Annotated in this window: 41 protein-coding genes and 1 tRNA gene (2 of these 42 only partly in view); 18 read left to right on the forward strand and 24 right to left on the reverse strand. The window is 50.9% G+C overall.

The window, feature by feature from the left end:
* Both AC6I7T_RS08980 and AC6I7T_RS08985 read right to left on the reverse strand, forming a co-directional pair.
* Positions 1 to 473 carry the 5' end (the start) of a transporter substrate-binding domain-containing protein gene (locus tag AC6I7T_RS08980; RefSeq protein ID WP_497793025.1) on the reverse strand. It extends 2,497 nt beyond the left edge of the window, so 473 of the gene's 2,970 nt are visible here — the first part of the coding sequence; its start codon is at positions 471 to 473; its stop codon lies off the left edge, out of view.
* 510 nt (positions 474 to 983) lie between these two features.
* The gene (locus tag AC6I7T_RS08985; protein WP_497793026.1) at positions 984 to 2,012 is read right to left on the reverse strand and encodes an alcohol dehydrogenase catalytic domain-containing protein; all 1,029 of its coding nucleotides are present in this window, start codon (positions 2,010 to 2,012) and stop codon (positions 984 to 986) included.
* 338 nt (positions 2,013 to 2,350) lie between these two features.
* Here AC6I7T_RS08985 and AC6I7T_RS08990 point away from each other — a divergent pair, with 338 nt between their 5' ends.
* Both AC6I7T_RS08990 and AC6I7T_RS08995 read left to right on the forward strand, forming a co-directional pair.
* Positions 2,351 to 3,274 carry a dihydrodipicolinate synthase family protein gene (locus tag AC6I7T_RS08990; protein WP_497793027.1) on the forward strand — a complete coding sequence of 308 codons (924 nt, stop codon included), beginning with the start codon at positions 2,351 to 2,353 and terminating at the stop codon, positions 3,272 to 3,274.
* 16 nt (positions 3,275 to 3,290) lie between these two features.
* Positions 3,291 to 5,333, forward strand: coding sequence for a beta-L-arabinofuranosidase domain-containing protein (locus tag AC6I7T_RS08995; protein WP_497793028.1), 2,043 nt, complete (start codon positions 3,291 to 3,293; stop codon positions 5,331 to 5,333).
* On the opposite strand, the gene AC6I7T_RS09000 is transcribed toward AC6I7T_RS08995, so the two are convergent.
* Positions 5,330 to 8,743: a TonB-dependent receptor gene (locus AC6I7T_RS09000; protein WP_497793029.1), complete on the reverse strand. Its 3,414-nt coding sequence runs from the start codon at positions 8,741 to 8,743 to the stop codon at positions 5,330 to 5,332. The genes AC6I7T_RS08995 and AC6I7T_RS09000 overlap by 4 nt on opposite strands.
* Positions 8,744 to 9,268: 525 nt before the next feature.
* Between AC6I7T_RS09000 and AC6I7T_RS09005 the strand changes: the two genes are divergently transcribed.
* The 3 genes from AC6I7T_RS09005 to dgoD all read left to right on the forward strand — a co-directional run bounded on the left by AC6I7T_RS09005 (position 9,269) and on the right by dgoD (position 14,359).
* Positions 9,269 to 11,677 (forward strand): glycoside hydrolase family 2 protein, encoded by a 2,409-nt coding sequence (locus AC6I7T_RS09005; protein WP_497793030.1) that lies wholly within the window; start codon positions 9,269 to 9,271, stop codon positions 11,675 to 11,677.
* Between the two features lie 7 nt (positions 11,678 to 11,684).
* Entirely contained in the window at positions 11,685 to 13,115 is a 1,431-nt protein-coding gene (locus AC6I7T_RS09010) for a sugar porter family MFS transporter (RefSeq protein ID WP_497793031.1), read from the forward strand.
* Between the two features lie 74 nt (positions 13,116 to 13,189).
* Complete coding sequence (dgoD, locus tag AC6I7T_RS09015) at positions 13,190 to 14,359, forward strand: galactonate dehydratase (protein WP_497793032.1); 1,170 nt, start codon at positions 13,190 to 13,192, stop codon at positions 14,357 to 14,359.
* Between the two features lie 142 nt (positions 14,360 to 14,501).
* Here dgoD and AC6I7T_RS09020 read toward each other — a convergent pair whose 3' ends face one another.
* The 9 genes from AC6I7T_RS09020 to AC6I7T_RS09060 form a co-directional block, all read right to left on the reverse strand.
* Positions 14,502 to 15,965 carry a M16 family metallopeptidase gene (locus AC6I7T_RS09020; protein WP_497793033.1) on the reverse strand — a complete coding sequence of 488 codons (1,464 nt, stop codon included), beginning with the start codon at positions 15,963 to 15,965 and terminating at the stop codon, positions 14,502 to 14,504.
* A 12-nt stretch (positions 15,966 to 15,977) separates the two neighbouring features.
* Positions 15,978 to 17,336, reverse strand: a complete 1,359-nt coding sequence (locus tag AC6I7T_RS09025; protein WP_497793035.1) for a M16 family metallopeptidase — start codon at positions 17,334 to 17,336, stop codon at positions 15,978 to 15,980.
* A gap of 70 nt (positions 17,337 to 17,406) precedes the next feature.
* The gene (locus AC6I7T_RS09030) at positions 17,407 to 19,353 is read right to left on the reverse strand and encodes a protein-disulfide reductase DsbD family protein (protein WP_497793036.1); all 1,947 of its coding nucleotides are present in this window, start codon (positions 19,351 to 19,353) and stop codon (positions 17,407 to 17,409) included.
* Between the two features lie 172 nt (positions 19,354 to 19,525).
* A complete protein-coding gene (locus AC6I7T_RS09035; protein WP_497793037.1) occupies positions 19,526 to 21,652 on the reverse strand; it encodes a redoxin domain-containing protein in 2,127 nt (708 codons plus the stop codon).
* A 110-nt stretch (positions 21,653 to 21,762) separates the two neighbouring features.
* Complete coding sequence (locus AC6I7T_RS09040; RefSeq protein ID WP_497793038.1) at positions 21,763 to 24,957, reverse strand: TonB-dependent receptor; 3,195 nt, start codon at positions 24,955 to 24,957, stop codon at positions 21,763 to 21,765.
* Positions 24,958 to 25,107: 150 nt separating this feature from the next.
* Positions 25,108 to 26,850: an anti-sigma factor family protein gene (locus tag AC6I7T_RS09045; RefSeq protein ID WP_497793039.1), complete on the reverse strand. Its 1,743-nt coding sequence runs from the start codon at positions 26,848 to 26,850 to the stop codon at positions 25,108 to 25,110.
* Complete coding sequence (locus tag AC6I7T_RS09050) at positions 26,843 to 27,448, reverse strand: RNA polymerase sigma factor (protein WP_497793040.1); 606 nt, start codon at positions 27,446 to 27,448, stop codon at positions 26,843 to 26,845. The genes AC6I7T_RS09045 and AC6I7T_RS09050 overlap by 8 nt, the downstream gene beginning before the upstream one ends.
* 423 nt (positions 27,449 to 27,871) lie before the next feature.
* Positions 27,872 to 28,372 carry a MarR family winged helix-turn-helix transcriptional regulator gene (locus AC6I7T_RS09055; RefSeq protein ID WP_497793041.1) on the reverse strand — a complete coding sequence of 167 codons (501 nt, stop codon included), beginning with the start codon at positions 28,370 to 28,372 and terminating at the stop codon, positions 27,872 to 27,874.
* 76 nt (positions 28,373 to 28,448) lie between these two features.
* On the reverse strand, positions 28,449 to 28,874 hold the full coding sequence (locus AC6I7T_RS09060; protein WP_497793042.1) for an organic hydroperoxide resistance protein: 426 nt from the start codon (positions 28,872 to 28,874) through the stop codon (positions 28,449 to 28,451).
* Between the two features lie 519 nt (positions 28,875 to 29,393).
* On the opposite strand from AC6I7T_RS09060, the gene AC6I7T_RS09065 reads away from it, so the two are divergent.
* A complete protein-coding gene (locus AC6I7T_RS09065) occupies positions 29,394 to 29,966 on the forward strand; it encodes a rubrerythrin family protein (RefSeq protein WP_497793043.1) in 573 nt (190 codons plus the stop codon).
* 233 nt (positions 29,967 to 30,199) lie between these two features.
* On the forward strand, positions 30,200 to 30,433 hold the full coding sequence (locus AC6I7T_RS09070; protein ID WP_497793044.1) for a hypothetical protein: 234 nt from the start codon (positions 30,200 to 30,202) through the stop codon (positions 30,431 to 30,433).
* A gap of 29 nt (positions 30,434 to 30,462) precedes the next feature.
* On the opposite strand, the gene AC6I7T_RS09075 is transcribed toward AC6I7T_RS09070, so the two are convergent.
* A complete protein-coding gene (locus AC6I7T_RS09075) occupies positions 30,463 to 31,032 on the reverse strand; it encodes an HNH endonuclease (protein ID WP_497793045.1) in 570 nt (189 codons plus the stop codon).
* A gap of 80 nt (positions 31,033 to 31,112) precedes the next feature.
* Between AC6I7T_RS09075 and AC6I7T_RS09080 the strand changes: the two genes are divergently transcribed.
* The 4 genes from AC6I7T_RS09080 (at position 31,113) to AC6I7T_RS09095 (ending at position 38,155) form a co-directional block, all read left to right on the forward strand.
* On the forward strand, positions 31,113 to 33,674 hold the full coding sequence (locus tag AC6I7T_RS09080) for a DNA topoisomerase 3 (protein WP_497793046.1): 2,562 nt from the start codon (positions 31,113 to 31,115) through the stop codon (positions 33,672 to 33,674).
* A gap of 309 nt (positions 33,675 to 33,983) precedes the next feature.
* The gene (locus AC6I7T_RS09085) at positions 33,984 to 35,330 is read left to right on the forward strand and encodes an MFS transporter (RefSeq protein WP_497793047.1); all 1,347 of its coding nucleotides are present in this window, start codon (positions 33,984 to 33,986) and stop codon (positions 35,328 to 35,330) included.
* Positions 35,331 to 35,332: 2 nt separating this feature from the next.
* Positions 35,333 to 37,321 carry a YjhG/YagF family D-xylonate dehydratase gene (locus tag AC6I7T_RS09090; RefSeq protein ID WP_497793049.1) on the forward strand — a complete coding sequence of 663 codons (1,989 nt, stop codon included), beginning with the start codon at positions 35,333 to 35,335 and terminating at the stop codon, positions 37,319 to 37,321.
* Between the two features lie 9 nt (positions 37,322 to 37,330).
* Entirely contained in the window at positions 37,331 to 38,155 is an 825-nt protein-coding gene (locus tag AC6I7T_RS09095) for a fumarylacetoacetate hydrolase family protein (protein ID WP_497793050.1), read from the forward strand.
* Positions 38,156 to 38,813: 658 nt separating this feature from the next.
* Here the strand turns inward: AC6I7T_RS09095 and AC6I7T_RS09100 are convergent.
* Positions 38,814 to 39,743 carry a polysaccharide deacetylase family protein gene (locus AC6I7T_RS09100; protein ID WP_497793051.1) on the reverse strand — a complete coding sequence of 310 codons (930 nt, stop codon included), beginning with the start codon at positions 39,741 to 39,743 and terminating at the stop codon, positions 38,814 to 38,816.
* A 181-nt stretch (positions 39,744 to 39,924) separates the two neighbouring features.
* On the opposite strand from AC6I7T_RS09100, the gene AC6I7T_RS09105 reads away from it, so the two are divergent.
* The 3 genes from AC6I7T_RS09105 (at position 39,925) to AC6I7T_RS09115 (ending at position 44,021) form a co-directional block, all read left to right on the forward strand.
* Positions 39,925 to 40,254 carry a PadR family transcriptional regulator gene (locus tag AC6I7T_RS09105; protein WP_497793052.1) on the forward strand — a complete coding sequence of 110 codons (330 nt, stop codon included), beginning with the start codon at positions 39,925 to 39,927 and terminating at the stop codon, positions 40,252 to 40,254.
* Positions 40,255 to 40,352: 98 nt separating this feature from the next.
* Entirely contained in the window at positions 40,353 to 43,022 is a 2,670-nt protein-coding gene (locus AC6I7T_RS09110; protein WP_497793053.1) for an ABC transporter permease, read from the forward strand.
* An 81-nt stretch (positions 43,023 to 43,103) separates the two neighbouring features.
* Entirely contained in the window at positions 43,104 to 44,021 is a 918-nt protein-coding gene (locus AC6I7T_RS09115) for an alpha/beta hydrolase (protein WP_497793054.1), read from the forward strand.
* Between the two features lie 64 nt (positions 44,022 to 44,085).
* On the opposite strand, the gene AC6I7T_RS09120 is transcribed toward AC6I7T_RS09115, so the two are convergent.
* The 4 genes from AC6I7T_RS09120 to AC6I7T_RS09135 all read right to left on the reverse strand — a co-directional run bounded on the left by AC6I7T_RS09120 (position 44,086) and on the right by AC6I7T_RS09135 (position 47,354).
* On the reverse strand, positions 44,086 to 44,733 hold the full coding sequence (locus AC6I7T_RS09120) for a bifunctional 4-hydroxy-2-oxoglutarate aldolase/2-dehydro-3-deoxy-phosphogluconate aldolase (protein ID WP_497793055.1): 648 nt from the start codon (positions 44,731 to 44,733) through the stop codon (positions 44,086 to 44,088).
* Positions 44,734 to 44,741: 8 nt separating this feature from the next.
* Positions 44,742 to 45,842 (reverse strand): PfkB family carbohydrate kinase, encoded by a 1,101-nt coding sequence (locus AC6I7T_RS09125; protein WP_497793056.1) that lies wholly within the window; start codon positions 45,840 to 45,842, stop codon positions 44,742 to 44,744.
* Between the two features lie 46 nt (positions 45,843 to 45,888).
* Positions 45,889 to 46,716 (reverse strand): IclR family transcriptional regulator, encoded by an 828-nt coding sequence (locus AC6I7T_RS09130; protein ID WP_497793057.1) that lies wholly within the window; start codon positions 46,714 to 46,716, stop codon positions 45,889 to 45,891.
* A gap of 561 nt (positions 46,717 to 47,277) precedes the next feature.
* Positions 47,278 to 47,354, reverse strand: a tRNA-Val gene (locus tag AC6I7T_RS09135).
* A 99-nt stretch (positions 47,355 to 47,453) separates the two neighbouring features.
* On the opposite strand from AC6I7T_RS09135, the gene AC6I7T_RS09140 reads away from it, so the two are divergent.
* Positions 47,454 to 48,317, forward strand: coding sequence for a ChbG/HpnK family deacetylase (locus AC6I7T_RS09140; protein ID WP_497793058.1), 864 nt, complete (start codon positions 47,454 to 47,456; stop codon positions 48,315 to 48,317).
* A 45-nt stretch (positions 48,318 to 48,362) separates the two neighbouring features.
* Positions 48,363 to 49,502 carry an N-acetyl-alpha-D-glucosaminyl L-malate synthase BshA gene (gene bshA, locus AC6I7T_RS09145; RefSeq protein WP_497793059.1) on the forward strand — a complete coding sequence of 380 codons (1,140 nt, stop codon included), beginning with the start codon at positions 48,363 to 48,365 and terminating at the stop codon, positions 49,500 to 49,502.
* Here bshA and AC6I7T_RS09150 read toward each other — a convergent pair.
* Positions 49,499 to 50,815: a sensor histidine kinase gene (locus AC6I7T_RS09150; RefSeq protein ID WP_497793060.1), complete on the reverse strand. Its 1,317-nt coding sequence runs from the start codon at positions 50,813 to 50,815 to the stop codon at positions 49,499 to 49,501. The two genes, bshA and AC6I7T_RS09150, sit on opposite strands and share 4 nt — an antisense overlap.
* Positions 50,816 to 50,876: 61 nt before the next feature.
* Between AC6I7T_RS09150 and AC6I7T_RS09155 the strand changes: the two genes are divergently transcribed.
* Together AC6I7T_RS09155 and ribA are read left to right on the forward strand one after the other, a co-directional pair.
* On the forward strand, positions 50,877 to 51,386 hold the full coding sequence (locus AC6I7T_RS09155) for a DinB family protein (RefSeq protein WP_497793061.1): 510 nt from the start codon (positions 50,877 to 50,879) through the stop codon (positions 51,384 to 51,386).
* Between the two features lie 166 nt (positions 51,387 to 51,552).
* On the forward strand, positions 51,553 to 52,215 hold the full coding sequence (gene ribA / locus AC6I7T_RS09160) for a GTP cyclohydrolase II (protein WP_497793062.1): 663 nt from the start codon (positions 51,553 to 51,555) through the stop codon (positions 52,213 to 52,215).
* A gap of 108 nt (positions 52,216 to 52,323) precedes the next feature.
* Here the strand turns inward: ribA and nuoI are convergent, their stop codons facing one another.
* The 5 genes from nuoI to AC6I7T_RS09185 all read right to left on the reverse strand — a co-directional run.
* Positions 52,324 to 52,818, reverse strand: a complete 495-nt coding sequence (nuoI, locus tag AC6I7T_RS09165) for an NADH-quinone oxidoreductase subunit NuoI (RefSeq protein ID WP_497794580.1) — start codon at positions 52,816 to 52,818, stop codon at positions 52,324 to 52,326.
* A gap of 180 nt (positions 52,819 to 52,998) precedes the next feature.
* A complete protein-coding gene (locus AC6I7T_RS09170; RefSeq protein ID WP_497793063.1) occupies positions 52,999 to 53,820 on the reverse strand; it encodes an acyloxyacyl hydrolase in 822 nt (273 codons plus the stop codon).
* A gap of 34 nt (positions 53,821 to 53,854) precedes the next feature.
* Entirely contained in the window at positions 53,855 to 54,046 is a 192-nt protein-coding gene (locus AC6I7T_RS09175; protein WP_497793064.1) for a hypothetical protein, read from the reverse strand.
* 420 nt (positions 54,047 to 54,466) lie between these two features.
* Positions 54,467 to 54,982 carry a peroxiredoxin family protein gene (locus AC6I7T_RS09180; RefSeq protein ID WP_497793065.1) on the reverse strand — a complete coding sequence of 172 codons (516 nt, stop codon included), beginning with the start codon at positions 54,980 to 54,982 and terminating at the stop codon, positions 54,467 to 54,469.
* Between the two features lie 109 nt (positions 54,983 to 55,091).
* Positions 55,092 to 57,671: the 3' portion of a TonB-dependent receptor gene (locus AC6I7T_RS09185; RefSeq protein WP_497793066.1), read on the reverse strand. Its footprint extends 1,050 nt past the window's final position; 2,580 of the gene's 3,630 nt are visible here — the last part of the coding sequence; the start codon falls outside the window, past its right edge — the gene reads right to left on this strand; the stop codon is at positions 55,092 to 55,094.

Consider the following 57,671-nt stretch of genomic DNA (forward strand, 5'->3'; position numbering starts at 1 on the left):
GCTCCTCCCTCCGAAAGGATCTTTAGAGCCATTTGCGGATCCAGGACCGGCGCAGGATAGATGCCGCGGGCGGCCAACAGCTCAAACGACACATCCCCCGTTTCAAGTAAGACTTTTTTGCCCGGCAGATCATGCTCTGAACGGATCCGACGATCCCCTTTACGAACAAAGATGGAATAGGTAATCCAGGAGTGTGGAATAGAGAAATCGGTTGTGGAGGATCGCCCCTTCGAGTAAAACATGCCCGAAAGAACATCCACAGAACCTTCATCGAATTTGCGACGAATCTCGCCCCAGGGACCAGCCACAATTTGGACCTTTAAGCCCATCTCTTGAGCCACAGCCTTTATCAGGTCAACATCGTAACCAGCTGGATTACCATTTTCATCTTTGAATTCGAAGGGTGGGTAGTTGCCGTCTGCGCCAACAATGATAGTTCGTTGTTCCGGTTGAGAGAGAGCTGAACCGGACATTATAAAGATAAAGAGGAGACACCCCAGCAAACGAGATAAACCATTCCTACTCAAGAAGAACGGTATGTTTCTGTTTTCAGGAAGCATCCTGCATTGATAACCAGAATGCTTATAACTCTTTAGACACCCCCATAAGGAGTCGGTATGCATATCGGTGATACTGCACTCTCGAAGCGGCGCTGAATATCGCCACATCTGCTGGTCCCTCACCATTTCGCACCCCTCCCATGTTGGGGGAGAGATAGCCAAGGGCCAATCTTATATCAGGTACGCTACTTCTGAGTCACTCGATAATTTGGGGATTTGAGTCTTGGTACCGCTGCTATTGTCCCGTTTTTGCCTGTTCTGTCGGCAGCAGGTAAAAAGGAGAAATCCTGATTCTGCGATGCATTAGCTATACATATGTATCAGCTTAAGATTCACAAACAGGCTTAAACTGATTTAGTTTCAGCGACTAAGCTTGCGAGAGACGAAACTAAATCTTCTCGTCCGGCAAGATCCAACTCGAACTTAATGGCCTTGAACAATAGCAACAACCCGCTTCATGCCTCCGGCCTGCACGTCAACCGCCTGAGCAAAGTCCTCAATACCTACCCGTTTAGTGATCAACTTCAGTAAAGCTTCTGGCCAACTGTTTTTGAAGAGCTGTAGGTCGGAGATCGCACATCGGAATTGATCGGCACCCGCATTCACAATTCCAATAACAGCCTGGTTTTCTCGAACCATTCGCGTAATCAGAGACTCAGGACGAAACGCATCAAGAGTATGTAGCGGGGGTGCTCCCGTAAATAGGTAGGTGCCGTTGGGTCCTAAACACTGCAGCACGTCGATAGAGACCTGTGCTGCGCCTAACGCTTCATACACAACGTCGATCCTGCCAACGCAATCCTTTAGCTCATCTACGGATGCTTCCCGCGAACAAATATAACTCGCACCGATAGATTCAATCAGCTGCGCTGCTGCACTCTCTCGATCTTCAAGAGAGTAGACATAGGTCCGATACCCTTCCCGCAAGAATTTCATCGCCCCAAGAATCCCTACAGGACCAGCACCGAGGACCACTGCAGAACGGCTCTTCTCATTTCTCCAGAAGAATCGCGATTGCGACGCGTTCAAAGTGGCAAAGGCTTTTTCAGCTATCGTAAGAGGTTCAACTAATACGCCTACCGACCTCAACTCCGAAGGAACCTTGTACAGATACTTCCGCCGCTCCACGACATACTCAGCCATGAATCCATCGAGTTCCTTGATACCGTGCTCACGATGCCTGCCGCTTACGCAATAGTCCTGATGGTGTTCATGACAGGGAAAGCAATTGGCATCATCACATGGCAATCGAACCGCGCTTACGACCAGATCTCCAGGAACAAGATCCTTAACAGCATCTCCGCAGCGTAAGACCTCCGCTAGCATCTCGTGCCCCAAAATGAAATAATCCTGCCCTTCCGGTGGAGTGCCATATTCGAAGTGACATAACTCGCGATCGGTCCCGCAAACGCCTACTTCCAAAATGCGTAGCTTCACCTGGTCCGGCATCATGAGCTCGGGCTCCAAGCAGTCGATAATCCGAACCAAACGTTCCCGCGGAAAAACGGCAACAGCTTTCATATCAGCGCCAAGATTCTCATTCAGAGCTTCGCAGTGTCAAGAATATACGGCATGCATTCCGCATTTCAGACAACAGCAGCACCCCATAAACATATGTTATTTCATCGCCTATTTAATTATTCGGAATATATTCCGCAAAATGTTGACAGAGAACAGAGCCTAATCCTAGACTTTTCTCGCTCGTAAATTGAGACTCTCATGTTCGATGTCGTGTGTCGCTTTTACGCAATCCGCCAAACACGCCATTCAAAACCTGCCCAGGAGGGAATGTGGATTTCACCGGAATATTGCCAGCGATTGTTACGCCATTCCATACCGATGGATCTTTTTACGAGGATGCATACGGAAGACACATCGCTGCTCTTTACGCCGCAGGCGTGCATGGTCTTTATGTCTTGGGACAGAGTGGCGAAGGAATGCAACAGCCACTACACCAACGCATGCAGGTACTTGAAGCTGCTGTTCGATTCTCTCCTCCCGCGAAGCAGGTAGTCGTCCATGTCGGCGCCAACTCGACCGCCGATGCCATTGAACTCGCACTGCATGCGCATAGAGCAGGAGCACACGCGATTTCAAGTCTGCCTCCCCTTGGGGCATACTCCTATAAGGAGATCCGTCGTTATTACGAAAAGCTGGCAGACTCAAGTCCATTGCCGCTTCTGCTTTACCATCACCCGGAATCTTGCCCCGAGCTCACTCCCGAGCGGGCGCTTGATCTCTGCTCCATTTCCAATGTGATCGGATTCAAATTCACCGATTACAATGTCTATCTCCTCTCGCTTATTCGCGACCGCGGCAAGCTGGTCTACAACGGACGGGATGAGCAGCTGGTAGCAGGACTGATTCTGGGAGCTACAGGTGGAATAGGAACCTTCTACAACCTGTTTCCAGCACTCTTCGTTTCTATCTTCGAGTTTGGGACTCAAGGTAAATGGGCTGAAGCAGCGGCTCTCCAGAGACTCATCAATCCAACGCTTGAGCTCATCTTTCGGTCTCCACTAGTACCTTCGACCAGATATCTTCTGGCAAAGTCAGGACTGAGCACTGGAGCCTGTGTTCCACCTAGAAGACCTCTTACTCCGGAAGAAGAACAGACGCTCGACGAAATTTATCTGAAGATGCCGGAGAAACTACGTGCCTATCTTCTAGATTTCAAAACTGTGTCACAAGAGAGTTCAAAGCTTTCCGCATGATGGGAGATTTTTGCCAATGGCAGACCAGGATGAAACTCACAAGTCCAGTCCTCAACCAACGCGGCGTGAGTTTTTGCAACTGGCTGCTGCAACTGCGGGTTCAACAACACTCCTGGCGTGCCTTCCAGCAATCGGAGAGAAGAATCATCCTTACTATGGCGCTCTTCACGAACTTCCCCCTGGGGAGATTCTTCCTCAAGGCTGGCTCCGATCCCTTCTGCAAAGGCAGGCAGATGGCTTAACGAAAGCCTTGCCAAGAGTTTCCTGGCCCTTTACCTGGCCCTACTGGAATGGAGAAACCAAGACAGAAGGCACTGAAAGTTTCGATGTTTGGGGACCATGGGAGCAGACCGCTTATTGGATCGATGGCGCAACTCGTCTGGCGATTACCTTGCAAGATGAGGATTTGCTCAAGACTGCAAGTGCCCCGATCTTCTACACACTGAACCACCCTCGCCAGGATGGCTATCTAGGTCCGGCAAACTTCTCCTCCCCTACAGGGAATGCCTACCGATGGCCGCACACAGTTTTTTTCAGAGGCGTTGCTGCATACGCAGATTTCAAACACGACTCAAGTTTCGCAGTAGCTCTTCGCAAGCATTACCTTGTGGACACAGCCGAATACGGAAAGAGAGTAAGGGATGTCACCAACATTGAAGCAATGCTGTGGAGTTACAGATACACCGGTGACATCCGTCTGCTAGAACTCGCAGAGAAGACGTGGCTCGATTATGAAAAATCGATTGCACCGAGTCTTGCCGGAGATGGAGATCTAAGCAGAGAAAGGATTCTTTCAGGGCTGCCAATCAAGGCGCACGGTGTGAGCTACGCAGAACAATCCAAACTGCCTACCCTGCTTTATCTCTATACAGGGAAACAGGATTATCTACAGCTTGGTCTTGCAGCACAGGAACGGGTCTTTGCTCATCACATGCTGGTCGATGGAATTCCTTCAACTTCCGAGTTCTACTCTGAGCGAACGGGAAGGGACGCACACGAAACCTGCGACATCGTTGATCATATGTGGACATGGGGCTACGAACTGATGGCATCGGGCGCGGGCATCTGGGGAGACCGTATTGAGCGCGCCTGCTTCAACGCAGCTTTAGGTACCATCAAGAATGACTGGAAAGCCTTACAGTACTTCTCAAGCCCTAATCAAATCCTGGCCACCAGATATTCGAATCATATAGGCAAGCGAGAAGAGGACCGTTTCAACTTCGCTCCGAACCCTGCAAAACACATCGCTTGCTGTGCTGGAAATGTTCATCGAATTTTGCCAAACTACGCGCTTCGCATGTGGATGAGACATGGAGAAGGAGGTCTTGCAGCAACGCTCTATGGGCCGTGTACGCTAAAAACACACATTGCAGGACAAGAGCTTGAAATCACAGAGCAAACGGAATATCCATTCGACGATCAGATTCACTTTACATTTCATGTAGATCGCCCAACACAGATCCCACTGCTGTTACGAATTCCGCAATGGTGCAAGAGACCAAAACTTGCGCTCAACGGAAAGGCTCTGCCAGTTCCAATGATAGAAAAAGGCTTTGTGCAGCTTCGGATGATGTTCCACTCCAACGACACACTCACACTGCACTTACCCATGGAGATCCAGAGTACATTCTGGCCCGATACCGGAGTGGCACTGGAAAGAGGACCTCTAGTCTATTCGTTGCCGATTGAAGCCACATGGACCTCGTCCGTAGAACCGCATTGGTCAACTCCAGATTATCCAATATGGTCGGCCATGCCGAAGGGTGAATGGAATTACACACTCTCTCCTGGCAAAGATCGCCTGGAGTCCGTCGTGCAAGTCGAACATACAGCGACTACAGATGATCCGTGGCTGAATCCTCCGATACGCCTTCGTATCCCGGCAAAGCGAGTACCGTCATGGAAAATGCTGACCTCGCAAGACGATCCCAAAGCTCAATTCACCCCACCTGTGCCCACGAATCCTGAAACAGATAAGCAGCCGGAGACCATTACACTCGTTCCGTATGGATCAACGGAGCTACGTGTAACGGTCTTCCCTCTGGATAAGATTCTTTAAAAATCGAATTTAAACCCGAACTGCATAACTCGGGGAGCTGAGGAATTGGCCAGAGAAGTGATCTTGCCAAATGCTCCGGTCCCCGGTGTACTTCCCGGCCCTCCGAAGTTCGGATGATTGAGAGCATTGAACAATTCCCACCGGAACTGAGCATGATACTTCTCTCCAATGGGGAAGCTCTTCCCTAATCCGGTGTCCCAGTTATAGAAGCCCGGCCCCGACAAGAAGTTCCTCGATGTATTTCCAAAACTTCCAGGTGCAGCACAAGTAAAGGCATTCGGGTTGAAGTAGCGATTCACCCAATGCTGATCGGAGCCCTGCTTTAGATCTAGAGGCTGCCCTGGGACCGAATCAGCCCTTTCATTTCCAATGCCGGTGTGGGACTGATCTCCGGTGCATCCCCCGGATAGAGTAAAGGGCGTTCCAGAATGTACGGAGACAATCGCACTAATCTGCCAGCCACCTATCAATTGGCGTACAAGCTGCCTGTTTTGCTGCAAAGTTGGCGCCTGCCAGATAAAGTAGGTATTCCAGTTGTGAGGGATGTTCAGACTGGAAATCCCCCGATTATTTCTCCACGAACCCGGTCCGGAGGCAGCCTCCGATCCTACAGGATTCGAAAAAGCCACGTCTGCCTGTGTAGCAGTATCGATGCCCTTTGACCAGCTATAGTTTGAGGTAAGTTGCAGACCTCGCGACAGACGTTTATTCAAGCTAAGCTGAAGGGCGTGGTACGAAGCCGTTGCCCAGGAAGCAACTTCCTGAATCGTGGAAAATTGCGGATAGATTCGCAGTGGATTCAGCGTGTTATTGACATAGGGATTCGCCTGCAACTGAATCGGCAAATGATATGTCTGGCTACCGACATAAGCAATTTGAAGAATTAGGTTCTGAGACAATTCCTGCTGGACCGAAACATTCCATGTCTGATCCTTACCGAGACTAAATCTACGAGCAAAAGTATTGGTAATGGAAACCGGGGTGAGGAACTGCACATTCTGTGAGGGGTTGTTCCCCCCGAAACAAAACGGCGGAAAAGGACTCGTATAGCCTGATGGCGCATAGCTTGCCCAGGGATCTGCCAGCCTGATCAATCCGCTCACATTTGGGTAGCCAAAATTGATAACACTACAGAAAGGCGCAGTCATACTGTTGTGCTGAAAATAGTTATTCTGAATGGGAGCATTGAAGATGCCGAAGGCAGCACGGATCGATGTACCATGCAACCATCCCGGCTGCCAGGCTAAGCCGATTCTAGGCGAGAACGATAGCCAGTCAGTTGCAATTCCACCGCTTTTGTTGACTCCGGAATCTCCAGGATAGACCAGTCCAGCAGGCGCATTCGGATAGCGGGTGCTTTGTTGTCCAGAACGGAAAGCGACGGCTCTATCTCCTCGAAAAGTAGCAGGAAGATACGGTTCCCACCTCAAACCGACATTCAATGTCAGATTCGGTTTAACGCGATAAGCCTCCTGAATATAGGGAGCAATATTCCAGCTTCTTGACTTATCGTCTACGCCGCCACCCTGCGTGAAGTTGTCGATATACCCCAACATGAAGTCGGAAATGCTCTGCCCCGTCGTCTGTCCATTGAATTGAATTACCGGAGAAGCATCGTAGTCGGTCGCATCCCACCAGTCATAACGGAGCACATCGGACCCAAGGATGACCATATGCTTTCCTTTGGTCCAATCCAGCGAATCGGTAAAGGAAAGAGCGTGGCGACGCTGCACGTTTGAGTTACCGCTGTAGATTGACCAACCGGTGATGCTGGCACTCTCGATATTCTGTACATATTCCGTCGGATAGTTGATTTTTGCACCATAGGTAGCCCACGAAACAGGCTTGCCATCGACAAGCTCAGCAGGAAAGCTGTCATCGATATGACGGCTCCATCCGACGATAAAAGTATTCAGCAGATTCGGCCGGATCGTCCACGTCCAATTTCCGGAGTAGCTAATGAAGGGTGTCGACCAGGAGCTGGTAGTTTCCAGCAAATTTCCATTACCGGTAAAAGGGGAAAGATTGAAGTGCTGATAAAACACTCTTCCCGTGATCCTCTGCTTATCGTTGATCGCATAGTCGCCACGAATTGTGTATTCGTCGGTGACATCGTGTCGAGAAAATCCTGGCAGAAGTATTTGCCCGTTTGTCGCAGTAGTCCTCGGATAGGTTGAGAGAACGCCCGTGGCTACAGAATCCAAAGCCAGGCCAGGAACACTGTTAATGTTATTGCCGGAAATTGGTTGTTTGATGAAAACGGTCGTGCCAGCTTGCGCACTGCCCGGAGGACATACAAAAGCGGTACCGCGACTGGGAACGAATATCTGACCGCGATCAAAGTCCAGATTCGAAGGTCCACCAGTGCCACATAGGTTCGTCGTCTTTCCTGTCAGCAAGTCACTGAAATCACCCGCACGCATTTTATTGTTCGGGACAAACGCCGAAGTCCCGCTGGTGCTGTTGGATTCCGGCGTCCGCTGATAATTTCCGAAGATAAACAACTTATTGTGGACTAGAGGCCCACCGAGTCCCCCGCCGAACTGGTTGCGGGTGAGCTTATCTGTTTGGTGGCTAAACCAATTGGAAGCATTAAAATCATGGCTTCTCAAGAATTCAAAAGCAGTCCCATGCCAACTATTTGTTCCGCCTTTCGACACAATACTCACCACAGCAGACGGAGCAAAACCATACTGAGCACTGAAGTTGTTGCTGATGACACGAAACTCTTCCGTTGCATCGGCATTCGGAAAGGGGTTTCCCAACAGATTGCCCGAATCCATATTCGGAGCTCCGTCTAGTAAGTAGAAAACACTGCCCTGCCGCCCACCATTGATGGAAGCACCTGTATCATTCGGATTCGACACATTGGTTTGATTCACAATAGGGCCGAGTGCTACCCCATTCACCGCTCCGGGAGTAAGCAGGACCAACCCCGCAGGATTGCGGCCATTCAGAGGCAGATTTACTACAGACGTCTGGTTTACGGTCTGCCCCAATTCGGGCGTGGCAGTCTCCAGCATTTCGGCATTCGCGCTCACATTCACTGTCTGCTGTGCGCTTCCAACCTGAAGAGTGACGTTCACCGTCGCTAGCTGATCGGACGTCAAAACGATTCCGGTTTGGCTAAAAGCTCCAAACCCTGCTTGGGAAACAGCAAGGGAATAGATTCCTACAGGAAGACGAGGCACCACATAAGTTCCGTTTTCCGCACTTGTTACGGAACGACGTAGGCCTGTTCCTGTATTTGTCGTAACAATCTGAGCACCGGCGATCGCTGCTCCCTGTGTATCGAAGACGGTCCCGGTAATTCCTGAATTGCCAGTTTGGGCAAAGGCAAAGACTGTTAATAAATTGAAGATTGCGAACGATATGCTGTAAAAGCGTATCCACACTTTGCAGATTTTCACTGGGGAAGTCCTCCATTGCTCATCGAGGGCTACAGCATCTTGGGTTTCGATGTGGACCGGGAATCGATGTTTATGGCCGTCCCTTCGAGGAATAATCGCACTGCACGGCTCTTTGAAGGACCATACGAAAACCTAAAATGCCCTATGCCGCTGCAACGGAATCGCCTTTCTATGAGGCAGATGCTGCCGCGGTTGGGAATCCACGTCGAGCAGACGGAATACTAGAAAACTCTCCAGCAGTGTGTCAACGATTATCGGAATATATTCCGCAAAATATGCAAGAAAGAAAAACTGAGAACTTATTTATCATGTTTTCTTTTATTTACGCACATCATGCGTGACATGGAAGATGGTGACTTCGCAATGTTCAGCAATAATTCGGAATGCATTCCGAATTAATTGACAACATCCCAACCTGAACTCGATAATTTCGAGCACCACGAATAGGCAAACTCTTTCGTGCTATGGACATTACGACGGCGCAGATTGCATCTTAACCGTCGAGAAATCGTTGAAGGAGCAAGAATGATTACTCGTCGCGAGCTATGTAAATCTCTTGGTGTGTCTGGCGTACTGGCAGCAGTACACGGAATCAGCCACGGAGAAACAGAGAAGCCAGCTGCTCACGGCGGCACGCGTGCGCGAATCGATCTTGGAGGAATATGGGAACGCCGCGTAGGAGGTCTTCTCTATGACCGGATTCAGATCCCCTCCTCTCAACATCCCTTTGGCACTTATGAACTTAGAAGAAGTTTCTTTATTTCAAATCTATCGTCCGGGACAAGAGCTATCCTCCGCTTCGAAGCAATCACTTATCGTGCGCATGTTTCGGTAAACGGAACGCTTCTGGGAATCATGGGACCCTACACCCCCTACGAATTCGATATCACCCGTTATCTGCGGCCGGAGAGCAACGAGCTTTCCGTACTTATCTACGATCTGCAGGCCGAACCGGACGGAAAGGGTAAAGACGAGATAGAACTTGGCGTCAATCTAGGTTGGGAAGCCTATGGCGGGATTATTCGGGATGTCTTTATCGAGTTGCGACCTTCCGCCTATATCGAAAACGTCCGGTTTAGCTATGAGCTACCCGATTCATTCCAGCTGGCAAAGTGTCGAGCCACTGCATTTCTCTCTTCCCTAGAAGCTCTTACAGGGAAATTACGACTCGTATTGTTCCGTCAAGAAAAGGAAGTGGCCACCGTCGAGCGCGCGATAAGCATACCTGCAGGAACAAGTGAGCCGGAACTATCCTTTGAAGTACCGTCGCTGGACTTGTGGTCTCCGACCCATCCTAATCTCTATGCTGCAAAGCTCTCCTTGGAAACAAATGCAGGCTCCGATCACTACGAATTCAAAACCGGCTTTCGCAAGCTGGAAGCTCGCGGATCAAACTTCTATCTGAATGGAGAGAAGTTCAAGCTTCATGGCCTATCATGGCTGGGCACATGGAAAGACCAGGGCTTTACCCTCACACGGACACAGATGGCGTTCGATATGCGCGGAATGAAGGAGATGGGTTGTAATTTCGTGAGGCTTCATCTCTTTCCACAGGACCGCTACATGGTTGAACTAGCGGACGAGCTCGGAATATTTGTCTGTGAGGAACCTGGATTTTGGCAAGTAGACTTCGCTACCATGAGGCCATCGATTACTGAACTGGGCTTCAATATCCTTGGGCGTACAATCCGGCGCGATTGGAACTCGCCCTCCGTTTTTGCATGGCTTCTCAGCAATGAGTCGGACAACACAGTGGAATTTCTGAAGAAGGGGCGGACCATGTGCAAGCAGCTCGATGCCATCGATCGCTTTGTATCAGCTGCCAATTATCGTCCCGTTCAGAAGGCAAAACCACTCTTCGACGAAGCAGGAATGGACTTCTACAGCGATCATCCCTATACCTTCGACTTACATCGCTTCGATCAGGTCTGCGAGAGGTATAGCTCAAGTAAGCCTCTTGTCTTTGACGAATGGGGTGGGCGAGCGGTAGGACAGTCTGACTTCATCCTCCCACAGCAATGTGATCGGATTCTTAAGATGATGGAGGAAGATAAGTTGGCTGGTGAGGTCTTCTTCTCCTGGAACGATTTTCCGCAGTTCGCCAGAATCGACGCGGAGATGCTGGATGGAATTGTGGAATCAGGAGTTGTAAGCGAATCGAGAGAGCGTAGAAATGAGGAATACTCTCAACTAGTTCAACTCTTTCGAGGACAATACCAGGATCAGCACCTCTTCCCTTCACCTTCAGCCCCAGTGATTGTCCCACTTCGCCGCCCTCCGTGGTCTTCAAATCCAGCAACACACACCATCGATCTGCAGGCAATCGCAGACCTCCCTTCGACAAGCCAAAGCTGGCAGGCGCTGGAACAACACATGATTCGATACTGGGATACCGACTGGATGAACAAAGGCCAGTGGGATCGAATCGGACGTCATTTCAGGTTTTGGGAAAACACAGCAATTGAGATTCTGGGTGTTCCTTTCCAATGCCCGGTAAAAGAAGGTTATGCACAACCTCTGGTTGTAACTCCAGAATTCCCCAAGCTAGAAATTCCAATACAGAGGAAATGCCAGCGCCTTCATATTCTGGGTCAGGTGACTCTACCTGGCGGGTACCCCGTTACAGGAACTCCGGAAGCAAAAGTCGCCGAATACCAGGTGAAATATAAGAATGGCTCTGCACAACAGATTCCATTGCGTAATGGAATTGAAGTTTGCACAGCCAATCTCATCTATCGTGCTACGCGAATAGCGCCGGAACCCACCATCGCACAGAGGGCAATCCTCTTCACCAAGGATCCCGCACGAGAAAGGTACCAGGTCCTTCTTCACACGATTGAGTTGAATAGCACTAATGTCGAATCAATCGTTGTTTCGCTATCCCCGGGGCAATCCCCCCTGCTGCTGTTCGCCATCACTGCGGAGAGTCGGTGAGGTATTTGTGAGACCTATAGAAAATGCTCAAGAGCTCGATAAACCACTGCCGAATGTTCATTTCAACCTGGGCTATGTATTGCTCATTACGGTGATCGCAGCATTGGGCGGATTGCTCTTCGGATACGACTGGGTTGTCATTGGAGGAGCAAAGCCCTTCTACGAACGCTACTTCCAACTGCAAAGCGCTTACGCCATTGGTTGGGCAAACAGTAGCGCACTGCTGGGATGTCTTGCGGGCTCGCTGCTCTCCGGAGCGCTAAGTGACAAGATCGGCAGGAAGAAGATGCTGATCGCCGGCGCATTGCTTTTTGCTGTCTCATCAATTCTTACCGGTTGGTCCTATCGCTTCGATCTATTTGTTGTATGGCGAATTATCGGGGGAGTTGCCATTGGAATGGCTTCCAACCTTTCGCCAACCTACGTTTCCGAGGTAAGTCCTTCTCAGTGGCGGGGCAGACTGGTAGCGATATATCAGTTGGGAATTGCCGTTGGCGTGGTAATGGCCCAGATAGTGAATTGGGCAATAGCAGAGCAGGTAGCCGAGGGAGCATCGAGCGAGACAATTCGATTGTCGTGGAATGGTCAATACGGATGGCGATGGATGTTTAGTGCGGTTGCAATCCCTGCGATGATCTTCTTCGCCGGATCACTTATTATCCCGGAGAGTCCCCGCTGGCTAGCGCTCAAAGGAAACAAGGACAAAGCCGAAAAAACTTTATCCCGAATTGGGGGCAGCGAATACGCGCAAGCCACTCTTTCCAGCATACAAGCAACCTCGGAGGCAGAGACCAGCAAGCTCGAATGGCGAAATTGGGCACAATCCGGAGTTGCCAAGATCATTGCAATCGGAGCATCGCTCGCGGTCTTGCAACAATTCAGCGGTATCAATGTGATCTACAACTACGCGGAGGAAATCTATACGGCGGCAGGGTACGGGGTAAGCAATGTAATGTTGAATATCATCGCAACCGGATCGATCAGCATGTTGACTACTATCTTGGCTCTTGCGATTGTCGATAGATTCGGACGACGGCCGTTGATGCTGTTCGGATGCCTCTCTCTCGCCTTCTGCCATACCTTGATCGGGATCTCCTACCACCTGGGATACAAAGGAGCCTTTCCTCTTACACTAACGCTAACCGCCATTGGCGGCTATGGTCTCTCTCTGGCTCCGGTTACTTGGATCCTGATCTCCGAATTATTTCCCAATCAAGTTCGTGGTGTGGCCGTATCGATCTCTGTTTCGGCCCTATGGATTGCATGCTTTGTGCTGACATACACATTCCCTATCATCTCCGAAGGGATCGGACTTACCGGCTCATTCTCTATATATGCAGCAATCTGCCTGATCGGGTTCTTCTTCGTCTTGCGCTTTGTTCCGGAGACAAAAGGAAAAAGCCTGGAGCAGATCGAACGTGAAATCACAGGAGCTTAAGATCCTGATGACAGAGAAAACACACTAGGGGAATCGACACAACAGACTGAGTTCAAAGGCGGGCGGAAGAAGAGATGAAGATATCGCAAATTAAATCGGTCGTAGTCAATGCAGAGTCGAGAAATTGGGTACTTGTAAAGGTGGAAACAGATCAGGCTGGTCTATACGGATGGGGCGAAGCCAGTCTGGAGCTCAAAACACGATCGGTAGTAGGCGCTATTGAAGATCTTGCCCAACTCATCATCGGAGAAGATCCAACCCGCATCGAGCATATCTACCAGAAGCTTTACCGTGCCTCGTTCTTCCGTCCAGGAGTTATAGGAATGAGTGCAATCAGCGGCATAGAACATGCCTGCTGGGATATCTTGGGGAAATCACTCAACGTTCCGGTCTATAAGCTCCTGGGCGGCAATGTTCGTGACAAAGTTCGAATGTACACACATTTGGGCGGCGGAGAAATGGGAGCTGTCTACGATACCTTCGATCCCGCACCGCTGATCGATCTTGCGCTCGAAGTGGTGGCAAAGGGCTACACCGCGGTAAAGGTGGTCTGTGTTCCCTTCTCGGAACCTCTGATGGGTGTGAATTACACGAAACGTTTCGCCCAGACAATTGAAAAGCTTCGCCTCGCACTGGGCGACAACATCGATATCATGATCGACTTCCACGGGAGAACCTACCCGGCAGTTGCAATTCAATACATTCAGGCAATCGCCGAATATGCTCCATATTTCTGTGAAGAGCCCGTACCTCCGGAAAATATCGATGCTTTGGCACAAGTACGCAACGCTGTTAAGGTACCGATCGCTACAGGAGAACGGCTGGTCACCCGCCATCAGTTTCGCGAAATCTTCGAAAAACAGGCTTGCCATATAATCCAACCGGACCTATGCCATTGCGGAGGATTGCTGGAAGCAAAAAAGATTGCAGCGATGGCGGAGACCTACTATATGGGTGTCGCCCCGCATAATCCCCTTGGGCCTGTCGCAAATGCAGTCGCTCTGCACTTTGCGCTCTCGACTCCAAACTTTCTTATCCAAGAGGATATGCTGGCCGATGTCCCCTGGCGCTGGGATGTAGTAAGGCACTCACTCACTTCGGAGAAAGGATATTGGCAAAAGATCGATGCCGCAGGATTAGGTATTGAAGTGGACGAAGAGCAAGCGGCAAAGCATCCCTTCAAACAGGAGATTATCCTAACGACCACAGCGCAAGCCCCGGATGGAGCCGTTCTCGATTTTTAGAGCATTTCTCGCGTGGCTTCGATGTAGCCCTGAACGAGAAATGCTCTGACGTGACGGTTGATGACGCGCTCATTCTTGTTACATGGAAAAGCAAACGCCCCGGAACAATCAAGTTCCGAGGCGTCTGGCGAAGCGAAAAGAGCTACTTTGTAGGAGCGACCTCTTCGACCGCACCGTATTTCGCCAGGGCGGGCTTAATGCTCGGATCTCCCACAGCAACCACTTGCACAGCCGAAGGAGTAAGATATTTCGCTGCTATCTTCTGGATATCGGCAGGCGTTACATCCATTACCTGTTTGGCATAGTCATCCCAATAGTTCTCAGGAAAGCCGTAGCGCTCCGTCACCAGAGCATACGACATCAGGGAAGGACGAGATTCCAGAGAGAGTGCAAAGCTCGCCACAATCGAACGTTGACGTCGTTTCAATTCTTCCCCAGGAGTCGGCTGTTCGGCCAAGCGATGGAACTCATTAAAGAACTCCTGCAGAGCACCTTCTGTTACGGAGGACCGAACTTCGCTATTGGCGACAATCACGCCTGGATAGCGCCCAGCGTCGAAGCGGCTGTAGGCTCCATAGGTGTACCCCTTTTCCTCGCGTAGCTTCATAAACAAACGGCCTGAGGTGCCACCCCCAAGAATTCCATTCGTGACCGTGAGAGCAACGTAATCCGGATTACGACGATCGATTCCCAGGTTTCCAAGTAGAAGATTTGTCTGCACCGAACCTGGACGGTCAACCAGAACGACCTTGGTTGAAGTTGCGGCTTTAGGCATTGCGGGAATCGAAAGCTGAAGATCGGTTTTCTTCCAATCCTTCAAGGCACTTTCGATCTTGCTCTTTGCCTCGGCAACAGTGATATCGCCGGCAATAACTAGAATTGAGTTCTGAGGGGTGTAACGTTGCCCGTACCACTGCTTGAGTTGTTCCACGGTGAGTGAGGTGAGGCTCTCCGGAGTCGCACTCACAACGCCCGCGGGAGAATCTGCATAGATTGCCTTGCGGAAATACTTGTTGGCCAGGAAGGTCGGCGTCGAGAACTGCTGCTGCAAAGCCGCAATCTGACGCTGTCTGGCAATCGCAAGTTCATTCTCCGGGAAGGATGGATGCAGAACCACATCCGCAAAGATAGCCAGCCATTCATCGAAGTTGTCCTTCAACCCCGAAGCAGAGACAGAAGCTTCAGGCCGAGTCGGCATGGCACTCACACTGACCTGTGCACCCAGTTTCTCAATGGCTTCGGAGAGCTCGCGGCTAGAACGCGTCGCGGTGCCTTGCCTCATCAAGGTGGCCGTCATTTGTGCTAAGCCGGGTTTATTGGCAGGATCGTACAGTGCCCCTGCTCCATCAACTTCCATCTCAATAGAGACTGAAGGGAAACGATGATCCTCCAGAACCAGTAACCGAACGCCATTCGGCAAGGTCGTTTTGACAGCGCGAGGCAGATGAACCTTCAGCACCTCATTTGAAACGGGAGCCCTATTTAGACGGGTGAGGCTAGACTTCTCCTGTTGCGAAGCATTCTGGGCAAAAGCAGAAGAAACAACAAGACCAGCCACAAGAACAGGAGAAAGGAAGAGCTTCATAGAAGTCGATAGTTTTTTCACGGTTATCTCCTTTTACTTTCCCTGCGCCGGTGCTGCAGCAGCAGATTTCGGCATTGTGATCAAGACGCTACGATTCGTGGGAATCAAATACTGCTTGGCAACCCGCAATACGTCGTCCTTCGTTATAGCCGCGTACTGAGCGTCTACGGTATTAATGTGATTGGGGTCGTTGTAATAGACCGTATCTTGCGAGATCTGAACGGCACGACGCAAAGCCGAGGTATTGGCATTGATATGCTGCATCTTGACCTGATTCAGAATCTTAGTCATTTCCCAATCGGCTGGAGGCTCCTTCTGCATCTTCGCAATCTCGTCGTAAACCACCGCTTCAATCTTGCTCAGATCGACTCCCGGACGAGTAATAACCTGGACCTCGGCCATGTCGGTACCGCGTGACTCATCAATTCCGCCGCCCACTTGCACGGCCAAAGACTGCTCTTTAACTAACTTCTGATACAAACGTGAAGATTGTCCATCGACCAGCAAGGTGAAAAGGACATCTAGAGCATAGAAGTCCTTGGTATTGCTTTGCGTAGTCTTGTACGCAATATTCATCATCGGCAGCTGTGCGAAATTGTCAGTGATGATCAGGCGTCTCTCCGCCGTCTGCTTGGGCTCGGTTACATCTACAGGTGGCGGTGGTGTATGGGAAGGAATGTCTCCGAAATACTTCTTCACCTTCTCGATTGCAACTTTGGAGTCAAAGTCACCTACGAGGGACAAAACGGCGTTATTCGGAGCGTAATAGGTTTTAAAGAATTCCTGCACATCGGCAACGGAGGCTGCATTCAAATCCTCCATCGATCCGATTGTCGAGTGCTTGTATGCAAAGTTGTCGTAAACCAAATTCTGTAGCGCTTCGAAGGTTTTTCCATATGGCTGGTTGTCCATACGCATGCGGCGTTCTTCCTGAACGGCATTACGTTGGTTATCCAGATTGGCTTGAGTTACAGCCAAAGAGCGCATTCGATCCGACTCCAGGAATAATCCCAGATCCAACTGATTCGCAGGAAGCTCTTCGAAGTAATTGGTACGATCCTCCGAAGTAGTCCCATTCATGCCGCCGCCATTTTCTTCCACCAGCGTCATGTGTTCGCCTTTCGCGATGTTCTGCGAGCCCTGGAACATCATGTGCTCAAACAGATGAGCAAAACCGGTGCGTCCCTTCCGTTCATCGCGGGAGCCGACATTGTAGGTCACGGCAATGGCATAGACCGGCGCACTATGGTCTTCAACCAGAATGACTCGAAGGCCATTGCTCAGTTTGACATCTTGAATAGGAGTACTCTTAGAAGACTCTCCGGCAACCACAAGCATGGGTGATGCCAGCAATACACAAGATGCAAGGAACCGCAAGGGTGCTTTCATCATCTATCTTTATCTTTCCCCACCAAATACAAAGGTGATATTAGCTTTGCGCCCGAACCTCAAGAGCCGGACACTAACTGGCAGAAGCAAGGAAACGTAGAAACTCCTGCTCATTGCGAGTCAGACCCGAATAAGTGGCGACCGTTTTCCCACCCGGTGTCACGATGACATATAGCGGAAGGGCTATGGTGCCAAACTGTTCCTTCTCCAATTTCTGCTGCTCTTCATAGAGGGAACCATCTCCATCTGTATATAGACGAACGCGGACAAAGGCGTTTAGTTTGTCTTTTACCGCCGGACGGGGAAACATATTCGCCTCCATCCAACGGCAGTTGGTGCAAGTATACCCCGTGAAATCAATGAAGACAGGCTTTCCCGCTTCCTTCGCCCTATCGAGAGCAGATCGATAGTTGTTCTCTATCCAGTCCAACTCCGAGACCGGGGAGTTGCCAGAAGATGCCGGATGCTCCATTGACTGCGGGAGAAAGGCTTCCAACTCTCCCATCGGATGACCCAGGAGGCCGGTAGTCAACCAAATAGCAATAGAGAGAAAGAAAATGGCCATCATGACTCTGATACCTGAAACAGCCTCGTCAGCAGTCTCATGCCCAAGCCGGAAACGGCCAAGCAAGTAATATCCGGTCATCAATCCGATAGCTATCCAGACAGACAAAACCGTCATTCTGGTGAAAAGGCCCCAATGCCAGATGAGATCTGCATTCGATAGAAACTTCATTGCAGCAGCTATTTCCAGAAAGCCCATCACAACCTTCACGGAATTCAGCCAGTTTCCCGACTTGGGCAGATTCGATAGTAATTGCGGCGCAAGTGCCAGCAAAAAGAACGGCAAGGCAAAGATGGAAGAGAAGGCCAACATGCCTAGCAATGGCCATTTCCAGCTTCCTTGCGAAGCCATCACCAACAAAGTTCCAACAAAGGGTGCGGTACAGGTAAACGAAGTGAGAGTGAAGGTCAGCCCCATGGCCAGCGTGCCCGCAATCCGTCCCGCCTGTTTTCCCCTGGAAAATCCATCTATTTGGGCTACCAAGCCAGGGGGCACCTGCAGGAAATAAAGACCGAATAGGCTGAAGGCAAACCCCAGAAAGATAGCAGTAATAAGAAGATTCACCCATGGATTTGCAGCAAGCCGGTTTACGCCCCCTGCTCCAAACATAAGCGCCAGGGCCAGACCTAACAGAGTAAAGGTCAAGATGATTCCGAGACTATATATAAACGCATCTCGAATAGCAGCGCCACGGCTTCTGGAAGCATGATTCGTAAAGTAGCTGACCGTGATCGGAATCATGGGAAAGACGCAGGGCGTCAAGAGTGAGAGAGCCCCCATCCCCATCGCGAACCATAAGAACGAGACCAGAGATCGATGCTCCACCTCTCCCTGTGGAGCAACAGGAGGAACAGCCTGAGACAGCGTATTCTGTGCTACTGGAATCGATTGTGACGTTTCAGCTTTCTTTATGAGTTCAGAGTTGGGAACCGAAGGAGAACTGCCCGGAACCGCTACCGCTGTAGCTGCACCTGTTGCAAGAATCGTCACCGGCACCATCAGGTGTAATTTCTTAGGCGGTAGGCACGTACTTTCGTTACAAACCTGGAAGGCTACATCGACACCAATCTGCTGCTTTCCAGCCGGAGCATTGCTGGCTACTTTGATAGGCAGACCAAAGCGGAGACTTCCTGTATAAGTCTCAGTCTGCATCTCAAAGTTCTGATCGTATGACGACAGAGGTTTGGGCGCCTGAATCTGCCCACCCAATGAAAATGGCTGGTTAGCAGCTAAGGCCAAGTTCATCCGCGTGGGCCCACCTGGCCCCTGGGTGATGGAATAGCTATGCCAACCTGCCCGTATATCAGCTCGCAATTCTATGATTAGGCTCTTCCCTGCACTAACCTCGCCCGGAACAGCTTTAGCCTGCCAAGGCATAATTTCTTCCGGAGTCTGTGCAGATACAGACAACGCAGCCATCAAAAGAACAACAACACAGAACAAACGTCGCGACATGAGTAACCCTTTTGCAGTAGATCGAGCTGTATCAAAAAAAGAAACGCAATAAATTCCCAGCATAAGACAGAAAGCGCTCCGGATCGCTATTTTCGAAACCGGGGCGCAACTAAAGACCATGCTATGCAGTCATTCTTTGGTGGAATACTTCTGCAATAGCGGTCGCAGCTCTTCAGTTCCGTAGAGCCTCGATTCTCCATGAAAATTCTTCGACAAGTTCCTTACTAAATCCCATCTTTTCGAAATCACGGTTTCCATCGGCATCGACAAACCAGGTCATAGGAATGGGAGTAATCGAATTTCGATTCGCGTAATCAGGACCGAGCAAAACAGGAAAATCGTACTTGCGAGCCGAGATAAAAGTGTCGATCGTACTCTTCGGGGTAGTAGCGTCATCTGTCGCAACTGACAGGATGGCTATCGAAGGGTCGTTCTTATACTTTTCATAGAGCTTTTGAAAATCCGGCAATTCTTTACGGCAAGGCCCACACCATGTCGCCCAGAAATTAATAACCAGGATTTTCCCCTTTAAACTGCTCGAAGCTACTGGTTTCCCGTCCAATGCTGTCAAGGAAAATGCAGGCATCTCCTGCGGTTTTCTCGCGCGAGTTTGCAGGATTTCTTTCTTCCTACGCTCGCGATCCTTATCCAGAATCGGCTTCATGTAGGCATCCAGCCCTTGTGGGTTATTCCCATGACCACGGAGATAGAACTCCTGCAGAGCCTTGATGGCGGGATGCTCTCCAGCCTCGTAGACCGGAAGAGTAACGGCAGATTGGAAGAGAGCTTCAGCATCTGAAAGCTTGCCCTCCGCTTCCAGAACTCGAGCAAGATGAAGGTTGCTATTCAGCCCTTTTGGCGAAAGAGCAATTGCTGTACGCAACTTCTCTTCTGCATAATCCATCTTCCCCGACTGATAGTAGATCCAGCCTAGGGCATTAAGCCATGGCGCAACGAATGTTGCTTCCGAAAAACCAGTGAACCCCTGCTTATCGACTTGATCCTCCATACGGTCGGCCAGAAGCTTCCACTGCTTATCAAGTTCCCCTTGAGCAATCCTCTCTAGCTCATCGAGATGTACCTTGTGGTCAGCAAGCACCTCCACGGCATTTGCGGATTCAGCGGGAAAAGCTTGAACCTCCCGGTATAGGCGATCAATATCTGGCTTCTCTTGAGTGCTGAGATAGCTGATCAAGCTGCTATGCGCCTCTTTTGCCAGATCTGAATCAACGTGCTTAGGTTTAGAAAGAAATGCCTCGAGAGCTTCGATCTTGGGAGCATCGTTCTTCTCCGCAATCGCAGAAGGACGATCTTCCGTCGCGCGGAAATATTCAACAGCTTCTGCAAACTTGCTTTCAGGAAACTTTTTCAGGATTTCCTCTCCGACTGCATTTTCTACCTGAGCAGAAACACCATGCAGCAGGCTTAACAGCGCAGAAACTTCATGCTTGTTCGCAAGAGGCGATGCAAAATAACGATCGGTAACAGCTGTGATCTCCCGAATCTTCTCATCCTGGCTTTTGCCCGGTTGTTCAAGTAACAATCTGATATACGATCTCTGCACTTCAAAAGAATCCGGAACCAGCGAAGCAGTATTTTTCAACAGCTCCCATGCTTCCGATTTCCTCTGTGAAGTTGATAGCAGATAGCTTTTCACCAATATCGCCTGAACATTGGATTTATCCAGCACAAGCGCTCTATTGGCAATTGCAATGGCTTCGTCTTCGATGGAACGGTCGTGGGTAGCCAATCCGAGCGATTGCTTGGCCTCGGCCAATGCGGCCAATCCATGAGCAGACTTTTCGTAGCTTTCCTGATGCTCCTTAAGAAACAACACTAATTCCGACTGGAAGGCTTTGGACTGAGTAGGATTTTCTGCCAGATTTATTACCTGAGCCATTCGATAAGTCGCAAGCGATAAGACATCGACATCATCAGGCGACCGCTCAATTGCCTTATTGCAAAGTTCTCTTCTCTCCCATCCTGAAGCGAGCGCGGCCCGAGCAAGCATCGACCAAGAACTATCGGTATCCTTTTTCTTGAGTTCGGGAAGCATCTTTTGCACCTTTGAACGCGAGCCCAAAGCTGCCAACCAGCCTTTCGCAACCACATCGTCAGGCTGGCTCTTGACCAATTCTTCAGCTTCAGATGCCGCAGAGTAGAACTCAACGTTGTAGTAGAGATGCCGAACACGCTCAAGGTCGGCACCTGACGAGGTGGACTGTGCCGAAAGCAATGGGGCCGCACTAAACAGGGAGAGAAACACAACAGAAGAAAGCTTTGGTACACGACACTTCATTCTTTATCTGCCTTATCGAAAATGAGGATTGTAACCCGGTTGCTGTCTATCACCGAGGAAAGGCCAAATAGCAAAGCTGTAGGCTCGCCATTTGGCCCGATCATTGCAGGCTAGAACTGTAATTTCATCGCGAGTTGCATACTGCGAGGATTGCCTACTCCGTAGAAGCCGCCCCCCTTTGACGAGCCACCGATAATGCCAGGGAGAAGACCAAACTTACTGGACCCCGAAGCCGGTGTGAACTTCCCGGATGTGGAAATATAACCGAGGGAAGAATTGGGATCTTTATAGTTCACTTGATTGGGAAGATTGAAAGCATCTGCCCGAAACTGTAATCCCAGCCGATCTGTTAACTGAAATTGGCGTCGCAAAGTAAAGTCAAGTTCGCTTAGTCCAAGACCAGTGATAAACCCACGCCGCTCGTTTCCTTGCAGACGTCCACTGTTATTGGTAGCAAAGGCCACATCAAAAGCAGATGCATTCAGAATCTTCCCGCCAAATGCAGTTTGAGACTTGATCCACAGTGGAACACCAGGCATAACATCGGGCCGAAAGACCGTGGCCGCAATGCCCGGACGTGTAATTTGGACCGTAGCTGTCACAGGATTTCCGGTGTGAGCCGAATAGATCCCATCCATGGACCAACCTTTCACAACATAGTCCAAACCACCCAACCCGGTATGTGCCTGTGGAATATCGAAGTTAAAGCTCAAACTAAAACTATGGCGCATGTCGAAACTGGACAAGCCTCGCTCACGAGACACGTTAAGCTCGCGCGGCGACGGGGCAATAGAAGTATCGCTTGAAGCGGTGTCGAAAGACTTTCCCCAGGTGTAGGAGGCAAAGGACTGAAATCCATGAGAGAACCTGCGAATAAACTTCGCCTGGAGAGAATTAAAGGATGAACTATCTGAACTAGAGTAAACAGCCATATTCAGAAAGCGGTTACGGTACGAGGAACCGTCATATTGAGAAAATCTCGTCAGATCTTTACCCGTCGATCCAACATAGGCCAATGCCAAGGTCTGCGACTTTCCGATTGCCTGATCGACACTAATGTTCCACTGAGAAACAAGTGGGAGTGTAAATCCTGGGTTGAAGGCCAGGATCGATTGGCTTGAATATGGGGGCTTAAAATCCACAGCGGGAACTGGAGGGATCGGATTCGCTGGCCAGGGCTGGTTCATCAAGACACCATAGCGATCATGGGGGAAGAAGGAGGTTGCCCCCATAGCAGTGTCATTGTTGGTATCCCAGAAGAGACCGAAACCACCATGTATTACGGTCTCGGAGGACGGATTACTCCCCACAACATAGGAAGCTCCTAATCGGGGAGCAAACGCGTGTTTATTCGTAGGATAGAGACTCGTCCCTGCCGGTGCCAGAAGCGCGTTTGCAGGATCTGTGGGATTGGACACTACATACAGAGATTGGCCATGAGCTCCAGAGGGCGGGGGGTTGTAGTCCCAGCGCAGGCCATATTCGAGCGAGAATCTCGGTGTAATTTTCCAATCGTCTTGAGCGTAAAGAGAAAGATTGTGAAGATGCACTACAACGGTATCCCGGCTCTGCACCTGTGCAACGTCCGGTGTAGCCGTTGCTAAGCCATCTAGTGTGTAGAACGCAATATTGGCGCTATAAACTGTAGGCGATGCAATCGGATATAGGAATCTCCAATCGACGCCAAATTTGAAATTATGTGCACCCTTATTCCAAGAGAGGTTGTCCATTACGTTGATCTGGCGTTGGGTATTGGCTACAGAATTCCCTAGCTCCCAAGACGAATACCAGGTACTGGCATAGGAGCCGAAGACAAAAACTGAATTGCTGGAACTGGCGCCATACTGCGAGGGAAACATCTGACTCAACATTGTTGAGTCAGGAATACTGCCACCTGCATACGTGTCGAGGTAGTAATACGACCTACCACTGTTCTTGGCCCAGTTTGCACGAAGCTCATTCGCTATATGATTGTTCAGAGTCCAGGTCGACCCAACAGTTACCAGGTTGTTGTCGTAGTGATTCTCGCTCACCTGATTGAGCGATCTCGTTGTCGCCCAAGAAGGAGCCGATGCATAGCGGACAAAGAAAGACAGACGTTCCGTCACATGATGGTCTAGTCTCACACTTGTCGCATCGGTGGCACTCGGATTGGAGAACGAGCCGAAAAAGGCAGGGACACCGTAGAGATCAACGCCATTTGCTATCGGCGTGATCTTGATATAAGGCAAAATCGAGGAGGCGATTCCGCTTGCCCCATTGCGAACAGATGCCGGCGGCGTATCCCAGTAATTCGCATTCGGTTGACGTAACCGAAGCCCCTCATAGGAGAAGAAGAAGAAACTCTTCTTCCTGCCGTCATAGATCTTCGGGAGCCAAATGGGACCGCCTAGAGTGCCGCCGAAATTGTTTTGACGAATAGCAGGTTTTCGATAACCGGCCTTCATCATTGCATTCTGCCACTTCGTATAGGAACTCATGGCATCCAATGCTTCATTGCGAAAGTAGTTAAAGCCAGTTCCGTGGAACATATTCGTTCCCGAGCGGCTTGTTATCTGTACTTGGCCACCGGGCGAACGGCCAAATTCCGGCGCGTAAGTTGAACTTTGTATGGTAATCTCTTCCATCGCGTCGATGGAGAGGATGCTGGAAGTGGTACTTATAGCACTTAACCCCGCGACCTGGCCACCAGCTCTCTGTCCCAATCCGCTCACCGAATTCAGTTCAATGCCGGTATTCGCAGATATGCCATCAACTGTGTAGTAGTTTGTATTATCACGCTGACCATTAAAGCTAAACTGACCATCGCCACCAGTTCGAACAACTCCCGGTGTGATTGCAATCAACTGCTGAAAGCTACGCCCATTCAGCGGCATATTTTCGACAAATTTCTGATCCACTACCGTCTTGCACGAGATATCAGTGTTGATTAGCAGGTCATTGCCATCAACTCGTACTTCCTGACTCTCTCCGCCGACCTTGAGATGAACAGCGATGGCCGATCTGGCAGCGCCGTCTAGTTTAAGAGACTGAATCATTTCCGTCGAGAAGCCTGGAGCCTCGATAATAAGCTCGTATTGTCCGGCTTTTGCAAAGGGAAATATGAACGTACCCTGAGCATTGGTTGTGGCGGCCCGCTCCAGGAGAGTGGTTTGCTCAATGAGCCGGACCTTGGCACTGGAAACAGCTGCACCTGAAGGATCAGTAACTGTTCCGCTCAACTCCGCAGACTGGGAAAATCCCCGTATAGGGAACGAGAGAAACAGAAGAAGAAAGACTACAACCCTAAACGACTTATATGTCATGGCCATCCTTTTTGGAAGTGATTTAGGTATGTATCCAGAGCAGTGCCAGCATTATGGTGACTTGCTCAACTTTGCTGAACTGCAAATATGTTTTAACGAGGAACCCTGTGTACACCTTGATGGAACTGGCGCATCTACCGCCGGATTCCTTTAGTGTTCTAACAACCTACCAACTAACCTTTTTTTCTTTTGCGCCGCATTTCGCATCGTTGCTACAACACCAGCCAGATCATCGATGAGTTGCGATCCGGAACGTGTTTCGGTGTCGCTTGCAGTAACCAACTCTTGACAGAGTTTGAGGTTAAGCTGCGCGGATTTTCGTAGATCGTCCCCGCCCGACAGCTCATTGAGCGAGGACATAGAGTCAGGCGAGAGATACGGAGATAGCGCATTTCTCTCCGCCTCAATTTGCTGCACGATATCGTCCACCTGACCCTCAATCAAAAGAGCCAGGCGGATGCGATCCTGCTCCTCCATCCTCTCTCTCCGTTCGGGGGAGAATTTACGCTCCAGATCCTCTAAAGCTTGTAAACGCTGACGAATTGCTAACGATCTGTCGATCAAGGTCCGGCTGAGGGCCACTCCATTCGCTGGAGACACTGACCGCTCCTTCAAGAATTTCTCCAGAGGAGAACTATCCGCGGCAATCGCAATCGCCTGAAAGGAAGTGGTTCCGGTCTGCCGGGAGGCATGCTCTCTAGATAACTGTTCAAAGCTCTGAATTTGTGGCTTCACCCAAGCTAGGCCACGTAATTCAGTCTCAATGTCGCGTTTACGTTTGTCGGTATCGACAACACCTGAAACACGAACCGCGCTTCTCCCCATATCGACGTGAATGTCCTCACCTGCATCAGCATGTAGACGGTTTAGCGCTAGCCGGACATTCAATTCCGCAGCATCCAACTCTTCGGGCCGAGGCACCGAAGGTAACGGAATCACGTGTAAAGGAACATCAGAGACAGCAGCAGGCAAGGGTTCGAATAATGCTGAAGTATTCACCGCTGCCCAGGGCAAAACATCATAGGTGAGTTCGGCAATTTCCACGGTTTCCGAATCGCGAAAAACGATTCGCCGATTTAGAGGATGGAAATCGGATCTACGGACTGTAAGAGATTGCTCACTAATGCTACTTTCCGACGTTTTGATGGTAAGTGTCAGCAACTCTCGACCGGAACGAGTTACTTCGTCTTTTTTATTGGCTAGTTGTCGATGCCAGCTGACAAAACTATCTACAGAAAGAGGCTCCTGCCAGTCAATGCCTGCTGTCTCTAGTTTCTTTTTGATAATTCGTTGCTCACTGGGGAGTTCGTGAACCAAAGCCTTTCTTGTCCTGGAACTATCACGATAGATAGATCTCTCGACTATCGCAGCTTTGCTCTTGATTTCAATTTTCTGATAAATCACTCCGGAATGACTCTTCGTTCCTGCTGAAGCTAATTGCAAATTCTCTAGAAATTCTCCGGAGGAGATCTCCTTTTCAGGATTGCGCCAGATCATTACAAGAAGGAATGTGGCAATGCCAACAATCAGAACCGATGCAAGAATGGGTTGCATAAAAGGAATGACCGATTGACGAAGGGTATCGACAGGTAAAGACCACCTGGCAGGTTGAGGTTCCACAAAGATCTCATCGAGCTTTGTGAGAAACTGACCTCTCCTCTGTGCCGGAGGTGGAAGAAAAGGAGCTAGCACTTGCTGGCGATAGCCTACGAAGCGCACGATCGTGTGCTCAAGACGATCACGCTTGGCCCGACAAGTCCAACAGCCCTCGATATGATGCTGTACCTTCTTACTCTGACTTGAAGACAATTCACCATCAAGCCAGCAAATCAGAGTCTCATCGTCCAGATGACGACGATTGGTACAGAAGATCCGTTCCCAGAGTTTACTCATATAACTCATCCATGAGATGGGCCATAGCACGCTCTAATAGCTGGGGCACGCGAGAAACACTGATCCCCAAAGCCTCTGCTATCTCCCGATAGCGAAGCCCCTCGGCTCGCAAATGCAGGCAATGACGTTGTTGGTCTGTAAGCTTCGCCATTGCTTTCTTCAGCCTTAGTTGTTGCTCGATCCGCAAAAGAGAATCCTCCGGCGTGCCGTTGATATCGGCCTGATGTACTACGGAGGAGCTTTCCGGAAGATCCGCTTCGGCAACTAATCGGCTCTCCCTTTTCTGCAGGTTCAGCGAGAAGTTATGGGCAACACGAAAGAGCCAGCTGCGTGGCTTATCAGGCTTGTTCCCCATTTGTATCTGTTTGCATAGACTCAAAAATGTCTCTTGAACTACATCGTCTGCACTTTGCGGAGAGAGGCCCAGACAAATCAGATACTGAAATAGTGACGGACGAAGTTCGTCGTAGAGCTGAATGATTTCGGATTTTTGGCTCGACCCGCTGGAGTTTTTTCGAACGCGCGAATCAGTTCCATAGTTGTGTCTATGGTTGTCTTCATCTCTCGTTCTCGCCACCAGGGAGATGGCTAAATCCATCGAGTACACTCCACCTCAGGCCCGTTCTGTTACAGCGCCAAGGAAACTGAGTTTGTCCGTATACCCTAGAGACAATCGAAGCGTGAATTTTTACAGGGGAAGTACACAAATTTTCTGAAAAACATCGAAAGACTCTGTCTCGATCACAGGACCAGCATTTGATTGGGCTCCGGTGATTGTTACTTTACCCTCGAGACCGGCTGTTTCAATGAATGAAAATTCATTTCGTACCATGCGAGACAGGGGCCGGGCAGCAAATTACATACCGATTTTGATGGATACACGGAATTTCGGAAGGGGGAATTCCAAGCAGGATTTTGGGAGAACTTTCCAGGCTACAAAAGTTATCGATTGCCTGGCGGGCAGATCCCTAGAGACTTATTCCTGGCCGCTGGGGGAGAACTCACTTCCCTCACCCGCTGGTCATTTGAGATTGTGAAAATGTGTCTCTCTGTATTCGCGGATTCGTTCCCGAGCTTCTTTCACTTGTTTCAAAAGAACGGAGAATTCATCGAACTCCAACCCTAGAGCACAAGCGACACCTATGGGTACTTGGAGTGCCTTCTGTTCCAGCTCTTTTCCTTGTTTTGTAAGGGTGACGATTACTTCTCTCTCGTCTCTTGGGTTGCGAGCACGGGTAATGTATTCGATCTTTTCAAGACGCTTCAGTAGCGGGGTAAGCGTTCCGGAATCGAGGTGAAGCTGGGAGCCTAGTTCTTTAACGGGGATTCCGTTGTACTCCCACAAAACCATCATCACTAAGTACTGCGGATAGGTGAGGTTTAGTGGCTCCAGCAACGGCCGATAAAGCTTCGTCATCTCCAACGACGACGAATACAGGGCAAAGCAAAGCTGATTGCTCAATGAGAGCGTGTTCAGGTCCGTGGGGAACGAACTCAACACTTGCTTTGCTTTTCCTTGCATTCTTTGACCTCCAGGGAAAGAACAGGGGGAGGGTGTCGAGAGCCCTTCCCCTGCTTCCGATCTAGCCTTTGAGAGACTAGACAACCTTTAATCTTACGGGAACATTGTTGCGTGTCGCATTGGAGTAGGGGCAAACCTGGTGAGCCTTCTCAACCAGAGCCTCTGCAGCAGCTTTCTCCAAGCCAGGCAGGGAGATCTGCAACTCAACGTCGATTCCAAAACCGCCCTCGGAGCGAGGACCGATCCCGACAGTTGCGGTCACCTTTGTATCAGCCGGAACCTTCGGGCCACCCTGCGAGGCAACAAACTTCATCGCACCAAGGAAGCAGGCAGAATAACCTGCGGCGAACAGCTGCTCAGGATTGTTTCCCGGACCACCTGCACCGCCCAGTTCCTTCGGAGTTGAGAGCTTAACGGACAAGCTTCCATCAGCAGTTGCGGCCTGACCATCGCGGCCTCCGGTTGCGGTTGCACTTGTGGTGTAGAGAACATTTACTGGCATAATTCGATTCCTTTCTCTTTCAACAACAATTCTGTTACTTCTCGGCGGTCGCTCGTCTTTCGCCGGGGGAATCGGTCGAACGATAAAAGCTGGCCAGCACTACAGGGTCTATGTTTTAGCTGCACGATCTCTCCCGCAGCCGTTTTCATCACCTCAAGAGAACGGGCTTGGCCCACCCCTTGAAGAAACTTCTGGAGCCGGAATAGGAAACTGCTGCGTGATATTCAGCCCGATATTTCGGTGCTCGCTCAACAGTCCAGCAGTCAAGACCACGGCACCCAGGGGAAGTTGGGGAAGGGGAGCTGCCATCGTCTTTAACCTATTCCGTGTCACCTGTCGTCCTTCACTGAAATAGATTGTACACAATTTAATTGGATGCAACAAAATTATTTTTATTTCTTTTACGACCTCCTGGGAAGGCTTCCGGTCCACAGAGAAGGAGTTTCGATTTGTAGTCTGGATCACCGCATTCCTGGCCGGACGCTTGTAGTCTTCAATCGCTGAATTCGGAGGAAATGAATGCCAGTAGCAGCAGAAAACGAAACAACGGTAAAAAACCTCTTAGCCGCTTATGAAGGTGAGTCCAACGCACATGCCAAGTACTCCGCTTTTGCGGTCAAGGCAGATGCCGATGGTCTGCACGGAGTAGCCAGCCTTTTCCGCGCCGCAGCACGCGCCGAACAAATTCACGCCAATAATCATGCTCGCGTGATCAAAATGCTAGGCGGCGAAGCAAAAGCTGAGATCCATAATGCTGAGATCAAGACCACGCTTGAGAACCTGAAGGTTGCTCTTGGTGGCGAGCAGTACGAAATCGATTCGATGTACCCGGGGTTTCTGGAGGAGGCAGAGGCTCGCAAAAATACGGCGGCCATTCGCACCTTTCACGGCGCACTCGAGGCCGAAAAAACCCATGCCCGCCTCTATAGCGAAGCGATTGCATTAGTGGAGACCAATAAGAAGGACTCCTGGATCAGCACCGCGCGTGATTTCTATGTCTGCCCGGTTTGCGGTTATACCTCGGAAAAGCCGGAAGCCGAGCGCTGCCCGGTCTGCAATTGTCCGTGGGAGAAGTTCGAAACAATTCGCTAATTGATCCATAAAGCTGTTTGGGGCTCAAAAAGTATCCTCTGGGCCCCAACAAGCGTCACCGGAGCCTCCTCTCCCTATTCCATCCCCCCAAGAAGATCGGTCATTCTCTATACTTCCCTCTCCTCTTATTGTCAGGCCCCTCGCTCAGGCAGATTCTCAAACAATAAAAGTGGATATAGATCATGCATCATTCTGCGTTGTCGAACGTCGAATGTGTTGAGGAATCTTCAATTATGCGTATTTACGAAGACAACTATGCCTATGAGATCGAAAGGATTCTCGATCCGGCAACGCAAGTAAACACTGGCTGGCGATACAACATGTACCGGGTCCGCCCAGTGGAGCAGTTACTCTCTTCCGGAAAGGCACCCACAAGAGCTGACGCCGAAGAGGCTGGGAAACGAGCGCTTGCAGATTTGCTAGCCGAACAAAAAAGGCAAGCTTTCGAGGAGAGGCGCGCAAGCTGACAAATCTCTCGGAGTGAAAGGAATAAGATCTATTTCTCCAGAAGAGATTGACGTCGCATCTTCAAGCGAGTGCGAAGTTCATCTGTGGAAATCCGATGACAACGCAAGCAAAGGGTCCGGATGTTCTCCAAATCGCACTCGCCACCACCCTCGGCCACGGGAATAACGTGATCGGCATCCCACAGTGTGCGCCGCGAGATCCTCCTCAATCCCCAGTAAGCCAGCAGTTCAACCCGCCTCGAACCGCGGGACCGTCTAAGAGACCGGGTCGCCGCTACAGTATCCGTCTGGCAGACGGCGCAAAGGCCCTTATCCCGAAGAAAAACCTGCTCTCGCAGATACCCTGGATCGGTGCGCAAACGCCATTCATGGACGCAGTATTCCGAACAGAAAGTAAACCTCCGAGGAGGCACCTCCAGCCCGCACCACCGGCAAAGATTCCGGCCATTCTCCCCCTTAGGCAGCGAAGAACGGTCAATCCATCCTCCCGGCATGGTTCGCTGAGTGCTCAACTCGGTCAGGCTCCTCTCCACAATATCCCCAATATATCGAGAGCTGTAAACCTCGCCCATAGTCTTCCTACCACACGAAATCGCCATTCCACCTGAGGAAATCTCATTCCCACAGATGGATATACAGGTTTCGCTATGCCGTCAAGAACTCGTAGACTGTAAAGGTTATGAGTGCAAGTGAATCTGGGACCACTGCGATCTTGGCAGAAAAACCTTCTGTAGCACGGGACATCGCCCGTGTCCTCGGAGCGAGTAAAAGGGGGGAAGGTTATCTCCAAGGGAACGGCTACGTGGTCACCTGGGCATTAGGACATCTTGTTTCTCTTGCACAGCCTCACGAAATCAACCCCCAATGGAAGCAATGGCGCTTCGATACCTTGCCTCTCCTGCCGGATCGGTGGCCCTTGGTCATTTACGAAAGAAGTAAGGACCAGTTCGAGGTAGTAAAGAAAATCTTGACCTCGCCCCGCGTCTCCAAAGTCGTATGCGCAACTGACGCCGGAAGAGAAGGCGAACTCATCTTCCGCTACATCTATGAAGCAGCCGGCAGTGACAAACCATTCAGCAGGCTGTGGATTTCATCCTTGACACCGGATGCCATTCGGAGAGGCTTCGACAGCCTTCGTCCAGGCGTGGAATATGACAAACTGGCAGACGCCGCCTGTGGCAGAAGTCGGGCCGACTGGCTCGTAGGAATGAACCTGTCACGTGCCTATTCGCTTCTTTATAACGAAGACCTCTCTGTCGGCCGGGTACAAACTCCAACCTTGGCGATGGTGGTCGAGCGCGAATTGACCTTACGCAACTTTGTTGCCAAGGACTATATAGAAGTCATCGCCACCTTCCGGGAGAAGGCGAATCCTAAAGCGGGCAGCTACCAGGGAACATGGTTCCGTCCCCAGCAAGAAGGCGACAAAGAAGCTCAAGCTAATGCCAGCAGGCTCGACGCCAACGGAGAAGAATCAAAAGAGATCATAGCCCGAGCCAAGACGGGTCAGGCCAGTATTGAGTCGCTCACTTCTGAAACGAAGCGTATGCAGCCTCCTCTGCTCTATGACCTGACAGAGTTGCAGCGACATGCAAATCGCCTGTTCAGCTTTAGTGCTCAAAAGACGTTGGATCTGGCTCAGGCTCTATACGAACGGCATAAGGTACTTAGCTATCCGAGAACTGACAGCCGCTATCTCTCGACAGATGTAGCTACGACTATCCCAAAGATCGTCTCAGTTGTGGCCGGCCGCTACAAACAGCAGCTCGCTCCTGGAACAGGCGAACGTCCAATTAGTAAGCGTTTCGTTGATGACAGTAAAGTCAGCGATCACCATGCCATTATCCCTACGGCTGTTCCGCCTGATAGCGTCCGCCTCTCTGAAGAGGAACGCAAGGTCTACGACCTTGTCTGCCGTCGCCTGCTTATGATGTGGCACGACGACCACCTGCAGGACGTCACCACGGTAATCACCTCGATCACGAACGATGCGATCGTTGACCGCTACCGAACTACGGGCACCGTTGTGCAGCAGATGGGATGGAAAATCCTCGACCTCGCCGCCGAAGATCGTAAAAAGGGATCGAAGGCCAGCGATGAAGACAAAGCAGCAGAGCAGGTATTGCCGACAACACTTGCTCAAGGTCAAGAGCAAAGCCTTCTAGACATCACCGCCAAAAAGAAAAAGACCCGGCCGCCGAAGCGCTTCACCGAAGGGACCTTGCTTACGGCAATGGAAACGGCAGGGAAAAGTCTCGAAGAAAAAGAGCTCTCCGAAGCGATGAAAGAGACCGGTCTCGGAACTCCTGCTACCCGCGCAGGGATCTTCGAGGTCTTGCTGAAGCGCGGCTACATCGTCCGTACAGGAAAGACTCTCGAAGCCACAGATAAGGGTATTCACCTGATCGATGTTGTGCACTCGGAAGTAAAAAGCCCTGCAATGACCGGTCAGTGGGAGGCATTCCTTCGTCGTATCCAGCAGGGAGATTCGGAACTCGACGTATTTTTGAAGGGCATCAATGAATACGTCTGCGACGTCGTAACCCGAGTCCGGCAGATGCCTCGTAAAAGGAGAGCCCCGGCGAAACCCGCTACTCCTCCACCAACAGAGCCGGAATCGAAGCCAAAAGCAAAAAAGGCTCCCTCCGTAACTCAACTACGGAAACTCCTAAAGGACACTTTCGGGGTTCCAGCTTTTCATGCCGAGCAGGAAGCGATTTGCAAGGCAGCAGTGTCACGAAAAGACATGTTGGTGGCCTTGCCTGATGGATCAGGGAAATCACTCTGCTATCAAATCTCAGGAGTTGCGCTCGGCGGTACGACATTGGTGTTTGAAGCTTTCTCACCAACGGTCGAAGAGCACGTGAAAAAGCTTCGAGAGAAAAATCTTACAGCTGAATATATTCATGCAGGAGTAGACCGCGAGAACTCGCGCCGTATCTGCTCCGACTATCTACATGGGAAACTGCAATTCTTCTTTGTCGATCCAGAGCGCCTGAATATCACTGGCTTTCCGGAGATGCTTGCGAAACGCAAGCCCTCGCTCATCGCGATCTGCAATGCCGATCGCATCTCGCAATCAAGCCGAGACTTCGGACAGGACTATCAACTCGTGGCCCACTGCTTGCCGGAGCTTCGTCCTGCTCCCATCATGGCACTCACGGCAGTCGCCACAACGAAGATTCATGATGAGATTGTGCAACAGTTCAGCCTTTCCAACCCTCTACGCTTTATCAAATAAGATAAGCATGTAAACAGATACGCCAAACCGAGAAAAACATACCACCCGCAGCAGAAAGCGCCAAGCAAATCTAAGCAAATGAAAAGAAGGAGGATAGATTCTCCTCAAATACGCCTAAAGGGCGAGCCCTTGAGATCTCGGAGCTGAACCTTTGCGTCTTTTCGCGGTAGTAGATACATTGATGTAGCTTGCCTAAAGCGATTTTGTGGTCCCACGTATTCAAGTTCACTAGATTTACTGCTTCTGGCAGGCCGCTCTTAAACAATAGACCCGAAGATTTCGAGAAATAACTCCGGCAGTTGAAGAGGCATGATGAACTTTCAGTTCCTCACCAGGGATGCCCCGACTACCTCCAGTGCTGTCCTCGCCAAGATAGACCGGGCAGCAAATAAGAGTCTGCGTAAGCGCTGGTGGTATCTACTCCCAGCAGTCTTTGTAACCTATAGCCTCGCCTATCTGGATCGCGCAAACTACGGGTTCGGCGCTGCTGCAGGCTTAGCTGCAACGCTACACATTACAGAGACAAAAAATTCCCTTCTCGCAGCTCTATTCTTTCTTGGCTACTTTCTTTTCCAGGTGCCTGGTGCATCTTTTGCAAGAAAGCATAGCGCTACCCGGTTGATATGTGGAGCACTTGTTGCCTGGGGATCTCTGGCGGCCCTTACCGGAGTCATTCGTGAATTCTGGCTGCTGGCTCTCGATCGTTTCCTGCTCGGAATAGCAGAAAGCTTTATCTTCCCGGCACTGCTGTTTCTGCTCACCAGTTGGTTCACCCGAGCCGAACGTTCGCGCGCCAATACATTTCTCATGCTGGGGAATCCGGCGACAGTGCTATGGATGTCTGCGGTTACCGGTTATCTGATCCGAGGCTTTGGCTGGCAGAGGACTTTTATCATTGAAGGTCTTCCCGCTGTGATATGGGCGGTAATCTGGATTGCTCTGGTACGAGACAAGCCTGCGCAGGCAAACTGGGTAACACAACAAGCCGCACAGCATCTGGAAACAAAGCTTACACAAGAACAACTATCCGTCACTCCGGTAGGCACCGTACATCAAGCATTACTGCGTGCCGACGTTCTGTTGATCGCAGCCTTTTACTTCTTTTGGAGCCTTGGCATCTACGGTTTTGTTCTATGGCTGCCAACGATCGTTCGTCTTGGCGGCGGCTTCTCTATTGAAAAGGTCGGGTTGCTTTCTTCTCTTCCATATTTGTTTGCAGTCATCTTGATGCTTACCGTCTCTCACATCTCAGATAAAACACTACAAAGGAAGCAATTGGTATGGCCATTTTTGCTGATTGCCGGAATTACGCTGTTAGGTTCCTTCTTTTTCACAGGCAGAAGTTTTCCAATGGCCTTTCTCTGTCTTGTTGTTAGCGGAGGCTGCATGTATGCACCTTATGGACCATTCTTTGCGATCATCCCCGAGCGTGTTTCACGGAACGTGGTTGCAGAGGTATTGGGGTTTGTAAATAGCGCTGGAGCTCTTGGTGCTTTCTTCGGCAGTTATTTTGTAGGATTTCTGCAGGCCATTACAGGAAACTCTCGTGCCGGATATTTACTGATGGCTATCGCATTAATATGCTCTGCAACGTTAATGCTCTGTTTGCGTTCCCCGTCGTACATAATCACTATGCCAAAGCAAGAGAATAAGTAACTATGGAAACGTCTCCTATCACCACTGCACAGGTGCTCGAGTGCGGGGACTCGATGCTGACTGAGACAACAACTCACGCTGCCGGTCCAAAAGGCAATCTGCCGCTTACTCCAGAGATGCTTCTGTCACAACCCTCCGGCAATCTCTTTGGACTCACGCAGAACGCAGGTATGGGGTGGGAGCCTTCGCGGCTTCGAGATCCTGAGTTCCTCATACTAAGCACGCATGGCGGCTTACGCTCAGAAGATGGAAGACCAATCGCTCTCGGTTTCCACACTGGACATTGGGAGGTCGGACTGCTTGTCGCTGAAGCCGCACGCGAATTACGAAATCTTCAGGCCATTCCTTTTGCAGGAGCATGCACTGATCCTTGTGATGGACGCACACAAGGGACGGAGGGAATGCTCGATTCTCTTCCCTATCGCAACGATGCTGCCATTGTCCTTCGCCGATTAATGCGCTCGTTGCCCACGCGTAAGGGAGTGATAGGCATTGCCACCTGCGATAAAGGATTGCCAGCCATGATGATGGCTCTGGCCTCTTCAGGGACGATGCCAAGCATCCTCGTCCCCGGAGGAGTCACATTACTTCCCGAAAATGGGGAAGATGCAGGCAAGGTACAAACCATCGGTGCCCGCTATGCACAAAAACAAATCACCTTGGAATACGCCGCAGAGGTAGGTTGCCGCGCCTGTGCTACTCCAGGCGGCGGATGTCAGTTTCTGGGGACTGCGGCTACATCGCAGGTTGTCGCTGAAGCGTTGGGTCTCTCTTTACCGCACACCGCACTTGCTCCCTCAGGCCAGCCGATCTGGCTCGATGCGGCCTCGCGCTCCGCTCGGGCAGCACTGCGAATGATGCAGCTAGGATTGGGGACAAAGGACATACTTACGGATGCTGCTATTCGCAACGCAATGGTGCTGCATGCGGCTTTCGGAGGCTCGACAAATCTCCTGATCCATCTGCCAGCAATAGCTCACGCTGCCGGATTGTCGAGGCCATCCGTCTCCGATTGGATCGAGGTAAATCGCCGAACGCCTCGTCTCGTCGACGCCCTCCCGAACGGTCCCAACAATTTCGCTACGGTCCAGGTTTTTCTGGCCGGTGGAGTACCTGAAGTTATGCTGCATTTACGCCGGGCTGGACTACTGGATACCAGCGTCCGCACGGTTACAGGAGAAACCCTCGATCAGAACCTCAATTGGTGGGAAGAAAGCGAACGCCGATGGAAATTGAAAGATCGCTTACGGCACTTAGATCAGATTGACCCGGATGATGTTATCTTCTCCCCGGATGTCGCTCGTGCACGAGGACTGACCTCGACAGTCTGTTTCCCCGTCGGCAATCTCGCTCCAGAAGGAAGTGTCATCAAGAGTACGGCCATTGATCCGTCCTTGATTGACGAAAACAATGTCTACCGGCACACCGGTCCGGCAAGAGTTTTCACAACAGAAGCAGCAGCCATCGACGCAATCAAGAGCGGCTCTGTAGCCCAGGGCGACGTCATCGTACTTATCTGTGGAGGACCTGCCGGAGCTGGCATGCAGGAAATCTATCAAATTACTTCCGCACTGAAGAATTTACCCTTTTGTAAGCATGTTGCGGTTCTCACAGATGCTCGCTTCAGCGGCGTTTCTACCGGTGCTTGCATAGGGCATATCTCTCCGGAAGCACTCGCAGGCGGCACAATCGGACGAGTACGAGATGGCGACCTGATTGAGATCGTGATCGACCGGAATGCTCTCTATGGATCCGTCAATATGGTTGGAGAGAATGACGAATGCTTCTCCTCTGAAGAAGGAGCCCTTCGTCTGGCTAAGCGTTCTCCAAGAGAGGATTTAGCTCCGCATCCTGCGTTGCCGGAAGACACACGACTGTGGGCAGCCTTGGTCCAGACAAGTGGCGGGGTATGGGGTGGTTGTGTTTACGATGTTGACTCTATAGTGAAACGACTCACCAGTGGTTTAGAAGAAAACGGCAAATCATCCTGAAAGGTTTCCATGAAGATCTATCGCACGATCAGAGGCATAGTTGTAGAAGATAACCACAAACTCTATCGCCTGCAGACAGGCGATTGGGATGAACTCATCGCCAGTCCGGATTTGCACGCATATGTTCAACGTGAAATCGAGAAAGAATCGATAGACGATTTCGGTGAAGCCGATATCCTCGCTCCCATTGTCAACCAGGAAGTGTGGGCAGCAGGAGTCACCTATTACCGCAGTCGCAGCGCCAGGATAAAAGAGTCCATGGATGCGGGTGGGGGTAGCTTTTACGATCGTGTTTATTCTGCTGATCGGCCAGAGCTCTTCTTTAAGGCGACAGGCCGCCGCGTCGTCGCTCATTGCCAGGCAGTTCGCATCCGTACAGATGCCAGATGGTCTGTCCCGGAACCGGAGTTAACCTTACTGATCAATCCCACGGGAAAAATCATTGGCTATACGATCGGAAACGACATGAGCTCCAGAGATATAGAAGGAGAAAATCCTCTTTATCTTCCTCAAGCCAAAGTTTACGACGGAAGCTGCGCGCTTGGTCCTGGCATCCTACTCGCTGCCGAACCTCTCGCAAAAACCACCGGCATTCATCTGGAGATTCAACGAGCGGGAGAGACGATCTTTCATGAAAGCACTACACTCGCGGAACTAAAACGCGATCCTAAGGTGTTGGTGAAATATCTCTTCTCGAACAATAGCTTCCCGCATGGGGTGTTCCTGATGACAGGAACCGGAATCATTCCCGCAGACGATTTCACGCTCTCCCGAGGAGATCGTGTCCGCATCAGCATTGACGGCATCGGCACGCTTGAAAATCATGTTGGCTAAAGAGCTTTGAAATAGCGTATCTAAAGAAAGGGCACCGTAGCCCTGCACTGATAAGAAACATCAAAATCCGAGCTCCCGTTTCATTTATCGCGGGTCGGCTACCCCGGTGCAGGACTGACACAGGGCAAAGGCCAATTCGTCTTTGAGCTTCTGGTTATATTCAAAATTGTCTGCAATTACTAGCATGGAAAGATAGAAGCTCCAGCACTTCGCCCCAGCGGGGCGAATCGACAGTAGCCCAGCGCGGAGTCCGCTTTGCGGACGGGAGCGCTGGGTTAGCCCCCTCACGTCTCGCCGCCCCGTATGGTGGCGGCACGAAATCCTCCACAGATCTTAGGTGAGGAGATTAGGATTCGTTCCGCCCCTGCCGGGGCGGATCTATTGAAGGGGATTGCGAACCCCGCATTCCGCTACGCTCCACACGGGCTATTTTCGTTCGCTCCCTCCGGGAGGTATTGTTCCCTTACTGTTCAGGGCCGATGCAATGCTGCAAACCACATTCGCAACCCCTCATAAGAAACATCAAAATCCGACCTCCCGTTTCGTTTATCGCGGGTCGGCTGCTCCGGTGCGGGACTGATACAAGATCACTGCAGGGCTACGGTTTCATGGTTCGCAATCAATCAGCAGAACATTATGTGGACTTTCTTTCAAAGCGCTATCGGCAAAGATTATCCAGCTTTGGAGGCTCCAGGGCTTTTGGAGGCAGAGGCACCTGCTTCGTTGTCGCCACACCTTCCAGGGAATCAGAAGCAGGCTTCAGCTTCAGGTCCATATCCTGGAGATAAAACGAATCTTTTTCTGCTTCCTCCAAAGTCACAAACTTGACGCCCTCATCCTTGTACATACGAAGCAAACGCGGCAGCATTCGGGCATCGAAGGCTCCAATGTGCATCAGCAGCACATAGGGAATATCGTGTCCATAGAGTGAGCGGGAAAGCGAACGCACATAGTGGAGTTCACTTTTTGCAGCCATCAGATAGCTCGTTTCCAGAAACGCTATCGCTTCGGCATCTTTCTTTTCGCTGCAACGGGCATAAGGCTCATTCCATAGATAATCGCCAAAGCTCATGGTTGTACCGGCAATTCTGTATCCGTGCTGAGCTAGAAAAGCTCTTACCCCCTCTCTCTTTTCCTCCGTATCGCCTTGCGCAAGATAGGGGAACCGCAGCCAATGCCAATCGGCACTCTTCATCCTGGTTTCAATTGCAGGTTCATTCCGGAGAACATCTTTCTCCCAATCTTCCAGAGAGTGCGTATTCAGGTTCATATGCGACCAGGCATGATTCCCGAGCAGGTTTCCAGCTTTGCGCCAGTCATCAAGGACGACGGCATCGCCTGGTTGACGCTCAATTGCTTCCGCATTCACAAAACCATAGATAGGTGGAACTCCGGCTTGTTTCAGGGCCTCGATAGTCGCGGTCGCAACTCCTACCCGCGTTGCCCCTGGAGGTAAGGCACTATGTGCCGGCAGATCGTCAAAAGTGATGGCTACCTGTTGTGCAAAGCCCGCGCCCCAGGACATCCCACACACTCCAGCCGCAACCAGTAATACTCGAAAAAATCTAGAACCTGCCAATCTCGCCATCTTCCCTTCCCTTTCCACGCCGGAAATACTCGAACAAACGTTATACAGCAATTGAGAGTACGTAGGAATCCGCTACTATAGCGTCTCAAATTTCATATAAAGCACTTTAATATTCGGAGTTCTTGATAAGCCTCAGCTACACCTTGACTATCTACACCCCGAGAGTGTAGATAATCACAGTATGGGTAAACCGAGCGATCTTGTTCAGGGAACTCTCGACTTGCTGATTCTTAAGACCATCGCTCTTGAACCGATGCATGGTTGGGCTATTGCCAAGCGTATTCAGCAGATCTCCGGCGAAGTGCTGCAGGTACAGCAAGGCTCTCTCTATCCGGCGCTACATCGGCTGGAACAACAAGGGTGGGTTCGAGCCAAATGGGCAGAAAGTGAAACGGGCAGACAGGCAAAGTTTTATTCCCTCACTGCGGCTGGACAAAAACAGATGGAAACAGAAACGGCGAACTGGAACAGGTTATCGGAAGCAATCAACTTGATTGTGCAAAACGCATAGTCCATTTTGCACATAGGCACGTTCAAACTCCAGAGCTGATCCCATAGTGGTCATTGCCAATAGCATCCCCTTTGCTGAGCAATGACCGGGAGGCACATATGCGATGGCTAGAGAAGCTGCGGATTTGCCTGCAGATGCTCCTACACCGGAATCGGGAGAATCAACGTCTCGATTCAGAACTTCAGTTCCATCTCGATCAGCAAACCGCTGAAAACATGACTTCCGGGATGCCTCCGGAAGAAGCTCGACACGCCGCATTACGAAGCTTCGGGAATCCTGCACTTCTACGCGAACAAACTCGGGGGACATGGAGTGGGGCGAACCTGGAAGCACTGCTTCGGGATATTCGCTACGGCATCCGTACGCTATTGCGTTCTCCCGGTTTCTCCTTGATGGCTGTCGCGGTTATGGCTCTGTGTATTGGGGCTACTACCTCCTTATTCACTATTGTCCATTCAGTGCTAATGAGGCCGCTCCCCTTTGTTGAACCAGACCGGCTGTTCATGGTGTATGAGCACTTTCGAAATTTCAACAACGAGAGAGGGTTCAATTACAACGTCGTATCCCCTGCCGACTATTATGAGTGGCGCTTACAAACCCATGGATTTCAGGACATGGCCGCCTGGCGCTGGTTGAAGTTCAACCTTAGTGGAGAACACGCCGAGTTGCCGGAGGTAGTTGATGCAGTTGCGGGCACATGGAACTTCTTTCCACTGCTAGGAGTTCGTCCGGTTCTTGGCAGAAGCTTCTCTGAGAATGAGGACCATCCGGGAGCCAACAAAGTCGCTATTCTGGCGTGGAATATCTTCCAACGAAGGTTCGGAGGCGATCCTTCCATCGTCGGGAAACAGATTCATCTGGACGCAAATGCCTATACCATTGTGGGGGTATTACCTGACTGGTTTGCCTATCCCCACACGCGTGTTCAGATATGGGTTCCTTATGGAGCAATTGCATCACCGGAGCTATTAACACACCACGACTATCACCAAAGCTATGTAGTTGCGCGCCTGAGCAAGGGAGCAAATCTTGAAGCTGCGATGAACCCAATCAAGGCGCTGCAATACCAGATCCACTTACGGTATCCGGACAGCCCTGTTGCCGAAGAAGCAGTTTCACGACCGATGATCGAAGATGTCGTTCGAGATGTAAAGACTCCTCTCATCATTATCTTGAGCGCTGTGGGCTGCCTGCTTCTTATCGGCTGCCTTAACGTAGCGAATTTATTAGTAGCGCGTAGTGCAACGCGACAAAAGGAAATAGCTCTTCGAGGAGCTTTGGGCGCTACCCGCGTTGCCCTTATCCGGCAACAGATGGCAGAAAGTTTTCTAATCTGCGCGGCAGGTGGTTTCGTCGGGGTATTGATATCTCTTACGGTAACAAAATGGCTTGCGAATGTTTGGCGAGGACTGCCAAGAACAGAAGCCATTCATGTCGATGCTACCGTTTTGACCTTTTCCTGCGGCCTGGTTTGTATCTCTGCTCTCTTGGCTGGATTACTGCCGGCAGCTTCTTCCTCCACAAAATCCATAGCTGCAGTTTTGCAGGACTCTTCCCGCTCGATAGGAGGTAGTCTGTCGCGCACAGGACTACGCAAGACACTGTTGACCGTAGAAATCGGTATGACTGTGGTTCTATTAGTGTCAGCTGGATTACTCCTGAAAAGCTTCCTTCGCCTGCGAGCGACAAACCTTGGAGCAACCACGGACAACATCCTGACCATGAGCTACGGCCTGCCGGAAAAGCAGTATGACAAACCCGATAAAGTTGTCGCTTTCAATGAGAAGCTGTTGGAGCGTGTGAAACAGCTGCCTGGAGTCCGTGCAGCAGGCCTAGGCTTTGTAGCTCCCGGCGCCGGTTATGGAGGCGACGATGTCTTTACTGTCGTGGAGCATCCGCCAATACAGCCAGGCGAGCAACTGCCGGATGCCCTCTACCGTCTGGCCGATCCAGACTATTTCCGCACTTTGCAGATCCCTCTACTCAAAGGCCGGTTCTTCAGTCCACAGGAACGGCTTGAGCGATCTGGCTACATCATCGTCAGCCAACAGTTAGTGCAAAAGTATTTTCGCGGAGAAGATCCCATAGGGAGGCATTTGAATGTGCCTGCCTGGGATAATAAATTTCCGAATTACGAGATTATCGGAGTAGTGGGTGACACCGTATACCAAGCGGGAAAACCTCAAGAACCAATGATGTATTTCCCTACTCTTGCCGGAAAAACAGGTCAGGAATTCTCTCTGGTCGTTCGCACCGCGTCCAATCCGCTCACCCTCTCTCTTCCGATTCAAAAGGAAATTGCGGCTCTCGATCCGGGCTTGCCGGTTTCAAAGATCATGACAATGGACCAAATCATCGAAGAATCGACAGCGAATACCAGCTTCAGCGCCACCCTCATATTGGCCTTTGCAATCCTGTCACTGTTACTCGCTGCGGTCGGTCTCTACGGAGTCCTGTCTTACCTGGTTACACAAAGGCAAACAGAGATTGGTATTCGTATCGCTCTGGGAGCACGACGAGAGCAGGTCCTCGGCATGGTTTTGGTGGATGGACTCCGCCCAGCTTTCATTGGTTTGGCAATTGGAATTGCAGGGAGCTTTCTCACCATGCGACTAATCGATTCCATGCTTTATCAAACGCAACATTCCGATCCCGCCGTATTCGCTTCCGTAATCCTGACATTGGGGCTTGTTACGACGTCCGCCTGTGCATGGCCAGCATGGCGGGCATCGCGTCTCAATCCAATGCAGGCGTTACGCATGGAGTAGGTCTTCGACATCGGCTCATTTCTGGCTTAGGTTTCATAGAGATCGGCGCTCATTTCTTCTGCTAGTCTCTAACCGATAACTATGAGAATCTCCAGAAGTCTTCTGACCACTGTTTTTACGGGGGTGCTCGTCACCTCCGCAGTTGCATCCAGTTTTGCTCAGACACCAGCAACTACTCCTCCAGCAGGTGCCAGCTTTGTCTATCTTTGGCCGGAGGGTGCACCCCTGGCTCATGGGAATACCGAAGCCGACAAGCCTCGACTAACCGTATTCCTGCCCAAGAAGCAGACCACCAGAACAGGAATTGTTGTCTGCCCTGGCGGTGGATACTCACACCTGGCTTACGAAAAGGAAGGCGTCCTTTTCGCGCAGTGGCTGAATAACCTCGGTATAGCAGCCTTTGTTCTCGAATACCGCTACGCTCCCGCCTATCACTACCCAGCCCCCATCCTCGATGGGCAACGAGCGATTCGCTACGTTCGCGCTCACGCCGGCGATTACAACCTCGCCCCAGACAGGATCGGGATGTTTGGCTTTTCGGCCGGAGGTCATCTGACAGCTACGACCGGAACAAGGTTCGACGCCGGTAATCCTTCGGCAACTGACCCCATTGAGCGGGTGAGCAGCCGTCCGGATTTTCTCGTCCTTGGCTACCCAGTGATTGCACAGTTGGCACCTGCGGCCGCCAGATCCTTCACCAGTCTCCTCGGAGACAATCCGGACCCAAAACTGGTTGAAGAGATGACGCCGGACCTCCACGTCACGGCACAGACTCCACCAACCTTCCTCGCCCTTGCCGATGACGATGCGGCAGTGAGCCCTGAAAACAGCGTGCGCTTCTACATGGCGCTGCTAAAGGCCCATGTCCCTGCCGAAATGCACATCTACCAGCGTGGCGGACATGGCTTTGGGCTGGCCTATACCGATTCGACGCTTTCATCCTGGACCGGACGACTGGCAGACTGGTTGAGAATCCGTGGTTATTTGAGCGACAAATAGAAAAGGCGCCTGGTGAGAGATTCCCACCAGGCGCCTTGGGCAACACTGACTACCGCACGAACAACTACATTGCTGCGCGTGTCTGCTTGATAATGTCCAGATAGGCCTTCGCTGCAGCCGTAATGGTTTCAGGCTTGCCTTCCTTGATGGCCTTGGCATTCACCAGATCCGAACCCACGCCCAGAGCCTTGGCACCGGCCTTGATGAACTCCGGAGCGGTGTTGATATTTACACCACCGGTCGGGATCAGGTTCAGGAACGGGAATGGAGCCTTCAGAGCCTTCAGGTACGAGGCTCCGCCCATAGCCGAACACGGGAAGATCTTCACGTAATCGGCACCGGCATTCCATGCGGTGATGACTTCGGTCGGGGTAAGAGATCCAGGGATGGAGACCTTGCCCATCTCCTTGGTCTTGGCAATAACGTCCAGATGCAGACTGGGGCTGATGACAAACTCCGCACCGGCCTCGATAGTCGCCTTGGCCTGGTCGGCAGTAGTCACTGTTCCCGATCCGAGAAGGATGTTATTGCCGTACTTCTTCTTCAATTCCTTCAATACGTCGATGGCTCCGGGTACGGTCATCGTCACTTCCATAACGTTGACGCCCCCGGCATACATAGCCTCGACAAGTGCCAAGGCTTCCGTTACGGAGCTGGCACGCAATACGGGTAAAAGCCCCGCAGATTCAAGCCGCTGTTTTACTTCGCTCACAATTTCTCCTATCGAGCAACACGGGCGGTTCCGCCCTTCATGACACGTTCTACTTCCTTCAGCGAAGCGGTGCTGGTATCGCCAGGCGTCGTCATCGCCAATGCTCCGTGTGCCACACCGCATGCAACCGCATACTGTGCGTCATGTCCGGAGAGGAAGCCGTAGATCAGACCGGAAGCGAAGGAATCTCCGCCGCCGACGCGATCGAGAATCTCGATATCACGCTGAGGAACAAGAACAATCTCATCCTTGTAGATGGCAATCGCGCCCCAGGCATTGCACGAGGCTGTGTGCGCAGTGCGCAGAGTAGAAGCAATTACCTTCAGGTTGGGATACTTCTTGGCTACATTGCGCAGCATCTTCTCGTAAGCCTTGATGGGCAGTTCGTTGAAGTCTTCGCTGACACCTTCAAGCTCGACACCGAGCATCGCTGTGAAATCTTCTTCGTTTCCGAAGAGCACATCCAACTTCTTGACCAGATCCTGATTGACTTCCTGAGCCTTAGCCTTGCCGCCAATGGCCTTCCACAAGGAGTCGCGATAGTTCAGGTCATAGCTGGTGATTGTGCCGTACTTACGAGCAACATCCAGAGCTTCAGCGCAAGCAGCAGGAGTGGTATCGGAAAGAGCTGCAAAAATACCACCCGTGTGGAACCAGCGAGATCCGGCCTTGGGGCCAAAGACCTCTTCCCAATTGATATCGCCCTTCTTCAACTGCGAAACTGCGGTGTTACCACGATCGGAACAACCTACTGCCGCGCGAACGCCATAGCCACGCTCGGTAAAATTCAAACCGTTGCGAACCGTGCGACCGACACCATCGTAAGAAACCCACTTGACCAGCGAAGGATCGACACCGCCCTGGAAGATGAAGTCTTCCACTAGGCGTCCTACCGGATTGTCGGCAAAAGCTGTGACAATAGCGGTCCGCAGACCGAAGCAGCGGCGGAGACCTCTCGCCACGTTGTATTCACCACCGCCCTCCCAGGCCGTGAACTGACGTGCGGTGTGGACGCGCCCCTCACCTGGATCGAGACGCAACATAACCTCTCCAAGGCTGACGCTGTCCCATTTACAGTCTTCTGCTTTTTTAATAACCAGCTCTTCCATGTTTCTCCTGTTTATTTATTGCCTAAAATCAGTAATTCTTCTCAAACTACGCAAGCCAGGTACTCATGCGGGCAGCGCGAACAGCTGGCATAAATCCCATATCTACGGAAATACCGCGTGCACAGGCCATCAGACGATTTGCAATCGTCGGCAGCTTCTGTGCGGTAACACGGAAGGAGGGTCCAGATACGCTGACGGCAGCTACCGGCTGAGCCTGCGCATCCAGGATGGCAACGGCGATGCAGCGTACACCTTCTTCACGCTCTTCATCGTCTACGGCATAACCCCGACGGCGGGCGCGCTCCACTTCCTTCAGAAGAGCTTCTCTGCTGGTGAGTGTCTTCGCGGTGTAGCGCTCGAAGCGGGTCTTTTTGAGTACTTCTTCCACCTTTTCCGGCGGATAGTGAGCCAGGATGGCCTTACCTACCGCTGTGCAATGCACAGGAATGCTGGCGCCGATGCGAGAGAACATGCGAACACTACGGGCGGGCTCCAACTTGTCCAGGTAAATGATATGAGCCTGTTCCAGGATGCAAAGGTGAGCCGTCTCTTCCGTCTCTGCAACCAAGCGCTTCAGATGCGGATGAGCACGCTCGCGGAGATCGTACTGCTCAATTGCACGATTCCCGAAGTCAAAGAGCCGCAGTCCCAAACGGAATTTGCCTCCGTGGGTACGCTCGACCATACGGTGCCGTTCCAACACCATAAGGAAGCGATGTGCCGTGCTCTTATGAAGTTTTAGAGTGCTAGCCACCTGAGCCAATCCCAGAGGGCTTTCGCTATCTCCTAGTAAATCCAAAACTGCAAAGGCACGATCAAGTGCCTGAAGTTTGTATGTGCCGCTCGAAGGGGCGCCCGTTTGTTCGTCTCGCATATTGAATACTCGTTTCGACTAGTGGAGATTACGCCATGCATTGTTCTTTGTCGTAACGGGCACTGTCAAGGAAAAAATCCCAGTTTGTGGAAAAGAGGTTCAACCTGTGGTCCAGATCACAAGAGCTGACTGTTCCTAAAGACGCCGAAGGAGAAATGCATTTTCCTCAATTTCATCGCGATGTAACAAGCACTTCGCCACGAAATACCGTTCAAAAAGAACCTCTTCCGGAATGGCGGTTAGGTTCAAATTTGGACAGAATTGATCAGACCACTTGCGTACCTAATCAGGAGAAATGATTTCACTATGTGATACCAATGAAACACCTCTACCCCACTAATTTCCCTCATAGTGGTCCGCGTTGCATCCTTTTTCGTCCCTCATAGCGAGGAGGCATCCCGAAATGGGGCGTGTCGCGGGGCTTCGCCTCCCGTTCGGAATACAAATTTCACATTTCAAAGGAATTGAGATCCAGAAAAAGTCCAACCATCCTGCCAAGGCAACAGAAAACGAAGCGGAGGCTCACTGGGGGGGGAGAATCTCTCGAAAACGAGAAGGGGATGGTGGGCAGTCACGGGCTCGAACCGTGGACCTCCTGCTTGTAAGGCAGGCGCTCTAACCAGCTGAGCTAACCGCCCATCCTATAGAAAATGCCGTCCTTAGGAGACACCGTCAGCGGCACTTTTGAGATTCTATCAGCAAACAGCGGAATCGTCAGGGCTTGATACACTCAGCCCGTGAAGCAGTTGATTATTAACGCAGATGACTTTGGACTGACCCAGGGAGTCAACCGCGCCGTTTTGGAGATGAATGAGGCCGCCGCACTCACCTCGACGACGCTAATGGCCTGTTCTCAGTCTTTTGAGGAGGCTGTCGAGGGCGCGAAAGCACATCCGGAATTAGGTGTCGGCTGCCATGTGGTCCTGGTGGACGGATCTCCCGTTTTGCCGCCTGAGCAGATCCCGACTCTGGTTGAGCCCTCTACCGGCCAGTTGCGGCCCACTCTCGGAGCTTTTGTCCGCGACCTGCAATTGGGCCGCATCCGGGAGGAGGACATCGAGGCGGAAGCACAGGCGCAAATCCACCGCTTGCAGCAGCACGGTGTCCGCGTGACGCATATCGATACACACAAACACTCCCACATGTTTCCTCGCGTTCTGAGGCCTGTAACACGCGCCGCTCTTGGCAGAGGGGTAAAAGCCATTCGCAACCCGTTCGAGCCCGCCTGGAGCCTCTCAGCAACACCGGGAGCACCTCTGGTCCGCCGTATGGAGGTACTAGCCCTCAGATTCTTCCGCAAGTACTTTCTTGAGTGTGTCCGGCATGCAGGACTGGCAACCACTGACGGCGCTGTCGGAGTACTCGCTACGGGAACGCTGAATCCCGAGACCGTACGAAGTCTTCTGCAGGCCCTTCCGGAAGGCCGATGGGAATTGGTCTGTCATCCCGGCTACCAGGATGAAAATTTACTCAAGATTCGCACCCGCCTGCGAGAATCACGAGAAATTGAACGCTCTGCTCTGCTGGAATCGGTTACGAAATATCTTGGAAAAGCCGAGCTGATTCATTTTGGCCATCTTGCTCAGCTGGTACGTCAGTAAAGCAATGCATCTCTTTGCACCCTTGCAACGTCGAAAGTTTGGCTTATGAAGATCGGAATTACGTGCTATCCAACCTACGGTGGCAGCGGAGTTGTAGCCACGGAACTCGGCATTGAACTTGCAGCCAAAGGCCACGAGATCCATTTCATCACCTACTCGCAGCCATTTCGCCTTACCGGCCGGGAACGGGGAATTCTCTACCATGAAGTGCTCGTATCGAACTATCCCTTGTTCGAGTACCCACCCTACGATTTGGCCCTGGCCACACGTATGGCGGAGGTGGCGGAATACTACGAACTGGACCTGTTGCACGTGCATTATGCAATTCCCCATTCCGTGAGTGCTTTGCTTGCCAGGCAAATGCTGGCTGCCCGGGGGCGCCATCTTCCCTTCGTCACGACTTTGCATGGAACGGATATCACCCTGGTCGGGCTGGATCGCTCCTACCTCCCCGTGACCCGCTTCGCAATTGAAGAGAGCGACGGGGTGACCTCGATTTCGCACTATCTCCGCGAGAAGACAATTCAGGACTTCGGCGTTGAGCGCCAGATTGAGGTAATTCCCAACTTCGTCAATTGCGACTTCTACACTCCGGCACCGGAAACAAGAGAAGAGCTGCGTAAGCGTTTTGCTCCCAACGGAGAAAAGCTGCTGCTGCATCTTTCGAATTTCCGGCCGGTAAAGCGCGTTCTGGATGCCATCGAAATCTTCTCCCGAGTTGTTTCGCGCGTCCCGGCACGGCTGCTTCTCGTTGGGGATGGCCCTGATCGCGGTGCTGCCGAATGGCTGGCGCACTCAAAAGGCATTCACAAGGACATCGATTTTCTCGGCAAGCAGGACAGCGTGAATGAGCTACTGCCCGCAGCCGATCTGCTGTTGATGCCAAGTGAAATGGAGTCCTTTGGCCTGGTAGCACTCGAAGGCATGGCATGTCAGGTTCCAACCATTGGCACAAAGGTTGGCGGTGTTCCCGAGCTAATCGATGACGGCATCACCGGATGCCTCTTCCCTGTCGGCGCAGTTGAAAAGATGGCCGACGCGGCCGTTGATCTGCTCAGTTCACCCGCACGCCTGGAGCAAATGGGGAAAGCCGCCCGCAAAACCGCGCAGGATCGCTTCTGCACGACACGAATCATTCCACTTTACGAGAAATACTACGAAGAGGTTCTGAATACCAGACATTAGGCCTCGACGAGATCTTGAGGTGCCGTCTGCACGATTGGCACCTCGATCGCTACCAGGGTTCCACGCCCGGGACGGCTGACGATGGTGAAACGCGCATCCCCGCCGTAGAGCACTTCCAGGCGCTCTTTGACATTCTTCATGCCGATACCTGCCCCCGGACGCTTCAAAGCAGTGGATGGACCGGCCCCGATACCTACACCGTCGTCCTCCACCTCGATCACCATGTTCTTCCCCGCAATCCGGCTGCGCAGGGTGATTGTGCCTCCGCTGATGCGCGGTTCCAATCCGTGCTTGATACTGTTCTCAATCAACGGCTGCAAAAGGATGCTGGGAACAAGAATGTCGAGGGTGGCCGGATCGATCTCTTTTGCAACTCTAAGCTTTTCGGCTCCAAAGCGGACCACCTCGATTCCCAGATAATCGTCGGTAAAGTTCAATTCCTCGCGAAAGGGGACATAGGTATCGTGATCTTTCAGAAGAGCGCGTAGGATGTTGGCTAACTTTACGATCATTTCGCGCGCCAGTTCAGGGCGAAAACGCACGAGCGAAGCAATCGAATTCAGCGTGTTGAAGAGAAAATGGGGATTGATCTGCCGTTGCAAAGCATCGAAGCGCGCCTCCAGAAGCAGTCTCTTCTGCTCCTCCAACTTCTGCTCGATACGCAGCGCATTCCAGATCTTGAGCGGAATACCAACGACCATGGCAGCCTTCGCACACACGGCCAGCCGAATGCCCCAGTAATTGGAGTTCAACGCAAACAGCCATTTGGGATAGAGAATCGAGAGCCACTCCCGGCAAAGCTCCATGCCCGCAATCATCACTAGCAGCAAAATCTGACGATCGAATCTTGGCTGCCTCAAATTCCGCCGAATCCAGCGATAAATGCTGAGATCGACAAAAGGAGAGAAGGACCACACCTCCTCCTCTTCAACAAATCGCGCAAAAATGCTGGATAGCAGAGCAACAGCCATCAGGAACGGCAGGGTCAGATACTCGCCGTGCAACACGGCTGGCGTGGACAAGACAGCCGCCCCGCTGAATGCGGCAAGAGGCCCGGCCAGCAAACCTAGCAAAACGACCGTCTCAAAACCAATATCGGCAGCGAGAAAATTGGCAACGAAAGTGCGAAACCAAACGCCTAACGTCAGTGGCACGACAAACCAGGCCATCAAGGCCAAAGCCTGTCCTGTACTGCGACGCTCAGCAAAGAGTAGATTTTGAAAAACACGTGATCGGGCCAGCCCAGAGGAAACAGCCGCAGCAATGCCCAACTGGATTAGCAAAGTAATTAGAATGAGTTTTGGTTCGATCACGTCTGTCAATTGTCCCTTGGAAGCTTATTATTACTTGTTCTGAAGAATGGGGTAAGAAAACATGTCCAATTGCGACTTCTTGAAGGAAGAATTCGAGCACGAAATAGCTTCTACCAGAAAAGTGCTGTCTGCATGCCCAGAAGATAAGCTCACCTGGCAACCACATCAGAAGTCGATGACGCTGGGTCGTCTGGCTGGTCACGTAGCTGAAATTCCTCGCTGGATCTCGAGGATTCTCGAAAATGAGACCTTCGACATCATGCCAGGCGGAGCTCGCGCCTTCCAGCCACTCAATCCAAACAACAAGGACGAACTGCTCCATGCTTTTGAAGAACATGTCACAAAAAGCCGTGACCTGATCGCTCAAGCTACAGAGGAACAGCTTTCGCATACCTGGTCCATGCTTTTCAACGGGAAATCAGTTTTAACAAAGACGCGTTATGGCGCCATTCGCTTTCTGGCGATGAACCACATGATTCATCACAGAGGTCAACTCACCGTCTATTTGCGTCTGGAAGGAATTCCTGTCCCTGGGGTTTATGGCCCTTCTGCTGACGAAAAAACTTCGTAGTGCAATTTGAGTTTTAATCTAGACCTAGCAATCGATGACTGCGTGGCCGTTCCACTTTCGCTTGATTTTTGGCGAAGATAGCTGGAAGTACGGCCACAACATCGCGTTTCCCCGAGGAAAACTGCACCCAAACACCTGCCTCAGGCATCACTCGTATAATCGAGTTATGCCGTTCGAAATGGTAAGGAAAGTAGCGGAAGCGGACTTCCCTTCAAAGTGGGGAAGGTTCCGCATATTTGGCTTTGAAGGAATCCTGCACACGACGAGACCCTGCTGCGCGGACGAACAGAATCCGGCCAGCAAGGTGGAAGAGCTGGTTGCCCTGATCATGGGCGACATTCATTCACAAGCTCCTCTCATTCGGATTCACTCACAGTGCCTCACTGGAGATGTGCTGGGATCTCTGCGTTGCGATTGCCGCTTGCAGTTAGAACTGGCATTGACCAAGATCAGCGAGGAAGGCGCCGGAATCCTACTGTACGAAAAACAGGAAGGACGTGGCATCGGTCTCATGGCCAAGCTCAAAGCTTATGAGCTGCAAGACCAGGGCTTGGACACCGTGGAAGCCAATGTTAAATTAGGCTTCGCTCCCGATTGCCGCGAATACGAATTACCAGCAGAGGTCCTTAAATACTTCAAGGTTCCGGCAGTCCGCCTGATGACGAATAATCCGGATAAAGTTCGCGCTCTGGAAGAAGCTGGTATCCAGGTAGTTGAACGAGTTTCTGCCGAAGTAGAGCCTCACGCCAGTTTCCAACGCTATCTGCAGACCAAGCAGGAGAAGATGGGACATCTTCTCGAATCGCTTGAAGCAACCGATTCAATCTAACTGTCAGAGCATTCCTCGTATCTGTTACCTTCGTCAGGCGAGAAATGCTCTAGCAGCTTCCATTTCGTAACAGTTTTAATTTCTCTTCTTACTGCTGAATCGGATTTGCTACTTCGTCGCGTCGGTTACTTCGACAGCCTTTGACGGCAGACCGATGATCGGAACTAGCATATCTTCCTTGCGCATAACCAGATTGGTTGCATTCAAAGAAGCCAATTCGAATCCATGGCCGTGAGTAATGGCATCTGTCGGACAAGCCTCAACACAGTAGCCGCAGAATATACAGCGGTTGTAATCAATGTTGTAGACCTTTGCATAACGTTCGGAACTGGAGATTCTTTTCTCGGCAGTATTCTCTGCTGCTTCAATGTAAATGCAATTGGAGGGACAAGCGGCAGCACACAGGAAGCAGGCTACGCATTTTTCCAAGCCGTTCTCGTCGCGTTGCAGCACATGTGCCCCACGAAAGCGCTCCTGAAACTGCGCGCCGCGCATGGGTCCCGGACCATCAGGGTAGTTTTCAACGGTGGTCGGTTCCAGCATTTCCTTGAAGGTAATGCTCATGCCTTTAGCGATGCCCGCGATATTGCGCACAATTGACATGGTCCCAGTATACGACGCCGCAGGCAGGCTTCTACGTACAGGACCAAAGGAATCCATCAACAAAGCTCTTCACCCAAGCGAAGCCTGAAGCAGCATGCTGAAAACATCCCCGCGAATCAACTAATCCTTTAATTTTCAATCAGATAAAGCTAACAGGGCAGGCGAAAGAGAAAATTCTCCCTAATGCCCAAAGATGTAGCCGACATGAAAGACTCCGGAATCAACTCCGGGATTTTGGGCTCCGATGTAGTCATTAGAGAAATGGTGATATCGATACTCGACCCTCAAGGAGCGTCCAGGAGCAATGGTCCGTTCCAATCCTGCACCGAATTCGAAAGTGAAATTGAAATTCGATGTCTTATCCAAAGGGACATCGTGTGTTGTTACCATGAGGCCACCCAATCCTGTTAAAACAGGCCGTAAACGATGCCGAGGGAAAAGCATCAGATCATACCCCACCGGGCTCAATCCCATTGCGTAATTCCAGCGCCGCCCATATTTACTGGTGAAATCGAATTGATAAATCAACTTCTTGGTCACCGGATCAAAGTACTGGAATCTGGATTCCTTTGGTCCGGCCTGCAAAACGGGTGTAGGAGGATTCCAGCGATAGCAACTGTTCACAATTGAGGGGAAATTTCCCTCCGCAGTGACGCATGCTTCCTTGAGTGTCGGATCGCTCTCCAGGATGAGGGGCCGAACCTCTCCATAGTATGAGAGTGAAACAACACGAGAAGGGAAAAGACGAATGCTGTAGGAAGCTCCCAGGGTTAATAGCTTTCGTTCCCCTGCTGCCCCTAACAGCATATGGCTGGAATCATTGGAATACTCGACAAAGAAACTCCGCCGCAAGGCCGAGCCCTTTGTCTCCGGAGTTAAGACCTGGCCTTCCGTCCTACTCGCACCGCAAATTATCCAAACAATACCCAGAAGAAATACGGATATCCGAAACTCCCAATTCTCAAGGTTCAGCCATTTGGGCCTACGGATAGCGATTGGCATGAGCGAGGCACCCATCAGAGATCAGGTACACCGTTCAATGTAACAGCACACTTGCCTGATCGGCCATGTGAGTGACCAGAGCAGCCCAACTTTCAAAGAAACGAGAGGGTACGGCCTTGTTCGTACCCTCTACAGAAGATCCCAAGAGCACACCAAATCCGCCATCAAACTTCTGATACCCATTTGGCCACCTGAGGCGGCTTATGCCGGATTGCTCCGTCGGCAATCCAGTCCTCTCAAAATAAACAGAGGAAATTAGTGAGTAGCACAATAAGCCAAGCACTGTTGTTGCGCGGCATATACCGATGCATAGCATTGGTCGTACCCGTGGGGATCGACGCCTCTGCAAACAACCGATGGGTCAGGACAACCGGAACTGCACCCGGAGGAAGATCCGCGAGCTGCCATCGTTATTCCACAAAGAGCTAAGGACAAACACGCCAACCTGATTAAATTCTTCTTCAGCATTTCCTATATCTCCGTTTCGATGAAGTAAATCGGGAATTTACCCATTTGGTCTTCACATCCTCCGTCTCGTTGCGGAACTATCTCTTCTGCGAACACAGAGTATCCACAGATCTACAGTTAAATGTGAATGGACAAGATACTCTTGATCCAGGGAATATAAAACAATTACTAAAACTTATTAGAGCAAGCTTGCAATGACTTCGTTTTCTTCCTTCTCAGGAAGCTTACCCACCCAACTCTTCGCAATCCTTCCTTTTCGATCAACCAGGATAAGAGTAGGCGTGCCCTCAACCTGAATTGCAGAAAGCCGCTCCTGAACATTCTGGACACCCCAAAGCAAGTGGGATTCCAAGTACTTTTTACTAACAGAACTCTCCTGGGGAAATACACCCACTACCTGAGTTCCATGTCTTTCAGCAGCAAGTACCAGTTTTTTGTAAAAATCCGTACTCTCTTCACAAAAGTGGCACTGCGTACTGATGGCGATAACCAATGTATGATTTGACCGAGAAAAATCTATCCCAGGCACAGAGATAGTGCTCCCCACTTGAGGAGACAGATTCGACGGCGGGGAACGATGCAAAAAATATTTATTCGTGACAAGAACAACGCTAATGACACAGATGATCAGGATAGCGATGTTTGTAATTGTCTCAAGCTTTGCCTTCCAGCCTTCAGTGCGAAGTTGCTCCATAGCGGGGGATCTCCCAAATAACAATTCTCCAACAAGAACTAACGAACTTAACTGAAGCGAAAAAACGGAGGCACCGCATTCACGGTACCTCCAGGGGCTATATGAAAAGCTAGAATTCGTACTTTAGTGCAAATTCAACAACACGACGCCCTGTTATTCCGAGCGGCTCTCCGGTAAATCCGTCAGGTAACGAATATTTACCATTTGAGCCGGTAAATCGCATCTGAATATCATCGCCAGTGCCGAACTGCTTCAACTTGTGGTTTACAAAGTTAAACATCGACGCCCGGAATTGAACCGACTGCCTTTCAGTTATTGAAAACTTCTTAAAGAAGGCCAGATCATTACTGACAAATGCAGGCGTTTTGATATAAGGCCAGTTATACGATCCATTGGTACCTAGCGTAGCCGAAGATGTAGCTGTTGCAGGCGTGCCAACGGTAGGAACAGCAAAGCAGCTAGGATTAAAGTACTGTCCATCCTTCAGACCTTTACGTGGGTCACACTTAAAGATCGGCATCAAATTTGCATCCGGAGTACCGAGAACATCGGAAGCGCTCACAGGATACGAACCATTCAGGTTATTGCTATTTGCCTGCAAAGGAACACCACTTTGTGCCTGCGACACACCAGAGAGTTCCCAGCCATTGGTAATCGATTTGAGAATAGAGTTTCCATGTGTAAAGTTCGGCAAGTTGATCATGTACGCGAGATTGAGAATATGCGTACGATCATATGCGAGGACGCCGTAGTTACTATCCAGGTCGAACGGATTTGCAGTAACACCCGATGCACTTCCGTTAACGGTATTGCCGTCCTTTGTACCCAATACTTTGCTAAAGGTGTAGTTGGATATCCATTTGATACGCCCTTTTTGGTTCTGCCACTGAGCCACAAAAGCATGATAGTTGGAATAGCTGCCATGCGTGACAACTCCTACCACCTGGTAATCGGCATAGGGACGATAGTATTGCTGCTGTGCCGCAGTTGGGGTTTTGGAGTAATTGGTATCGCTTACGCCTGACCCGCAATAACTCGGATTGCTGATGCATTCCCGGGAACTCAACAACGTCCCTATCGGAATCTTGTTGAGATTTGTCAGATTATTAACATTGTTATTGTTGTTGCTCAAAATCGAGTTGTCTGTATGGTTGCCCTGGTACTGCAACTCCAAGACTGACCGCCCAGGAAGAGATTGTGAAAGGATAAGGTTCCAATTCTTGGTCCAAGGAGTCTTTTCATCACCACTCTTCAGGGCATTAACATTCGACCCAATCAGGCTATTCGCGGCAAAAGAGGCATTTGAGACCTTATTCATCCCCTGGAAAGCAGACATCGTAGCGGTCCCAAGCCCCATGGCCGTAGAATAAGTACCGGTGGCATCGCCGATAGATACCTGCCAGCGATAAAGACCGAAACCGCCACGGACTACAGTTTTGCCATTACCAAATACATCGTAGGCGATGCCCGCACGTGGGGAGAACTCAAAGAGCTTTGACTTCCAGCCGGATAAAGGAATGCTGGATTCAACGCCATGCCACAATAGCCCACTCGTTGGACCAGCGATATTCGGATTATTTACATAGGTTGAAGGAGACCAGATTGCAAGCCCTTTATCATTATCGGCCATCCATTGACCGTTATGTTCGATTCGAGTTCCATAGTTCAGAGTAATCCTTTTGATCTTCCAGGAATCCGTCACATAGAACGCATAGGTATATCGCTGCACATGAGTCATCGGCTCACCGGCAGCCTGCGTGAAGGTATGAACGTTCCCCAAGAGGAGATCGGCAATTGGATTCTCTGTCGTAATGGTGCTCCAATGAGAAAACTCATACATCCCCTGCCCCGTTGTATCGAGAGTGCTCTGGTTCTGCTTTGCAAGTTCCCAATAAAAACCAGCTTTGGTAGTATGCGTTTTCCAGGATTTGGATATGTTTTCAGATATCGATGGAACCCTTTTTTGATTGCCTACGGCTCCACCATTAAAGGACTTGTCAAAGCTATAGGAATACAGGTGAGGGAAGCAGCCGGATTCTGAGCTGGTATTACAGTCCCAAGTAACTAAATTTGGAATCTGCGTCATGAGCCCATTATTGCTAAGGCTAAACGGAGTTGCGATATCCAGGCCTACCGTGCCGGGATCCATGGCCTTGGGATTATCCGGCTTATTAGGCAGCGTGAAAAAGGAATATGCAAACGTAAAATCGTTTGTCAGCGTCGGAGTGAAAACTTTCGTCAAGCTGACATTCAATGTTTTGGAAAGTACCTGGGCTGTAGCGTTAGTAGGATACTTTACACTGCCACCCGGCCACCAATACAAACCGAAGGGGTTCTTTTGGTTTTCACTTTGGTGGGTGTAGCTTCCATACAACTTCGTATTTTCGTTGATACTGTAATCGACCCGCCCATGTGCCTCCCAGCGATTGTTGGGAGTCTGATCGAGCACACCATAGTTATACCCATGGTGTTGTCCAGGGTCCTGATTAGGAGCTGTTCCCATCGCCCGCATCATCTTGATATAGGCTTTTGCATTCGGATCAAGAGCAAAGGCGTTAAATTTGCCGTTTACGATATTGCCCGCAGCCCATTGGTTGGCGCAGAAACTTCCGGATCCAAATTGCCAGTCTTTAGCGTGCGCGTCGCTCGGGTCGCAAGGTATGGTACTGGATTGACCGGCAAAGGCTGT

The sequence above is a fragment of the Humiphilus diazotrophicus genome, from assembly GCF_059726315.1.

Coding starts and splice junctions, on each gene's coding strand:
- AC6I7T_RS09095 (WP_497793050.1), top strand. CDS start 37,331: ATGAAGATCTATCGCACGATCAGAGGCATAGTTGTAGAAGATAACCAC.
- ribA (WP_497793062.1), top strand. CDS start 51,553: ATGCCGTTCGAAATGGTAAGGAAAGTAGCGGAAGCGGACTTCCCTTCA.
- AC6I7T_RS09170 (WP_497793063.1), bottom strand. CDS start 53,820: ATGCCAATCGCTATCCGTAGGCCCAAATGGCTGAACCTTGAGAATTGG.
- nuoI (WP_497794580.1), bottom strand. CDS start 52,818: ATGTCAATTGTGCGCAATATCGCGGGCATCGCTAAAGGCATGAGCATT.
- AC6I7T_RS09125 (WP_497793056.1), bottom strand. CDS start 45,842: ATGGAAGAGCTGGTTATTAAAAAAGCAGAAGACTGTAAATGGGACAGC.
- bshA (WP_497793059.1), top strand. CDS start 48,363: ATGAAGATCGGAATTACGTGCTATCCAACCTACGGTGGCAGCGGAGTT.
- AC6I7T_RS09050 (WP_497793040.1), bottom strand. CDS start 27,448: ATGGATTTAGCCATCTCCCTGGTGGCGAGAACGAGAGATGAAGACAAC.
- AC6I7T_RS09005 (WP_497793030.1), top strand. CDS start 9,269: ATGATTACTCGTCGCGAGCTATGTAAATCTCTTGGTGTGTCTGGCGTA.
- AC6I7T_RS09085 (WP_497793047.1), top strand. CDS start 33,984: ATGATGAACTTTCAGTTCCTCACCAGGGATGCCCCGACTACCTCCAGT.
- AC6I7T_RS09030 (WP_497793036.1), bottom strand. CDS start 19,353: ATGTCGCGACGTTTGTTCTGTGTTGTTGTTCTTTTGATGGCTGCGTTG.
- AC6I7T_RS09180 (WP_497793065.1), bottom strand. CDS start 54,982: ATGGAGCAACTTCGCACTGAAGGCTGGAAGGCAAAGCTTGAGACAATT.
- dgoD (WP_497793032.1), top strand. CDS start 13,190: ATGAAGATATCGCAAATTAAATCGGTCGTAGTCAATGCAGAGTCGAGA.
- AC6I7T_RS09155 (WP_497793061.1), top strand. CDS start 50,877: ATGTCCAATTGCGACTTCTTGAAGGAAGAATTCGAGCACGAAATAGCT.
- AC6I7T_RS09035 (WP_497793037.1), bottom strand. CDS start 21,652: ATGAAGTGTCGTGTACCAAAGCTTTCTTCTGTTGTGTTTCTCTCCCTG.
- AC6I7T_RS09065 (WP_497793043.1), top strand. CDS start 29,394: ATGCCAGTAGCAGCAGAAAACGAAACAACGGTAAAAAACCTCTTAGCC.
- AC6I7T_RS09060 (WP_497793042.1), bottom strand. CDS start 28,874: ATGCCAGTAAATGTTCTCTACACCACAAGTGCAACCGCAACCGGAGGC.
- AC6I7T_RS09100 (WP_497793051.1), bottom strand. CDS start 39,743: ATGGCGAGATTGGCAGGTTCTAGATTTTTTCGAGTATTACTGGTTGCG.
- AC6I7T_RS09025 (WP_497793035.1), bottom strand. CDS start 17,336: ATGATGAAAGCACCCTTGCGGTTCCTTGCATCTTGTGTATTGCTGGCA.
- AC6I7T_RS09090 (WP_497793049.1), top strand. CDS start 35,333: ATGGAAACGTCTCCTATCACCACTGCACAGGTGCTCGAGTGCGGGGAC.
- AC6I7T_RS09075 (WP_497793045.1), bottom strand. CDS start 31,032: ATGGCGATTTCGTGTGGTAGGAAGACTATGGGCGAGGTTTACAGCTCT.
- AC6I7T_RS09080 (WP_497793046.1), top strand. CDS start 31,113: ATGAGTGCAAGTGAATCTGGGACCACTGCGATCTTGGCAGAAAAACCT.
- AC6I7T_RS09070 (WP_497793044.1), top strand. CDS start 30,200: ATGCGTATTTACGAAGACAACTATGCCTATGAGATCGAAAGGATTCTC.
- AC6I7T_RS09110 (WP_497793053.1), top strand. CDS start 40,353: ATGCGATGGCTAGAGAAGCTGCGGATTTGCCTGCAGATGCTCCTACAC.
- AC6I7T_RS09055 (WP_497793041.1), bottom strand. CDS start 28,372: ATGCAAGGAAAAGCAAAGCAAGTGTTGAGTTCGTTCCCCACGGACCTG.
- AC6I7T_RS09130 (WP_497793057.1), bottom strand. CDS start 46,716: ATGCGAGACGAACAAACGGGCGCCCCTTCGAGCGGCACATACAAACTT.
- AC6I7T_RS09045 (WP_497793039.1), bottom strand. CDS start 26,850: ATGAGTAAACTCTGGGAACGGATCTTCTGTACCAATCGTCGTCATCTG.
- AC6I7T_RS08985 (WP_497793026.1), bottom strand. CDS start 2,012: ATGATGCCGGACCAGGTGAAGCTACGCATTTTGGAAGTAGGCGTTTGC.
- AC6I7T_RS09115 (WP_497793054.1), top strand. CDS start 43,104: ATGAGAATCTCCAGAAGTCTTCTGACCACTGTTTTTACGGGGGTGCTC.
- AC6I7T_RS08995 (WP_497793028.1), top strand. CDS start 3,291: ATGGCAGACCAGGATGAAACTCACAAGTCCAGTCCTCAACCAACGCGG.
- AC6I7T_RS09105 (WP_497793052.1), top strand. CDS start 39,925: ATGGGTAAACCGAGCGATCTTGTTCAGGGAACTCTCGACTTGCTGATT.
- AC6I7T_RS09040 (WP_497793038.1), bottom strand. CDS start 24,957: ATGACATATAAGTCGTTTAGGGTTGTAGTCTTTCTTCTTCTGTTTCTC.